Origin of the sequence: Erwinia mallotivora, from assembly GCF_000590885.1 — a bacterium.
In the GTDB taxonomy this organism is placed as follows: Bacteria; Pseudomonadota; Gammaproteobacteria; order Enterobacterales; family Enterobacteriaceae; genus Erwinia; species Erwinia mallotivora.
Map to the genome: position 1 here is coordinate 1 of NZ_JFHN01000058.1, position 57,671 is coordinate 57,671.

The following is a 57,671-nucleotide window of genomic DNA, read 5'->3' on the forward strand; positions in this document are numbered from 1 at the left end:
CGGCTGCTGCCACAACAGCAGAATCAGCATTGCGCCCGCTGCCACCGACAGGCACGCAGGGGAGAATAATTCGCCAGCGGCAGCGGTTTCAGCACCGGTGAAAACCGGGATCTGTTGCAGGACCAGCTGTAAGCCGATTGCCACCATCATCCCCTGGATCACTGAATCAGGGATCAGCCCAATCCAGCGACCCGCACGTAACAGGCCAAAGGCTGCCTGTAGCAATCCCGCGATCGCTATCGCCAGCAGAACCAGCGAATACGATCCCAGCGTCGCCACCGCACCCGTAACGATGGTCACCAGCCCCGCCGCCGGTCCACTGACGGCAAAGCGCGACGGACTGAAAAGCGTGACAACCACGCCCCCAATCACCCCGCTGAGCAGTCCGGCAAAAGCAGGCAAATCGCAGGCCTGAGCGATGCCAAGGCTGAGCGGCAGCGCAACCAGAAAAACCACCACGCCCGCGAGAAAATCCTTTCGTAATACGGTGAGATTCATCCTTCTGCTCCCTGATGCTGATGAACGAGTTGTTTCAGATGGCCGCTGCGTAAATCGTAAACACAACCATAAATATCCAGTGCCTTTCCCTGTCTTGCCGCCTGTCTGACAGGGCGACAATTCAGCAGATTTGTCAGCTGAATACGCACATGGGCTTCGATAAGCCGATCCGAATCGCATTCAACGTCGGCAGGTTGACGGAGGGAATCCCTGAGAATGGATAAACGGCGAGGTAAAGCGGAACAGGCGCTGTGGTTTTCGGGCGGTATTGCCAGTGCTGCCCTGACGCCACCACAGCCGTAGTGCCCGCACAGGACAATTGTGGAGATATGTAAATCACCCAGCGCGTACTCAAGCACACTCATCAGGCTGTCATCTTCTGCCAGCACCATATTCGCAATGTTACGATGAACAAAAAGTTCCCCCGGCTGTGCGCAGGTCAGCACCTCCGCCGGTACGCGGCTGTCAGAGCAGCCAATCCACAGGGCTACCGGCTGCTGTCCGCGAATGTGATTCAAAAAATAGTCTGCATTGCGTCTTTTCTGCTGTTTTGCCCAACTCCGGTTTCGTACCATTAAAGTATCAACGATTTTCATGCCATCCCTCTGCTGATAAAACCCGGCAGTGCCGTGCTTTCGTACTGCCTGTCTCTGATGCCCCTGAACACGCGAGGTTATTCAGCCATCGATGCCAGTGCGGGCCCGGTGGATAATCTATCCGTTAAATCTTAAGGAATTCTTAATAAAGGGAAGGGTGTGATTTCACTGTTATTGACTGGCGGTGAAATAAGAGACGGCAGGATTTCAAATATGATGAATTTTACTGTTTAAAACAGCCTGATATTTCAGTTCTTTCAAAACAGTTTTAGCGGGTGATTTGCTCACCAACAGGATTAATTATTCATGTTACTTAGTGAATAATTAATTCTTACAGAGGTTTTTATTAAAAATAATTAACTAATATTATTTTTAAGCATTATTTCCCGCGGGTGCTGAGCGGCAAAATAACATTAAAAATTATCGGGGAAACAGCGCTGTTTTTTCAGGAACAGGCTGAAAAACTTGACTTGCATCAATTTTAACAGGACTCATCTGGTGCCTCATGCTATTCTGCCGTCAGACAACAAATTAACACGCCAACCCTATGTTAATTAAGGATATTAGCTTAACTTTTAATTAACGATTGGTTCACATTTTGAGGGGGTCGTTTGACTACAGCCATGAAGAAGATTGTTATTATTGGTGGAGGTGCCGGTGGACTTGAACTGGCTACACAGCTGGGACATAAACTGGGGCGGAAAAAAAAGGCAGAAATCATTCTGGTTGACCGTAACCACAGCCACTTATGGAAGCCACTGCTGCACGAAGTTGCCACCGGCTCACTGGATGAGGGGATTGACGCGTTAAGCTATCTGGCACATGCCCGTAACCACCACTTTACCTTTCAGCTTGGCACGCTGACGGATATCGATCGTGAAAATAAAAAGCTGCAACTGGCTGAAATTCGTGATGCCCAGGGGGAATTACTGGTTCCCGCTCGTGAGCTGGGCTACGACACGCTGGTGATGGCACTCGGCAGCACCTCAAACGACTTTGGCACGCCAGGCGTAAAAGACCACTGCATCTTCCTTGATAACCCTCACCAGGCGCGACGTTTCCACAATGAAATGCTCAACCTGTTCCTGAAGTTCTCTTCCAGTGCCGGTATGCAGGAAAAAGTAAATATCGCCATTGTTGGCGGGGGCGCGACGGGCGTGGAGCTTTCGGCTGAACTGCATAATGCGGTGAAACAGCTGCACAGCTATGGCTATAAAGGGCTGGATAACCAGGCGCTCAACGTCACGCTGGTGGAAGCCGGTGAGCGTATCCTGCCCGCATTGCCGCCGCGCATCTCTGCTGAGGCTCATCAGGAGCTGACAAAACTGGGCGTACGCGTACTGACCCAGACGATGGTGACCAGCGCCGACGGAAATGGCCTGAACACCAAATCCGGCGAATTTATTGACGCTGACCTGATGGTATGGGCTGCCGGGATCAAAGCCCCTGATTTTATGAAAGAGATAGGTGGACTGGAAACCAACCGCATCAACCAGCTGGTGGTGGAGCCGACGCTGCAAACCACCCGTGATGCGGATATTTATGCCATTGGCGACTGCGCCTCCTGTGCGCTGCCTTCCGGCGGGTTTGTGCCGCCCCGTGCTCAGTCTGCGCACCAGATGGCGAGTCTGGTGCTGAATAATATTCTGGCCGAGATCAAAGGACACAAACAGAAACCCTACGTCTATAAAGACCATGGTTCGCTGGTGTCACTCTCCCGGTTCAGTACCGTTGGCAGTCTGATGGGTAACCTGATGCGCGGCTCAATGATGGTGGAAGGGCGTATTGCCCGCATGGTGTATATATCGCTGTACCGTATGCACCAGGTTGCTCTGCACGGTTATTTTAAAACCGGGCTGATGATGCTGGTGGGTAGCATTAACCGGGTGATCCGTCCCCGTCTGAAACTACACTGAATCGATTAAGTTTCAGCAAAGCCAGCAAAATCACCGCTACAGGGGCTTATGTTGTCGCTGGCAACATAAGCCCTGCCTGCCAGCCATATCCGACGCAGCTGCTAAGAAGACTCTTAAAAACAGCCTGTTATCCCCGGTAATATTCATTTCTTCCTGTTTTCTTATTGTCACATTTGAGCCTGCTGCGCAAAATTTATCTCAACCAGATACGGCGCTTCACGCACGCCGGGTAACCGTCTCAGCAAAGTCATCTGGCCGGGACGCTGATGCGTGGTAACATTTTCGGAGGACATCCTGTGAATAAATCAATGTTGGCAGGTGTGGGTATTGGTGTTGCGGCAGCACTCGGTGTGGCTGGCGTGGCAAGTATGAATGTGTTTGACCGCAGCCCGCAATATGCGCAGGTGCTGTCAGCCACCCCGATAAAAGAAATCTCAAAAAATCCCCGTCAGGACTGCCGGAATGTCACGCTGACGCACCGTCGTCCGGTGCAGGATGAAAACCGCATCGCTGGTTCTGTGCTTGGTGCAGTGGCCGGTGGCGTGCTGGGTCATCAGTTCGGCGGCGGCCGAGGTCGTAGCGTGGCAACGGTGGCCGGTGCGCTGGCAGGTGGCTACGGTGGCAACCAGGTGCAGGGCGCTTTGCAGGAGCGTGATACCTATACCACCACCGAACAGCGCTGCAAAACGGTCTATGACAAGCAGGAAAAAATGATGGGTTACGACGTGACCTACAAGATTGGTAATCAGCAGGGGAAAATCCGCATGGATAATGACCCGGGAACCCGCATTCCGCTGGACAGCAACGGACAGCTGGTGCTGAATAACCAGGCATAATCCCTGCTCTGAGGGTAAAAAAAAGCGGCCGAGGCCGCTTTTTTCGTTGATGTATTCAGCCAGTTAATCCGCTCAGGCGGCGTTTGCCAGTAGCCGGTCCATGAATTCCCTTATCCACTGCATACGTGTTTTACGCTCGCTGAGATCGCGAATAAACTTCAGCCGGGTTGGGCCATCTAACCGCCACTGTTGCGGTTCTTTCTGCAACAGCGAAATCAACCAGCCAGGGTCGACTTTGTTTTTCGCGGCAAATTCAATAAAGCCGCCTTTTTCACTGGCTTCTACCCGACGAATACCAATTTTTTGCGCGATCAGACGCACGGCGGCGATATCCAACAGATTTCGCGCCGCATCAGGCAACTGACCAAAACGATCAATCAGCTCTACTTTCAGATCTTCCAGCTCGCTGTCATCTGTCGCGCTGGCAATGCGCTTGTAGAATGACAGACGGGTATTCACATCCGGAATAAAGTCATCCGGTAGCAAAGAAGGCATCCGCAACTCAATCTCCGTCTGGTTGCTGGTCAGATCTTCCAGCGATGGCTCGCGCCCTTCTTTCAGCGCATCCACCGCATTTTCGAGCAGCTCCATATATAAAGAGAAACCAATCGACTCCATCTGACCGCTCTGATCTTCTCCCAGCAACTCACCGGCACCACGTATTTCCAGATCGTGCGTGGCCAGCGCAAACCCGGCACCCAGGTCTTCCAGTGAGGCGATGGCTTCCAGACGCTTGTGGGCATCGGTGGTCATCGCTTTGGGATGTGGCGTCAGCAGCCAGGCGTAGGCCTGATGATGTGAGCGGCCTACGCGACCGCGAAGCTGGTGCAGCTGCGCCAGACCAAAATGGTCGGCACGTTCGATGATAATGGTATTGGCGGTGGGGATATCGATACCGGTTTCAATGATGGTGGTACAGACCAGCACGTTGAAACGCTGATGATGGAAATCGTTCATCACCCGCTCCAGCTCACGCTCACGCATCTGACCGTGGCCGATAGCAATGCGTGCTTCAGGCACCAGTTCCGCCAGGCGGCTGGCGGCCTTCTCAATATTTTCCACATCGTTATACAGGTAGTACACTTGGCCGCCACGCAGCACCTCACGCAGAATCGCCTCGCGTACCACCAGGTTGTCAAATTCACGCACGAAGGTTTTTACCGCCAGACGACGGGCCGGTGGGGTGGCGATAATCGACAGGTCGCGCATACCGCTCATCGCCATGTTCAGCGTGCGGGGGATTGGCGTGGCGGTTAAGGTCAGGATATCGACGTCGGCGCGCATCGCTTTGATTCGTTCTTTGTGGCGGACGCCGAAGCGGTGCTCCTCATCAACGATCAGCAGCCCCAGGTCGCGCCATTTAATCTCACTCTGTAACAGCTTGTGCGTACCGATAAGAATATCGACTTTACCTTCCTGCGCATCCTTCAGCACCTGCGTCTGTTCTTTGCTGGTGCGGAAGCGGGAGAGCATCTCGATACGCACCGGCCAGTTAGCAAAACGGTCACGGAAGTTGTCGTAATGCTGCTGAGCCAGCAGGGTGGTGGGCACCAGCACGGCAACCTGCTTGTGGTTCTCAACGGCCAGAAAAGCGGCGCGCATGGCCACTTCCGTTTTACCAAAGCCGACATCGCCGCATACCAGTCGATCCATGGCCAGCGGTTTACACATATCGCTGAGCACCGCATTGATCGCCTGAGCCTGATCCGGGGTGGTTTCAAACGGGAAGCTTTGACAGAACTGCTGATACTGTTCACGGTCGTGTTTAAAGGCAAAACCTGTTTTTGCTGCCCGTTGTGCATAGATGTCCAGCAGCTCGGCCGCCACATCCCTGACTTTTTCAGCGGCTTTTTGCCGGGCACGACTCCAGGCATCGCTGCCCAGTTTATGCAGGGGCGCATTCTCATCTGCACCACCGGCATAGCGACTGATCAGATGCAAAGAAGAAACCGGCACGTACAGTTTTGCATCGCCTGCATAGGCCAGCATCAGATATTCTGCGGTGATGCCGCCGGTTTCAAGGGTGGTAAGACCAATATAACGGCCCACGCCATGTTCCAGATGTACCACCGGCTGACCGGGATGCAGCTCTGCCAGATTGCGGATCAACACGTCCGGATTGATGGTCCGGCGGCTGTCCTGACGGCGACGGCTGACCCGCTCACCCAGTAAATCACTCTCGCAAATCAATGCGCGGTGACGCAGGCCATCAATAAAACCATGCTCACTGGCACCGATCATCAGATACTGCGCAGGCTGTTGCGTCTGGTGCAGCGCCTGAATGGTTTTGGGCGCAATTTTGATACGGGCCAGCAGTTCCTGAAGTGCCTCACGGCGGCCTTCGCTTTCCATGGAAAACACCACCGGGCCGGAAAAGGTTTCCAGGAAGTGGCGAAGCGGGTCCAGCGGGGCTTTGGCCTGCGCCTGCACCGCCAGGTCGGGCAGGGGCTGGTAGCCCAGATTGGTACTGCCTGCTTTATCCGCCAGCAGGTCGTTTCTCAGCCCGATGCGCGGCCACTTTTTCAGCTCACTGAACAGTTGATCGGTGCGCAGCCATAACGATTCGGGCGGCAGCAGCGGACGCATGGGATCAACGCGACGGCTTTCGAAACGTGACGTCACGTCCTGCCAGAAGCGGTCGGCACTGCTTTCGATGTCGCCGCAGCTCAGCAGCAGGGTGTTGGCAGGCAGATAGCTGAACAGTGGCAGCAGTGGCTGGTCAAAAAACAGCGGCTGCCAGTATTCGATACCGGCGGGGAGGGTGCCTTTACTGACCTGTTGATAAATGTGTTCTGGCTCACGGCGCACGTCGAAGTGTTCCCGCCACTGGCTGCGAAACAGTTCGATGGCCGCTTTATCGGTGGGAAATTCATGCGCCGGAAGCAAATTTATCGCTGCGACTTCTTCCAGCGTACGCTGGCTGTCAACATCAAACAGACGCAGGCTGTCTATTTCTTCATCAAAAAAATCAATGCGGTAAGGCTGCTCGCTGCCCATCGGGAAGATATCCAGCAGCGCACCGCGTGTGGCGTATTCGCCGTGTTCCATCACCTGGTCGACATGACGGTAGCCAGCCTGTTCAAGCTGGGCACGCAGTGTATCGCGGGAAAGATGCTGGCCCTTGTTCATCACCAGCGCATGACCATGCAGAAAACGGTGTGGACAGACGCGTTGCATCAGCGTGTTCACCGGCAGAATCAGCACGCCACGCTCCAGCGAGGGGAGATGATAAAGCGTGGATAAACGTGACGAGATAATTTCCTGATGAGGCGAAAAACTGTCAAAGGGCAGTGTTTCCCAGTCCGCCAGGCTGAGCACCGGCGCATCGGTAAATTGTTTAATCTCGTCCTGTAAGCGCAGGGCATTTTGCATATCTGCGGCGATTAACAGCACCGGTCCCTGATGACGGGTAATGATTTCTGCGGATTCTACCGCGCAGGCGGCACCGGTCAGTTGCCCCAGCTGGCGCAGGTCGCCTGCTTTGGTGGGCAGGGTATATCGGGATTGTTCAGGCATAATCAGTCAGGCGGTCTCTTCACTTTAAGGAGAGCAGGAAACCTCAGGTTCCCGTTCGGCTAACCGGAGTATACCTCTATTTTGGCGATTGTTGCGTGTAGTGCATTCTGGGGCGGTCAATGTTTGCCCATCTCAGCTCTTTTTCTCCGTGATAGCTGTGATTTCCGTCATCCCACCTCACGTAATAGCCGGTCGGCGCGTGGTCCTGAGCGAAAACGTTAGTCACCATCCCTTTGATATCGCCCGTTTTATGTTTCACGATGCTGCCTTCAGAATATCTGGTCATGTTAACGACTCCCGGATTCGGCCCCGGTCTGGGCGGTTATGGGGACGGGGAACAGCGCAGGGTGCTGACCCTTTGCCCGGCGCGGGTGATGCCGGTCAAAGAGAGTGTATGCCGGGACGGCGGAAACAATGGCGCAAATAGCGGGCGTTTTTTAAACGATATTGCGCTATTTATCGCCATGACGCCTTTAGTGACAAAACAATCGTGCAGACTCAGTGGCCTGGAGGTTCCATAACGCCGGACTGTCCTTTATCATCTTCGATCACTTTTTTACTTTATCCATCGCCAGAAGACGGATTACATGTATCAACCTGTCGCGTTATTTATCGGTCTGCGTTATATGCGTGGACGAGCATCAGACCGTTTCGGACGGTTTGTTTCCTGGCTTTCAGCCATTGGCATTACGCTGGGGGTGCTGGCCCTGGTCACCGTGCTGTCGGTGATGAATGGTTTTGAGCATGAACTGGAAAAAAGTACGCTCAATCTGATGCCTCAGGCGCTGGTGACCAGCGAAAAAGGCTCTCTCGATCCGCAACAGATCCCGGCCAGTTCACTGCAACTGCATGGCGTAAGCCGCATCACTGCGCTGACCACGGCGGATGTGGTGCTGCAAAGCGCCCATGGCGTCGGCGTCGGGGTGATGCTGGGGATCACGCCTGATGAGCCTGACCCACTGACGCCGTATCTGAACAACGTGACTCAGGATGCGCTAACCTCAGGCCAGTACAACGTGATTCTGGGAGAACAGCTGGCGCAGCAGCTTGGCGTCAAACGGGGTGATGAGCTTCGTCTGATGGTGCCTTCCGCCAGCCAGTTCACGCCGATGGGGCGTCTGCCGAGTCAGCGTCTGTTTACCGTGGCAGGCACCTTTGCCGCCAACAGCGAAGTCGATGGCTATCAGATGCTGGTTAATCAGCAGGACGCTTCTCGTCTGATGCGCTATCCGGCGGGTAGCATTACCGGCTGGCGTTTATGGCTGGACAAGCCGCTACAGGTTGATGCGCTGAGCCAGCAGACCCTGCCGCAGGGGCTGGTGTGGAAAGACTGGCGTGAGCGCAAAGGCGAGCTGTTTCAGGCGGTAAGGATGGAAAAAAATATGATGGGGCTGCTGCTCAGCCTGATTGTTGCCGTTGCCGCCTTCAACATCATCACGTCGCTGGGTTTGTTGATCATGGAAAAACAGGGCGAAGTGGCTATCCTGCAAACGCAGGGACTGACGCGACGCCAGATTGTGCTGGTCTTTATGGTGCAGGGGGCGACGGCAGGGATAGTGGGTTCGATACTTGGCGCATTGCTGGGCGTCCTGTTGGCCAGCCAGTTGAATAATCTGATGCCGCTCATCGGCACGCTGCTTGATGGCGCGGCGCTACCGGTCGAGATTTCTCTGCCGCAGGTGGCGACCATAGTGGTCAGCGCGATGGTGCTGTCGTTGCTCTCCACCCTCTATCCTTCCTGGCGCGCCGCCGCCGTTCAACCCGCTGAGGCTTTACGTTATGAGTAATACAATCCTGTTGCAGTGTGACCAGCTGTGCAAAGGCTACCAGGAAGGCAGCGTACAGACTGATGTTCTGCGCAACGTCACTTTCAGCGTGGCACCCGGTGAGATGATGGCCATTGTTGGCAGTTCCGGCTCGGGTAAAAGTACCCTGATGCATCTGCTGGGCGGGCTGGATACGCCGACATCCGGCGAGGTGATTTTCAATGGTCAGTCGCTCAGCCGCCTTTCCGGTGCCGCCAGAGCCGGATTACGTAATCGGGAGCTGGGCTTTATTTATCAGTTTCATCATCTGCTGCCTGATTTCAGCGCGCTGGAAAACGTCGCCATGCCGCTACTGATTGGCAAAGTCGCGAAGGATGAGGCGCAGGCCAAAGCCACGGAGATGCTCAGGGCCGTCGGGCTGGAAAAACGCGCGCACCATCGTCCCTCTGAGCTGTCCGGTGGCGAGCGGCAGCGCGTGGCGATTGCGAGGGCGCTGGTGAATAATCCACGTCTGGTGCTGGCCGATGAGCCGACCGGCAATCTTGACGCCCGCAATGCCGATGCCATCTTCGATCTGCTCGGCGAGCTGAATGTGCGGCAGGGCACGGCCTTCCTGGTGGTTACCCACGATTTGCACCTGGCAAAACGTCTTAACCGTCAGATGGAAATGCGTGATGGTCAGTTGAGCGACACCTTAACCCTGGCGGGGCTGGCGTGATGACCGGCTCTCTCTCTCTTCTGCTTGGCCTGCGCTTCAGCCGCGGGCGTCGTCGTGGCGGCATGGTTTCGCTGATTTCGGTCATTTCTACCGCCGGCATTGCGCTGGGCGTGGCGGTGCTGATTATTGGTCTCAGTGCGATGAACGGCTTTGAACGTGAGCTGAACAACCGCATCCTGGCGGTGGTGCCTCACGGTGAAATCGAGCCGGTGAAACAGCCTTTTACCGGCTGGCAGACATTGTTGCCGCAGGTAGCGCAGGTTAAGGGGATTGCTGCGGCCGCACCCTATATCAACTTCACCGGGCTTATTGAGAGCGGGGTGAAGTTGCAGGCGGTCCAGGTAAAAGGCGTCGATCCGCAACAGGAAACGCGACTCAGCGCGCTGCCGGCTTACGTGCAGAATAATGCCTGGCAGAGTTTCAGCGCGGGTAAGCAACAAATCATTCTGGGTCAGGGGCTGGCAAAAAGTCTCAATCTGAAACAGGGCGACTGGCTGACTATCCTGATCCCCAACAGCAGCCAGGGACAAAAACTGTTGCAGCCAAAGCGTGTGCGTCTCCAGGTGAGCGGTATTCTGGCCCTCAGCGGCATGTTGGATCACAGCCTGGCGCTGGTGCCCCTGGCCGATGCGCAGCAATACCTGAATATGGGTGACAACGTCACCGGTATTGCGTTGAAAATGAACGATCCCTTTGCCGCGCAAAAACTGGTGCGCGATGCCGGTGAAGTCACCCATGCTTACGTCTATATCCGCAGCTGGATTGGCACCTATGGCTATATGTACCGTGACATCCAGATGATCCGCGCCATTATGTATCTGGCAATGGTGCTGGTGATTGGCGTGGCCTGTTTTAATATCGTCTCGACGTTAGTGATGGCGGTGAAGGACAAGAGCAGCGACATTGCGGTGCTGCGTACCCTCGGCGCGAAGGATGGTTTGATCCGCGCAATCTTTGTCTGGTACGGGCTGATGGCAGGGCTGCTGGGCAGCGTCAGCGGCGTGGTGGTTGGGGTGCTGGCCGCTTACAACCTGACGCCACTGATTCGGGGTATTGAATCCCTGACCGGCTATCATTTTCTGTCCGGTGATATTTACTTTATTGACTTTTTACCGTCAGAAGTCCACTGGCTGGATGTCACCATTGTGCTGTTGACCTCACTGGTGCTCAGCCTGATTGCCAGCTGGTATCCGGCGAGAAGAGCCAGTCGAATCGACCCCGCCCGCGTACTCAGCGGTCACTAAAGGCCGCATTCCGGCACGTTAAGGAGCAGATAAGTTATGATGCGTACCCCCCGACGCCGTCTGAGACTGGCACGTTACAAAAAAAACCGACGTCAGGTGCATCAGCGCTTTCGTCAGCGCATTTTCGAACGCGATCGTAATATTGAGATTGCCCGTAATCCTCTGCCACGCGTGGTGGTGCTGACCGGTGCGGGTATCTCCGCCGAGTCAGGTATTCGTACCTTCCGCGCTGCGGATGGCCTGTGGGAAGATCACAAAGTGGAAGAGGTGGCGACGCCGGAAGGGTTTGCTCAGGACCCGCAAAAGGTTCAGGCCTTTTACAATGCGCGTCGACGCCATTTGCAGCAGCCTGAGATTGCGCCTAATGCCGCGCATCTGGCTCTGGCAGAGCTGGAAGCGGCGCTCGGTGACCACTTTTTGCTGGTGACGCAAAATATCGACAATCTGCATGAGCGGGCGGGCAGCCGTAATATCATCCATATGCACGGTGAACTGCTGAAGCTGCGCTGTGTTATCAGCGGTCAGGTGGTGAACTGGCAGGACGATGTCAATCCCGATGAGCGCTGCCACTGTTGCCAGTTTCCATCGGTGCTGCGGCCGCATATCGTCTGGTTTGGCGAGATGCCGCTTCAGATGGATGAGATCTACACCGCGCTGGCGGAGGCCGACTACTTTGTTGCCATTGGCACTTCAGGCCACGTTTATCCGGCGGCAGGATTTGTTCATGAGGCGAAGTTGCAGGGGGCGCATACGCTGGAACTGAATCTGCAACCCAGCCAGGTGGGCAGTGAGTTTGATGAGAAAGAGTACGGGCCGGCCAGTGAGGTGGTGCCGAAATTTGTGCAAAACCTGCTGCGAAAAGCTGGCCGCTGAACGCCGAAGACAGCGGCTGAGGGCTGAAAAGTGACAAAAGCTGTTGCTGTTCGCGACGATGTTGTCCCTTATCTGCGTCAGCCCGTCAGCCCGTCAGCCCGTCAGCCCGTCAGCCGGGCTGACAGCGATGGCGACGTCTGTCTCTTATGCTGACCAGCGTGAACACCACGATAAAAACCAGTGAGAAAAGCACCACAATGGTTGGTGCTGGCGCGCTGTCGATAAAAAAAGACAGGTAAACGCCGCTGAAGGTCACCGTCACCGCCAGCAGCACGGCAACCAGCATCATGCTGACAAAACGTCGGGTCAGCAGCAGCGCAATAGCACCGGGAGCGATAAGCAGCGACAGGGTCAGAATTATTCCCACGGCTTTCAGCGCCGCGACAATGGTCAGCGAGGTCATACACAGTAGCCCGTAATGCAGCAGCGGGGCATTGAGGCCGCTGGCGCTGGCCTGGATGGGATCAAAAGCATGCAGCAGAAAATCGCGCCATTTCGCCACCAGAATCAGGCTAATCAGCAGGGCAATAAGCCCGGTCTGCATTAAATCGCTGAAGTTAATCCCCAGCATATCCCCGAACAGAATATGATCGAGATGAATCTCAGCCTTAACCGCCACCGACATGATTAACCCGATGGCAAACATGGCGGAGAAGACAATTCCCATCAGGGCATCCTGTTTTATTCTGGTGTGCTCCTTAAGAAAACCCGTTGCCAGCGCACAAAACAGCCCGGCGAAAAAGGCCCCCACGGCAAACGGTAAGCCCACAAGCCAGGCCAGCACCACGCCAGGAAACACCGCGTGGCTCATGGCATCACCCAGTAACGCCCAGCCTTTCAGCACCAGCAGGCAGGAGATGAGTGCCGAGGGAACGGCCAGCAACACCGCAATCAGCAGGGCGTTGTGCATAAAATCAAACTGAAAGGGTTGCAGCAAAAATGTGAGGCTCATGGCATCTGCCCCTCACGCTGTGATAGCGCGCGTCTGTGCCGGTTCAGCCAGCCATATTTGGGCGAAAACAAAAACGCCAGCAGAAAGATAATCGCCTGTGCCACCACGATAATCCCACCCGTCGCACCATCAAGAAAATAACTGATCCAGGCACCAAAAAAGCTGGTGACTGCACCGATGATCACCGCCAGCATCAGCATTCGGGGGAAGCGGTCGGTCAGTAAATATGCCGTTGCCCCTGGCGCTACTACCATGCAAATCACCAGAAAAGCCCCGACGGTTTGCAACGCGGCGACCGTGGTCACCGATAATAAAACAAAGAACAACGCTTTCAGACGCAGCGGATTCAGACCCACGCTACGGGCATGGTTCTCATCAAAGAAGGTCACCATCAAATCTTTCCATTTCAGCAGCAGAATGGTCAGGCAGACCACGCCACTCAGGGCCAGTTGCAGGATATCAGCGGGTGTCACCGCCAGGATGTTGCCTGACACGATGGTCTGGATATTCACCGAGGTTGGATTAAGCGACATCATAAACAGCCCGAAACCAAAGAAGGAGGAGAAGATAAGGCCGATGATCACGTCTTCGCGCAGTCGGGTGCGCTGATGGAGAAACAGCATGGCCGCCGCAGCCAGCCCGCCGGAAAAAAAAGCCCCCAGCGAGAAGGGCAATCCCAGCATCCAGGCCCCGGCGACGCCCGGTACGACAGCATGGGACAGCGCATCGCCAATCAGCGACCAGCCTTTCAGGATCAGAAAGCAGGAGAGAAAAGCGCATACGCCGCCCACCAGCGCAGATACCCACATGGCGTTGAGCATGTATTGATAGCTAAACGGTTCCAGTAATGTGCTTATCACCGGTGCTCCTTCTGCGGCAGTGTGCCATCTTCAGTTGCCGTAAGCGCCGACATCACTGGATGCAGAATGCCATCGAAAGTTTTGCTGAGATTCGCTGCGGTAAAGGTTTCGGCGGTCGGGCCACAGGCCAGCACCGTGCCTTTAATCAGTACGCTGTAGTCGCAAAAACGCTCCACGGCAGCAAGGTTATGTGTTGAAACCAGCAGGGTGCATCCCTCATCCCGCATCTGTTGCAGTAATGAGACAAGTTGCTGTTCACTGTTGATATCAATGCCGGTAAACGGCTCATCAAGCAGCACAATTTTTCCACCCTGAGCGATAGCACGGGCGAGAAAGATGCGTTTTTTTTGCCCACCCGATAGCTCGCCAATCTGCCGGTGACGAAAATCTCCCATTCCCACCCGATCCAGCGCGGCCGTTACCGCATCCCGGTCCGCTTTACGGGGTATGCGTAACCTGCCCATGTGGCCATAACGCCCCATCATCACCACATCTTCAGCCAGTACCGGAAAATGCCAGTCAACATCCTCCGACTGAGGAACATAAGCCACCAGATTCTGCTGCAATGCCTGGCGGGTCGCCATGCCAGCCAGGCTGACGTTGCCACTGGCCAGCGGAACAAAGCCCATCAGCGCTTTAAACAGCGTTGATTTTCCGGAGCCATTGATCCCCACCAGGGCGGCGAGCGTCCCCTGGGGAACGCAAAAACTGGCATCTCTGAGCGCGGTATGGCCATTGCGCCAGGTAACGGTCAGATTTGAGGCCTCAATGCCGGCCGGATGCAGCGCAGTGCTGTCAGAGGGAGAGTGACTCATCGTTTCAGCCCGTCAGTAATGCCTGTCACCACCGTTTTCGTGGTGACACGCAGCAGATCAAGATAGGTGGGAACCGGACCATCAGCGGTGCTGAGTGAATCCACATAGAGTACGCCGCCGTAGTGTGCGCCTGTCTCCCTGGCAACCTGGCGAGCAGGTTTGTCAGAGACGGTGCTTTCGCTGAAGATCGCCGGAATGGCGTTTTTGTTGACGGCATCAATCACCTGGCGAACCTGCTGCGGGGTGCCCTGCTGATCGGCATTAATTGGCCACAGGTAAAGCTCTTTCAGCCCGAGATCGCGTGCAAGGTAGGAAAAAGCACCTTCACTGCTCACCAGCCAGCGTTTGTCTGCCGGTATGCTGTCAATCTCTTCGCGCAGGGGGTGCAGGGTGGCGGCAATTTTTTGCTGATAAATTTCTGCATTCTTACGATAAATCGCGGCGTTTGACGGGTCGTACTTCACCAGCGCATCGCGAATGTTATTAACATAAATACGCGCATTGTCGGGTGACATCCAGGCGTGAGGATTGGGCTTGCCGTTGTAAGGCCCGGCTGTTATCCCCAGCGGTATAATCCCTGTAGAAACCTCGACTTCCGGCACGCCGGATAAGTGTTGATAAAACTTTCTGAACCACAGTTCCAGATTCAGGCCATTTGACAGGATTAGCTGTGCGCCCTGTGCACGGCGGATATCCCCCGGCGTCGGCTGATACTCATGAATTTCCGCTCCTGCTCGGGTAATCGACTCGACCACCGCCGCGTCACCGGCCACGTTCCTCGCCATATCAGCAATGATGGTAAAGGTGGTGACCACCTTAAATTTTTCCTGCGCCTGCGCGGTGGGAGCCGCAAGCAGCAGAACGACAATGAGTGCGCCAGAAAAGCCTGACGCCAGAACCCGCCATTTTTTCATTCACCTTCTCCTGAAATTACGTCACATAGACAATGCTATAAAATATAGCACTTGCTATAACTTGTTAGCAATAATTCTCATTTATGTGACAGAGATACCTTTGCTGATAGACGAGGAGAGGTGCAACCCGTTGGTGCAATGACGGGACGGGTTGCCTGAAAAGCGGTTTTTATGCGCTGGCGCGTTGCCCGAATGACAGGATCAGATGGGCGATAACGCCCCCCACCAGGCCCCAGAATGCGGCACCCACACCTAGCAGCGTCAGGCCTGAGGCGGTTATCAGAAAGGTAATCACGGCGGCTTCACGCTGTTTTTCCTCTGACAAAGCCCGTTGCAGACTGGATGCGATGGTGCCCAGCAGCGCCAGACCGGCAATGGTGTGGATTAAGGCCGCCGGAAGGGCACTGAACAATTGTCCAATCACCCCGCCAAATAATCCGGCCAGCAGATAGAAAAAACCGGCGCAGACGGCTCCCCAGTAACGGCGATGAGGGTCGGGATGGACGTCGGGCCCCATACAGATAGCGGCAGTAATGGCGGCGATGCAGACAGAAAATCCACCGAAGGGCGCGAGCAGCAGGGAGGCGAGGCCGGTCCAGCTCATCAGCGGGGAAACAGGGATCTGCCAGCCTGCGGCTTTTAATGTGGCGATGCCGGGCGCATTTTGTGAAGCCATGGTCACCACAAAAAACGGGATGCCGATGCCCAGCAGGGTGGACAGCGTAAAGTGGGGCGCGACAAATTGCGGCAGGACAAAAGAGAACGGCTGCTGCGCAACAGAAAACGTCCCCTGAGCGCAGGCAGCCGCCAGACCCGCCAGCAGGGTCAGCACAATAGCGTAGCGGGGAAGATAACGCCGTGCGACAAGGTAGCTCAGGCACATCGTCCCCGTCAGAGTGAAATCAATGCGGAATGAGCCAAAAGCATCAATGCCAAAACGCAGTAAGATACCGGCCAGCATGGCAGATGAGATTGCCAGCGGAATATGGTCCATCAGACGGGCAAACAGTCCCGTTACTCCACACAGGAAAATCAGACCAGAGGCAAACATAAAGACGCCGATGGCTTCTGGCAGCGGAGTGCCGGGCAGGCTGGTGACCAGCAGCGCGGCACCTGGCGTCGACCATGCGGTGAGGATAGGGGTGCGATACCAGAGCGACAGACCAATCGACGTTACGCCCATCGCCAGCCCCAGCATGGTCAGCCAACCGCCGGTCTGCATGGCAGAGGCACCGGCTGCGCTTGCCGCCTGGAATATAATCGCCGCTGAGCTGGTGTAGCCAACCAGCACGGCAACAAAGCCAGCCACTACGGCAGGAAATGTCAGATGAGAGAGGGAGAGAGGTGGACGCATAAAAATCTCCGTTTGTACGTTATAACGCACAAGCTAGCACTGTGCGTTATAACGTACAAGTGCTAAAATGACGCTCCTGACCAGGAGGTGGTATGAGCGATCCCTTTCTTCAACCCGGCGTGACCCTGAAGTCTTTGCGAGCGTCGCGAGGATGGAGTCTGACCCTGGCCGCCGGGAAAACCGGCGTGAGTAAAGCCATGCTGGGCCAGATTGAACGGGGTGAATCCAGCCCGACCGTGGCAACGCTGTGGAAAATTGCCACCGGTTTTAATGTTCCCTTTTCGCTATTTATCCTGCCAGCAGAGGCCCCATCCGCTGTCCCGGTGCTGCCTGATGGCCTGACACAGGATAACGACGTGATGAAAGTTACCCCGCTGTTCCCTTACGATCCGCTATTGCGCTTCGATATGCTGGCGGTTGAACTGGTTGCTGGCGGCATCAGTGAGTCTTCGGCTCATGACAGCGGCGTCATTGAGCATGTGGTGGTTAATGAGGGGGAATTGCAGCTGGAGGTTGATGGAATCTGGCATACCCTTAAAAAAGATGAGGGTTTGCGTTTTCAGGCAGATTGCACACACAGCTACTATAACCCTGGTGAACAGACGGTAAAATTTCACAGCCTTATCCATTACCCGCAGCGCCAGGTTGGGTGACCCGGTGCTTTCACTCACCGGTGACCTGACCTGACGCAATATTCAGCAGCCAGAATGACTGATAATGAGGTCTGCCATTCAGAGGGAAGAAAGATGAATAATTTACTCGACCGCTTTCTGGAATATGTTTCTTATGATACGCAATCAAAAAGTCATGTCCGCCAGATCCCCAGCACAGAAGGGCAACTGCGGCTGGCAAAAGTCCTGCAAAACGAGCTTGAAACGCTGGGTTTAAGTGATATTACGCTGAGCAAACACGGCATTGTGATGGCCACACTGCCTGCGAATGTGGACTGGTCGGTGCCGACGATTGGTTTCATCTCCCATATGGACACCTCGCCCGATTTCACGGCCAAAAATGTCAATCCGCAGATTGTGGAAAACTATCGGGGCGGCGATATTGCGCTGGGTATTGGTGATGAGATCCTCTCACCGGTCATGTTTCCGGTGCTGCACAGCCTGACTGGTCATACGCTGATTACCACCGACGGTAAAACCCTGTTAGGTGCCGACAATAAAGCGGGGATTGCCGAAATCGTTACCGCAATTTCCAGACTGAAAAGTGAAAATATTCCACACGGTAACATCCGTATTGCCTTTACGCCCGATGAGGAGACAGGGAGAGGCACCCGCTGTTTCGATGTGGCGGCGTTTGGCGCAGAGTGGGGCTACACGGTGGATGGCGGTGGCATCGGCGAATTCGAATATGAGAACTTCAATGCCGCCTCAGTCACGATCAGGATCACCGGCAATAATGTGCATCCGGGGACGGCCAAAGGGGTAATGGTTAATGCCCTCGATCTGGCGATGCGTTTTCACGCGGCGATGCCGGAAAATGAGGTGCCGGAACAGACCGCCGGGTATGAGGGATTTTATCATCTGCATGGTATCAAGGGCTGCGTCGACAAGGCCGAACTGCACTACATCATTCGCGATTTTGACAGCCAGCGCTTTGCCGAACGCAAAAAACTGATGAGAGAAGTTGCCACCCGCCTGGGGGAAAGGCTGCCGGCCTGCGCAGCAATCGACGTGGAAATTGAGGATCAGTATCTTAATATGCGCGAAAAAGTTGAGGCGCATCCCCACATTATTGAGCTTGCGCTTCAGGCGATGCGTGACTGCGATATCGAGCCGGAAGTCAAACCCATTCGTGGCGGCACCGATGGGGCGGCCCTCTCGTTTAAGGGCCTGCCATGTCCTAACCTGTTTACAGGTGGGTACAATTACCACGGCAGACATGAGTTTGCTTCACTGGATAATATGGAAAAGGCGGTGGCGGTGATTATGCGGATTGCGGCATTGACGGCCGCAAGGGCAAAGCCATAAACCTGTGTCTTTTCACGTCCTGACAGATATCGTACTTCAGCCTGTCATTTCAGCATGATGTCGCGCCCTCCGTGGCGCGGCAGAGTCTGCTTGTTGCAGGCAACATAGCAGAACGTCCGTCATCCTGGCTGTTACTCTTCTTCGCTGAAGTACCAGTAGCCGCTGTTCACCAGCGCGGACAGCTGAGCAAGGAATGCCGGATCGTCCAGCACCGCCCCCAGTTCTTCCGCACCCAGCGAATGCTGATTAGCCAGCAGCGTCAGGGCATCACGGTGTGGCGAGGCGATCTGTTCACCATTGATAAACACCGTATGTCCAATGGAGAGCACCCGCAGGCCACCCAGACGTTTCAGGCGATCCCCTTGTTGCAGGGCATCATAAATCTCATCAGGCTGGTAAGGCGGCTCCGGCGGGGCAATATCCAGTTCATGACGGGACTGGGAGATAAATTCGCCAAACCACTGACTGAAATCTTCCGGCTGGTTAACTAAATCGAGGATCATCTTCCGCATGCTCTCCAGCTCCTGCGGCAGGATCTCTGCGCTATGTTCACGCGCCGCCACATCCGGATCGCTGAAGCGATAGCTGCCCAGCTCGCGGGAAAGCACATAATCAGCAAAGCCACTGAGCAGTTCACGGCCGTTGGGAGCACGGAAGCCGACGGAATAACTGAGGGCATTTTCCAGTGAATAGCCTTCATGAGGGAATCCTGGCGGGATGTAGAGAATATCGCCAGGCTCGACTTCTTCATCGATAATCGCCTCGAAGGGTTCTACCTGAAGCAGATCAGGGTGAGGGCAGTGCTGTTTCATTGCCACCTTCTCACCGACACGCCAGCGGCGGCGGCCGGTGCCCTGGATGATAAACACGTCGTACTGATCGAGGTGGGGGCCGACCCCGCCACCGGGCACGGAGAAAGAGATCATCAGGTCGTCTGTGCGCCAGTCTGGCAGAAAGCGAAATGGACGCATCAGCGCGGCAGAGGGTTCGTGCCAGTGATCAACCGCCTGAACCAACAGTGACCAGTTGTTTTCGCCCAGATGGTCGAAGCTGGTGAACGGGCCGTGGCTGACCTGCCATTTGCCCTCTTGATGGCTAACCAGGCGACTGTCAACTTCGTTTTCCATCGCCAGACCGGCCAGCTCGTCCGGGGAAATGGGGTCAACAAAGTTTTTAAAACCGCGCTTGAGCAGCACCGGTCTTTTCTGCCAGTAACGTTGCACAAAATCGGGCCAGTTGAGGTCGAGATGATAATTCATTGAGCATTCCTGAGCTGCTGATTTTTATCGATTATAACAACGTTGAAAAAAACCGTACTCACCCTTTTTACCGGCGGGCTGGCAGTATGCCGATTTATTCGTCGCCGTGCTGCACTTCCTGACGCTTGAAAATCACTTCCATCCTTGCGCCACCCAGTTCGCTGGTGCTGGCGATAATGTCGCCTGTGTATTGCTCCAGAATGTCTCTGGCGACGGCCAGCCCCAGCCCCTGGCCAGGCCGCAGCGTGTCGGCACGCTGTCCGCGGATAAAGATCAGGTCGCGTTTGCTTTCCGGAATACCCGGTCCGTCATCATCCACAATCAGATGCAGTTCGTTGTCGGTCTGGCGGGCGGTGATTTCAACAAATTCCAGGCAGTATTTACAGGCGTTATCCAGCACGTTGCCCATCACTTCCATAAAGTCGTTTTGCTCGCCGATAAAGGTCAGTTCCGGCGAGATATCCAGCGTCAGCGAGACGCCTTTACGCTGATAGACTTTATTCAGCGCTGAGCACAGGCTGTCCAGCAGGCCCGGCACGGAATGTAATTCACGTTTGAGAACGTTGTGGTCAGCCTGCATGCTGGCACGATGCAGATAGTAGCCGATTTGCTGTGAAATGCGGCTGATCTGCTCCAGCATTATCGGTTCGGCCTGCTCAATCGACAGATTGCGTCCGCCGCGAAGTGAGCGCAGCGTGGTCTGCAATACGGCTAGCGGCGTTTTAAGGCTGTGTGTCAAATCGCTTAAGGTAGTGCGATAGCGGGTGTAGCGCTGCCGTTCATTGTCCAGCAGTAAGTTAAGGTTGCGCACCAGACTTTTGAGTTCCTGTGGCGGCTGGGGTTCGAGCGTCTCGCGGGTGCCGTTTTCCAACTCCCGCACCTGACTGGCAAGCTTTCCAATCGGGCGAAGGCTCCAGTGTGCCGCCAGCCACAGCAGCGGGATCACCAGCAGCAGGTTGACCAGTAACACATAGCTGAACCATGACCACACCACGTCAGAATGTTGTAATTCCTGAGGAATAGAATCAACCACCACAATCGTCAGCGCGGGAAGAGTGGGGGTGGCATCATAGCGGTTTACCGCCACCGAGTGGGTAAAGGTATCGTTATTGTCATCATCGTAGGCGGTCATTTTGTTCTGCGCCTCCGGGTCGTTCCCCAGCGCCTGACGACTGGTGCTGTTGTCGGTATTAATCTCATAAAAACCGGAGCGCTTCAGCCAGTCATGGTTGATCTTTCCGCGGATCTCTGGCACATCGCGTAACTGCCACAGCAGTTTGCCTTTTTCGTTGTAGATAAATACTAACGTCGGGAAGTTAAGGGAAATCGATCCTGGCTGAACGATGCTCAATTTGTCGTCCTGCCACTGTGCCAGGGTAAAAAACAGGTTGCTTTCGCCTCGCATCACCCGATAGGTATTTTTGTCGAAGCTCACCACGTAGCCGACCACGGCAACCATGCCATAGGAGAGCGAGAGAATAAGAACCACTACTGCCGTGGCGAGTAAAAAACGGGCCCGGAGAGAAAAGGGTGTTTTAAGGGTGAATGTTGGCATCTGATCAGATATCAAACCTGTAACCCTGACCACGTACGGTGGTGATCACCTCCTGCGGGTACAGCGCCTGGATTTTTTTACGTAAGCGTCCCATCAGCACGTCGATGGTATGGCTTTCACGCAGTTCGGCATCGGGATAGAGCTGAAGCATCAGCGAGTCTTTGCTGACCACTTTTCCGGCATTACGAATCAATGTTTCGATGATGGTGTATTCAAAGGCGGTCAGTTTGATTTGTTGCTCATCAATGGTCAGTTCACGACGGGAGAGATCGACCTGAAAAGGCGTCAGGGTGATAATCTGCGAAGCCAGACCGCTGTTGCGTCGCATCAGTGCCTGCATCCGTGCCACCACCTCTTCGATATGAAAGGGTTTGGTGACATAGTCATCTGCGCCAGCCTCCAGCGCTTCAACTTTTGCCTGCCAGCCTTCGCGCGCGGTCAGAACCAGAATCGGTTGTTTTACCTCCTGGGTTCGCCAGCGACGGATCAGCGACATACCGTCTTCATCGGGCAAACCCAAATCGACCAGCGTAATATCGGGCGTATGCTCATTAAGAAAATAATCTGCCTCTTTGGCATCTTCCGCTGCGTCAACCTGATGACCCATTTCACGCAGTTGCACGGAGAGATGATGACGTAGCAGAGGGTTATCTTCCACAATCAGTACACGCATAATATTATCCTTTATCTGTGATTCGGGGGGGCCACGGGCCTTATGATAATCTTAAGGAAAGTATAGGCGAAAGCGGATAAACAGCAGGTTAACACAGGCTGACTAACGCCAGCCCGTGCAGGCAGGTTACTTAAGTTCGTCAACCATTTGAACCGCACGACCAAGATAGTTGGCCGGGGTCATTAACTTCAGACGCGACTTCTCTTCTTCCGGTAGATCCAGTCCATCAATAAAGGCTTTCATCCCTGCGGCATCCACACGCTTGCCCCGCGTCAGCTCTTTCAGCTTCTCGTAAGGTTTCTCAATGCCGTAACGACGCATAACCGTCTGGATCGGTTCTGCCAGCACTTCCCAGTTATGGTCCAGCTCGTCCAGCAGGCGATCGCGGTTAACTTCCAGCTTGGCAATTCCTTTCAACGTTGCCTGATAGGCAATGACTGCATAGCCCACGCCCACGCCAAGATTACGCAGCACGGTAGAGTCAGTCAGGTCACGCTGCCAGCGTGAAACCGGAAGTTTGCTGGCCAGATGCTGCATAACGGCATTTGCCAGGCCAAGATTACCTTCGGAGTTTTCAAAATCAATCGGGTTAACTTTGTGAGGCATGGTGGAGGAGCCGATTTCGCCGGCGACGGTTTTCTGCTTGAAGTGGTTCAGCGCAATGTAACCCCACACATCGCGATCGAAGTCGATCAGAATGGTGTTGAAACGTGCCATGCAGTCAAACAGCTCGGCAATATAATCATGTGGCTCAATCTGCGTGGTGTAAGGATTCCAGGTGATGCCCAGCGAGGTGACAAAGCTTTCGCTCAGCTGGTGCCAGTCCACTTCCGGATAGGCAGCAATGTGGGCATTGTAGTTACCTACCGCACCATTAATTTTGCCCAGCACCTCAATCTTTTCTAACTGACGCAGCTGACGTTCAAAGCGATAAGCCACGTTAGCCATCTCTTTGCCGAGCGTTGACGGGGTGGCAGGCTGACCGTGGGTCCGCGACAATAACGGAATATCCCGATACTGCACCGCCAGATCTTTCACCGCCGCGATGATTTTGTTCCAGTAAGGCACAATCACCTCACGGCGGGCCGTCTCCAGCATCAGAGCATGAGACAGATTGTTAATATCTTCAGAGGTGCAGGCGAAGTGAATAAATTCAGAGACGGCATGCAGTGCAGCCACAGGTGCCACTTTCTCTTTCAGAAAATACTCAACGGCTTTGACGTCATGGTTAGTGGTGCGCTCAATCGTTTTAATACGCGCGGCGTCATCTTCATTGAAATTGCTGACAATCGCATCAAGGAAAGCGTTTGCGTCGGCATCAAATGCAGGAACTTCCCTGATCTCTGCACAGGCAGCCAGTTTTTGTAGCCAGCGAACTTCCACTTCAACGCGAAACTTCAGCAGGCCGTATTCGCTGAAAATAGCGCGCAGAGGGCTGACTTTGTCGCCGTAACGGCCATCAACGGGAGAGACGGCGGTCAGAGAGGATAATTCCATTGGTGCAACTCCTGGAAAGGTTAGTATGAGGATGACCCGGTAATGCGGGATAAAATTTGCTTCGCCTCGCTGGCAAGACGATTGCGGGAAAACATCAGTTGCAGGCGGCCGCCGCCAACCTGCTGCCACAACACGGCGGCGCGAATACCGGCAAGCAGTGTGGCGCGAACTTTACTTTGAATCTGCATATTTTGCAGCACCGCCGGAGAGCCGGTCACCTGGATGCGTGGGCCGAGTGGGCTTATCACATCAACATAAATGGTTGCCATTGCGCTGAGCAATGTATCAGAGTCGGCGTCGAAGTGAGCCAGTTGCCTGTCCAGTTGCCGGATACGGTTTGCCAGCTCGTCGAGAGCACTGCGTCTGGCGCTCAGCTTCCGTTCCAGCACCATCAGACTCAGCGTGTAGCGGGTCAGTTCGGCACCTGCACCGTGGCGATTATTGTTGAGCACCGCCAGCAGCGTCTCCAGTCCGAAGCGCAAATGTGCTTCATCGTTACCAAATACCGCCAGAGTAGAGGTGGGGTTCAGGTCCACCACGCTGTTCAGTGATATCTTCAGGGCATCCGCAGGGCAGTGGCCCTGATGGGCCAGTTGCTGCACCAGATGCGCCGACTGACAGATACCTGCCAGTGCCAGCGTGATGTCATAAAAATTCTTCGCCACGGTAACTCCTGTATACGCCTGTGTGCAGAGATAAATGCGCGATGAACTGCCGGTACAGGATCAGAGCAGCGGCAGCCGCTGTTCAATAATACCGCCCCCCAGGCAGACCTCACCCAGATAGAAAACGGCGGACTGGCCCGGAGTGACCGCAGCGACCGGCTCATCAAAACGAACGTCCAGACGATCTTCGCCCAGTGGGACGAGGGTGCAGGGAATATCGCTCTGACGATAGCGGGTTTTCACCGAGCAACGCAGTTCAGCGGTCAGAGGAGCACGATCCACCCAGTGCAGTTGTTGTGCAATCAAGCCGGATGACATCAGGCGCGGATGGTCATGCCCCTGCGCCACTACCAGCCGGTTGTTTGCCACGTCTTTGTCCACCACATACCAGGGATCTTCACTTCCCTCACGGGTACCACCGATACCGAGGCCCTTACGTTGGCCCAGCGTGTGATACATCAGCCCCTGATGTTCACCAACAACATCGCCGTCGACGCTGACGATGATGCCAGGCTGGGCGGGCAGATAGCGCCCGAGGAAATCGCGAAATTTACGCTCACCAATAAAACAGATACCGGTGGAGTCTTTTTTCTTTGCGGTGACCAGTTCCAGCTGCTCCGCAAGACGACGAACTTCTGGTTTTGCCAGTTCGCCCACCGGAAACAGGCTGCGGGCAATCTGCTGATGACCGAGAGTGTAAAGGAAATAGCTTTGATCTTTATTGTCATCCAGGCCGCGTAACAGACGACTTTTGCCGTCGATATCCTGACGACGAACATAGTGGCCGGTAGCAATAAAGTCGGCGTTCAGATCCTCGGCGGCAAATTCCAGAAAGGCTTTGAATTTGATCTCTTTATTGCACAGGATATCGGGATTAGGGGTGCGGCCCGCTTTGTATTCTGCCAGGAAATGTTCAAACACGTTATCCCAGTATTCTGCCGCAAAATTGACCGTGTGCAGCTCGATTCCCAGCTTGTCGCAGACGGCCTGCGCATCGGCCAGATCTTCCGCCGCCGTACAGTATTCCTCACCGTCATCCTCTTCCCAGTTTTTCATAAACAGGCCTTCCACCTGATAGCCCTGCTGTTGCAGTAACCAGGCGGAAACGGAAGAGTCGACGCCGCCGGACATGCCGACGATCACTTTTTTCTGACTTGATGACATGAGAAACACCTGACTTTGAATGGCTGGCCGCCCTTTAAAATTGCGGCGTAGTCTACCATGCGTCTGGCGCGGGCGCATCCTCGCTAAAAGGCCACTGAAAAGCGCTCAGCACCTCCAGAGGATAGCGCTGACCCTGCTGGTAAATCCGCAGGCTTTCCGCCACCAGCGGCGAACGGAGTTTTCTGGCACTGAAGATCTCATCCGCTGGCAGCCACCAGCAGCGGTCAATATCACGGTCCTGCGGCCAGGTTGGCAGCATTTTTGGTAAATCCAGCGCGAACAGAAAACGCAGAAACGGCGTGTTATCCGGCGCGATCCATTGATGAAGACGTAAAAAAGCCTGAGGTACGGCTTCAAGACCCGTTTCTTCATAAAGCTCACGTGCAGCGGCCTGCAACAGGGTTTCGTTGGCTTCCAGATGACCGGCAGGCTGGTTCCAGGTGGCGCGGCCACGAACCATCTCCTCCACCACCAGAAAATGCCCCTCAGCCTGTACCACGGTTGCTACGGTGACGTGCGGTTTAAACATGTCTCTGACTCCTTGTTGCCAGTAATGGCTTAACGGGGAAATTCGGCGGTAATATCTCGCCACTCTCCCGGCGATAAATCCTGCAACATGACGTTGCCTACCGCAAAGCGGATAAGGCGCAGGGTAGGAAAACCGATATGAGCGGTCATCCGCCTGACCTGACGATTGCGGCCTTCACAGAGCGTGATTTTCAGCCAGCTGACCGGAATCGCTTTGCGCTCGCGTATAGGAGGATTGCGCGGCCACAGCCAGTGTGGCTGGTCTACCCGTTCGACATCAGCAGGAAGGGTAGGGCCATCTTTAAGAATAACGCCCTGACGCAATGGCTGGATGTCTTCTTCTGAGGGCTCGCCTTCCACCTGAACGTAATAGATTTTACCCGTCTTTTTGCCGGGCTGAGTCAGGGTAGCCTGCAAGGCCCCGTCATTAGTCAGCACCATCAACCCTTCGCTGTCACGGTCAAGGCGTCCGGCAGCATAAACGCCCGGCAGCGGAATAAAATTCTTTAGCGTGCGTCGTCCGGCTTCATCGCTGAACTGGGGCAGCACGTCAAAAGGTTTGTTAAAAGCAATAACCCGACGTGGCCCGCTTTTCGCAGCCTGAGGGGAAGCTGATGAGCTGAATCGTTTAACGCGGTGATTCTTAAGGGAAGATTTAAGCATGTTATTTGCACTTGTTAACAATAAGCGCATTATAACGCAAACCGGTGATGATTGGCGCGGGCTGAATATTGCAGTAGTATTGTCCCGCATCTTACAAATCATTAACAAATAAAGCGCTCGAAGGAGAGGTTAATGGAAAGCAAAGTAGTTGTTCCGGCGGAAGGTCAGAAAATCACCCTGGAAAAGGGCAAGCTCAACGTACCCAACAACCCGATCATTCCATTTATTGAAGGTGACGGGATTGGTGTGGACGTTTCTCCAGTGATGATTAAAGTCGTCGATGCCGCTGTGAAGAAAGCTTATAACGGTGAGCGTAAAATTTCCTGGATGGAAATTTACACCGGTGAGAAATCGGTAGAGCTTTACGGCCAGGACGTCTGGCTGCCACAAGAAACCCTCGATCTGATTAAAGAATATCGCGTGGCCATTAAAGGCCCGCTGACCACGCCGGTTGGTGGCGGTATTCGTTCGCTGAACGTGGCGCTGCGTCAGCAGCTTGATCTCTATATTTGTCTGCGCCCGGTTCGTTACTACACTGGCACACCAAGCCCGGTAAAACGTCCGGAAGAGACCGACATGGTTATCTTCCGTGAAAACTCTGAAGATATTTATGCGGGTATTGAATGGAAAGCTGGTTCTGCTGAGGCAGACAAGGTAATCAAATTCCTGCGTGATGAAATGGGTGTGAAGAAAATTCGCTTCCCTGAGCAGTGTGGTATTGGCGTCAAGCCTTGCTCTGAGGCGGGTACTAAGCGTCTGGTCCGCGCGGCGATTGAATACGCGATTACCAACGATCGTGACTCCGTCACCCTGGTCCACAAAGGCAACATTATGAAGTTCACCGAAGGCGCTTTCAAAGACTGGGGTTACCAGCTGGCGAAAGAAGAGTTTGGTGGTGAGCTGATTGATGGCGGCCCCTGGATGAAGATTAAGAATCCAAACAACGGCAAAGAGATTGTCATCAAAGATGTTATCGCTGATGCATTCCTGCAACAGATCCTGCTGCGTCCTGCCGAGTATGATGTGATTGCCTGTATGAACCTGAACGGTGACTACATTTCTGATGCGCTGGCAGCACAGGTTGGCGGTATCGGTATTGCGCCTGGCGCAAATATTGGTGACGAGTGTGCGCTGTTCGAAGCAACGCACGGTACAGCACCAAAATATGCAGGCCAGGACAAGGTGAATCCGGGTTCGGTCATTCTTTCTGCTGAGATGATGCTGCGTCACATGGAGTGGTTCGAAGCCGCTGACCTGATTGTTAAAGGCATGGAAGGCGCGATTGCCGCGAAGACCGTGACTTATGACTTCGAACGTCTGATGGACGGTGCTAAGCTGCTGAAATCTTCAGAGTTTGGCGAAGCGATGATCAAGCATATGTAAGCGGATTTGAGTTATACAAAGCCAACATAATTGTTCAGATTGTGTTGGCTTTATTTTTGTGGTTTTCCAGGGGGTAAATAAATCAGCCGTAGTTCAGCGCCACCAGGTGAGTTATCAGGACAGCATTCCTGCTGCCATTTCACCCGTTTATAAAGGGTGCGATGAAATATTTGTACGGATATTAAGTATAAAGATGATCAATTTTCTGCATCAACAGATAATATATTGCAGGAAATAAGGGCCCGGGTATTGCGCATCGGGTTTTGACTGTCTGTATCACGTTCTAACTTCACCCGGCAGAACTGATTTTTATTTTACAATCAGAGTTTTTTATTGAAAGACAGAGTGTTACGTTACAGATTCATTCTCCAGGTAGTTAAAAAATTCTTCTTAATTTTTTAAACGTTCCTCTGGTTAAAGGATGTTTAGTAAATTTATAGGCTGCCTTAAGTACGATAAGTGGCAGTACCGGCAGAAGTTTACATATAATGGAAAGTTTGATTTTGTATGTTACAGGGGAATATTTGTTTTTCCACACAATTTCTTTGTATTCATTGAATATCGCGTTAACTTCTTTTCTGTCTTCACGATTACTTTTTGATATCTTGATAATGTCATGCATAAATGATGGACCGAACCGTGGGATCATTAAGTCGCGAAAATAAAACCTGCCCCGCACGTAATCATCTTCAAAAGTTGAACACAGCTTCTTAAAATACCTGAATCTGCTTCTGCTCATTTTTATTGAATATGAGGTGCTGTTATAGTTTATGCACCAGACGTAAACCGGGGTATCAACAAAATAATTGCTGTAGCCTGACCTGAAAAAGCGCATGAACAGGTCGTCATCTTCATAACCGGTAAACTGCTCATCAAATCCACCAATGTCCATAAAGGCTTTTTTACTGACTAATGTAGCCGAAGGCAGAACAAACATGTCATTGCCAATCAGATTGAAGATATCAGACTTAGGGTGGCTGGAGTGACGTTTTACCATGGAGGTAAAGAGTATGTTCCCATCGCCATCAGCTTCCATGCAATCGCCATAGGCATAACCGAAGCGGGAGTCATCAGTGGGCATGGCATTAACTAAAATTTCAATATGCTTATCAATATAGAAATCATCCTGATCAAGGAAACAGATAAAATCTGAAGTTGAAGAGCGGACACCTGAATTTCTGGCTGAACCCTGGCCACCATTTTCTTTGTCTATAATAGTGAAGTTATACGTTTGCTGAAGGGCATAAAGGGCATCTCTTTCTTCCTCTTTAGAACCATCGTTAACTACAATTATTTCCTTTGCCGGAAAAGATTGGTTCACAGCACTCACAATTGCCCTTTCGATCCACCGGGAGCCATTATAGTAAGCAATGACAACGGCTACCGTAACTTCTTTATTGTTCATTTTTAAGCTGACCTTACTCTTATTGATACAGGGGATTCCATGTCTGTCAATTTATAAATCGTTATTGATAATATAAAACATTTCATATTTTTTGTTTTCAATGAATGCTAAACAGATTTAGTATAATTAATAAATATCCTAAAGGCTATATTGATTTATTTTTGGCCTTTAAAGAAAATAAAACCACTGATTATTAATAAAGTATAAAAATGGCTTTTTCTTTTTATCAAATAAGTCTCAGCTGTAAATATTTTTTATCTGAATATTGGTATGAATGAATAGATGTTATGGTGAGATGTCAGATAGAGCCCAGTAAGTGAAAAACGAGTAAAGATGCAATTGCGATTTTAACAAGCGCGCCCTGGGGAGTGACAGTGGGAGGAGGAATCTGCCAGCAGGGAATGAGAATAAAGTCGTCTTAACCTGCTCTGGAGATACCTCACTTCTGAGGCATCAAAAACAATGAAAAACGTAGCAGAACCTTTGCCCGGACGTCTCTGATTGAGACAGCGGCTTTAAGTATGACTATATGGGTAAACAGCACCATACATTACCACTGATAATAATCTTCTTGCCCTGTACCGGACAGCCGAGATTTCAGTGAGCAATCCGGGCCTGTACGACCCGGTTATCCACATGCATAATTCTTAATCATGTTGGCATTTCCATCAGTCGCGGGCATTAAGCGGATTCATGTTATATGCCGGGAAGTTGCAGGCTTGCAGGGCGGGTATCAGCCTGATCAAAGCCCCCGATGTTGCAGAATGAACAATGCAACGCGGTAGATAAAATTCTCTATTTCGATTAACAGTGGGACTGAAGTCACCGCCATGACAAAGATGCCAGCCAGAAATATAAAAATTAATGAGTAGACTATCTTTCGACGCATTAACGTCCCTCTTAAGTTAGCATATCAGGACCGGGCTTTAATGGTGTCACAAGTTTAAACATCGACCGTGACAGCAAAAAAATTAAATTGCTGCCGGTCACGATATTAAAATTTCCCGCAAAGTTGCATTCTGCCATCAGGTGTCTGGCTGTAAAATGTCACTTTTCCATTAGCCGTGGCGGCGAAACTGTTGGGACTGGCTGAGCATTACTCTGCCAGCGACGTGTAGCATGGTCAGCTCATCCCCGGAGATAGACCACTCCTTGTAACGGGGATTATCTGAGATGACCAGCAGTTCCGATTTCACTTTTTGCAGTCTTTTTACAAACATATCGCCGTTGAAATCGAAAACATAAATACCATCGCCGTCGAAAAACGACACGCTGACGTCAACAAAAATCAAATCTCCTGGCTCGATAGTGCCTTCCATGCTGTCGCCGCGAACGTTAATTAATTTAACGCTGCCTTCAGGTTTATTGCCAAAGATAAGGCTGGCTTCTTTACGCACGTATTCAATGGAGCGGATGACCTGAACCATTTCACGGGCTTGAGAACCCTGGCCTGCGCTGGCTGAAACATCAAGAAAGTCAACTCGATACACATCATCTCTCCCCATTCCGGTTGATGAATCAGTACTGTATAAATAGCCAGTACTGTTAAGCTCTCCTGATGAGAATAGCTCAGAAATGGGGACGGCGAGAGCGTCAGCAATTTTTTGCAACAGGTTATCGCTGTAACCCTGTCGGCCACGTTCAAGTCGGGAAAGGTTACCGACATCACTCTCTACCAGTAATGCAAGATCATGCAAGGTCAGGTGCTTCGCTTTACGAAGCTCCCTGATACGTTCTCCAGGTTTCATCGGATTAATTCACCTTTTTTATGCGCAATACGCAAAGTAACTTGCAGGAATGCAATTCGGTTACTAATATGCGTAATACGCATTAAATGTTACTCCTGTTCCTGTCCCCTGGTGTTGTGCTGGTGTTCAGGCCTCTCAGCACAATGGGACAGCTGTCTGAGTATACGCATTTTTTGCTGTTACGTGCTGTTGATTCTCATCACATGACCGCCCTGGGCTGCCATGTTCCTGGCATCAGGTAGCTTCTGCTGATGCTTTAACCGTGGGTGAGTGGAGAAATAGCTATGAGTCAGATCGTTGCATTATTGAAATATGAAGAAGGTTATCGCGATGTCCCTTTTATCGACACTCAGGGATATCCCACCGTGGGATGCGGCATCAAAATCGGCCCGAAAGGTGCGCCGCTGACCAGTTACATTTTCAGGGTCCCCATCGTAGTGGGGGAGCTGTGGATGCAGAATCTGGTCATGAGCAAAATTTATGACATGAAGCAGCAACCGCAGCTGGCTCAGGCGTTAAGCCAGTGTAATCAGCCCCGCACCGACATTCTCTACAGCATGGCATACCAGCTTGGGGTGACAGGTCTTTGCGCATTTCGTCAAATGCTGGCAGCGGTGACGAAGGGGGACTTTTCATCGGCGGCAGACAATATGCTTAACAGCCTGTGGGCAAAGCAGACGCCAGCCAGAGCAGCACGCCATGCTGCGGTAATGCGTGACGGAAACTGGGACAGCTACCGGGGGTTATTATGAAATTTGCCCTCTATCTCTGCTCGATCCTGCTGGCGATTGTGCTACTGATGCTGATCAGCCGCCACAGTCGAATTGAATTTGTGCATCACGCAAATTAACTGTTCAGAACCTGGTCCGTCTGGCTGGCTTCGCTGGGATCGGCGCTCAGTGCCTGGGTGCAGTCATTTCCCGATGCAGCGATGCGGGCATGGCAGCAACTGCCCCCGGAAGTGAAGTCGATAATTCCGCAAAATTACCTCGGCATGATTGGCGCATTTATGGTCGCAATGGCCGTGATAGCACAGTTTGTCCGACAAAACTCGCTGGCGGAACAGCGACAAAAGCTCGATCAAAATACCTGAACAGATCCTTTGCCCGATCGTCGGCCGCGCTGAAAAAACGGGTCTTTCCCGTGTGGAAAACCTGATGAAAACGGGGGGCCGGGATCCTGTCAACATGTTTTACCTTCACCACGTCACGCTGACGCGTTGTGATAACCGCCCGTCCGGGCAACTGCTTCACCTGCTATTCATCCGGAGGTTGTTATGATTGAAGTAAATTGCTTTGCCGATCTGAGAACCACAGCACCAGCTAAAGCGGGGGATATCGCCGCCCTCAAACGTTATTACGATAAAGATTCCAGCTTTCATGGCGGAGGCGATTTCGTTGGTTTTACCGGCACCACCACCTTAAGTGATGATGGAGGTACGCTGGCGAAGGGCAGTAGCTTTTACTGGAAGCGAATCGTCAATGATACAGAGGAGGTTAATCTTTATCACTTTGGCGCCAGAGGCGATGGTGTCACCGATGATGCTGATGCCTTTAAACGGATGCTGAGCTGGTCACAGAGCTATGACAGTAACGTTAAAAATATCGGCGTGCGTTTTCCGGCAGGAAAATTCCTCATTTCACCGATAGACCTCAGCGCCAGTGAAATTCCCTGTTTTGCGATTTATGGCGATGACTGTCCTTATGGTGTGTCGCCCCGTACCACCATTATTTCTGATAAGTCAGCGAATACGGTGTTTAAAGTCAACGCCCGGCGCAGCATGATCCGGGGGATTGCCTGGAACGGGCAGGCCACGGCAGATACCACCAGTAATACAGGCGCAATTACCGCCGGTATGTTGTCCAACGTTCAGCCTTTTTTTGAAAACATCACCACGGAAGGCGAGTTTGTCAGAATATGTTGTTTTCGGGCGCAATATAACGGCGGTACGGTAATTAAATTACTGGACACGCTGGATACGCATTTCGACCAGATCTACACCCAGAACACCTATGCGCGGGTGATTGATGTTAGCTGGTCCAACTCGCCAAATGGTGTCTGGGACCACTGCACGGCAATAGAGTTGTCAAATGCCAACTTCCAGTACGGTTATGGTGATGCCACGCTGATGATGCCGCGCCTCACCCAGGGCGTTATCCGTAATGTCTGGATAGAGCACACCCGCTTTCCTGGCGACCTGAGTAATGGGCAGTGGGTGGTTGACGCACTCAGCGTCGAGGATTGTGATAATGCCCTGTGTATGAATGACAGCCGCGCATTGATCCGTCAGCTCAATCTTCAGTCCGGATCTTCAGTGACGAATGACTCCACTACCGGGTGCTGGCTCTCAGCTTATGAACGAGGCTGGCGGCGTGATGAGAATTTCGGCACGGTGATGACGGGATCGTTGAAAGCAGGCTGGTACAGCGGTTTCAAAATGAGTAACACCTCCGCAGTCGATAAATGGTATCGCCTGGGTAAATTTACCTTTCCCAAAGCCAACCAGCAGTGGACGGTGGAGATGATCAGCAAGTTGTCGACGGCTGCGCCATCCGGCATCGCCGCCAACCCGTTACAGGCGGTATCTTCCGGCGTAACCTGGCTTAACCTGCAACGGTGCGCCAGCAGTGTCGCCGCAGATATGTTTCACCGTGGCCTGACAGCGATTCTTGATGTGAAATACAAACCGAGTTATTCGGATATCGTTGAGGTGTGGGTCAAACTGAAAGCCGGAAGCGGGGACACGATGTTTAACCTGAGGTCAACCGGACCAACTCGCTTTGAGTCGGGAAACTGCTCTTTGTTTACCCCGGATCTGACCGAAGTGACGGATGAAACCACCGTGGGAACGGTGAGTCCGAACGCCCGGTTAAGTTTTCATAATGGTCTTGCCGGGATGGGAGCCAATGAAAAGGGTGTGGTGACGCTGGCAACCTCAGAGGCTACGCCGCCTGCGGGTAGCGCTCCTTCGGGGTATATCACTCTTAACGTTAACGGTTCCGATCGCAAATTCCCTTATTACAATTGATTAATATTGTGCATCTTATACCGCCCCTCGAGGGCGGTTTTTTCTGGCGTGATGCGAATAAAATTCCAACGATTACTGACGGAAATAGTCACGCAGATTTATTCTGTTACAGGAAAATCAGTGATTTTTTAACGAATTAAGTACAGCTGCACAGGGTAAAAAGGTAAGGTAACGCCTTGTCTTATAGTATTAATCTGTACTGCGCGAAAATCTGGCTGATTATGTTGTATAAGTGGCGGTTATTGAGTCAAACAGGATTAAAACATCAAACTTTAATGACCAGTGGCGATCGGGGTTGAGATGCCGGTCGGTTGGTCCGTAGAATAGGTCCATAACACAAATCAGGAGAATTCCGTGTCAGAAGTCGTGCCAGCACATCAACAGCCCGGTCGTCTGGAAGAAGCAAAAAATATTGCTTTAGGGTGGCGCATCATCGGTCAGATAACCCCACATAGCCTGGAAGAGGCGATTCAACTGTTGCGAGACAGTTCTGCCCACGCAACCACAGTTTATGAACTGCTGTCAGCTGAGATCAGCGAAAAGTCACACCGACAGGGTTAAGGACTGAAACGCGTTGGCTTTCTTTTGCACAGCATCTGTTAATCGTTGGGCATAACCTTTAGCGCAAAACCGGCGCAGTGTTTTCAGGAAGCGAGCGGTTCAGACAGCGTTGCAATTATTAAGCTGACCAGCAGAAGGCTTGAGTGAAGATTGCGCAAAACCATCGGGCAACAACAATATACCCATATAGTTTGTGATGATTTCCGTGGAAAAAAATGCCCGCACAGATATATCACGGGCCAACACCAGGGAAAATAGTTCGATAAGCCTGGCATGTTGGTGCTGAAATGCAATGTACAGGGTGCATTTTCTGAAAAAGCAGCTGTAAAAAGAAAAATACAGTTCAGAACGGTTCTGCCACCAGCCACTGGTCAGCTTCTTCAAACATCTCTTCAATCAGACGTAGCATTACCGACTTGTCACTTTTACTGGCATCGGTTTTAACACTGTTTGCCTGCATCGGTTTTACTTTCACCTCGGCATCCGGAAACACCCGCCTGATGCGTTTCTCCAGTTCATTGTGGATCATCTGCTCTGCGCCCGGTAAACCGGCAACGTTGCGTTTATCGTAAATCAGCTCAACAAACATATCTTAGTCCTGTAGAAAATACTGGATGAAAATACAGTTATTTATAATGATCTTCAATCATTTTTTGTTGAGCTACACTGCATAGTGAACTGATAACTAAGAGAAGCTTTATGAAACGCAAATTGATTATTTTATTGGTAACAGCATCAGGCGCTTTACTGGCGGGTTGTTCCGATAACCATATGATGCATATGAAAGACGGCAGCAGTGTTGTCGTTCAGGGGAAACCACATAAGGATAAAGCGGCCGGCATGGTGATTTATACCGATGAAAATGGCAAACAGCAGGCGGTCAGTCAGGGCGACATTAAAGAGATGACTGACCTGGAAAACTGACATTCCAGGTGAAGTCTGATTGTATCAACCGGGTGACAGGGGGCAGGATCTGTCCGAAATGGATTATTAATCTTATCAAAGAGAAAGCCTGGAGAGACCTGTCCATGTTGCCCACCGTCGTTGCCGGAGCCCTGCTGGCCGGTATTGCTTTTTCCGCCTGCGGATCATCAGCCACACCCCCTGTCATTAATACTGAGTATCAGATTACCTGTCCCGGCCGTCCCGGCATGACCATTACCAACGCCCAGTTTGGTCTCACCACTATGATGTGGGCCGGAGACAATTTTCAGATTGCAGAGGGTAATCAACAATCGCAAACCAGTGACGGGATGAAAGTGGCGATCACACTGTTTCGTAATGGCGATCAGATGATGGTGAATGAGTCGAATCAACAAACCTGGTTTTCATACAGCGGCGGTCAGAAACTGGTGCGGTGTAACCGCAGTGCCGGACATGAAAACAGTACGGTCACGCTGCCACATACCGATGCCTCGGGCAGGGTGACCTCGTAAGGCAACCATCGTCATAGCGCACCGGTTGTCGGGCAAACGGCGTCGAAATCTTATTGCAGCGTTGGATGCCCGGTCAACGTCAGGGTGCTGATGCCCTCTCTGACCTGCAAATGTCCCTGTGCGCCAAGTGGTAGGGTGACGGTGCGCCAGTGATGGCCAAATTCCAGGTCGGTAATCACCGGCAGACCGGTTATCTGCTGGATCAATGACCAGACACTGGCAAAATCGTAACCGTCGTCATAATCAGTCAGCGTGCTGCCGGTAAAACTTCCGGTGATAATGGCCTGCTGCCGTGCCAGGATCCCGCTTTGAGCCAGCTGTAACAGCATTCGTTCAACGCGAAACGGATGTTCATTGACGTCTTCAATTACCAGAATTCCGCCATTAATTTCGGGCAGCCAGGGCGTACCTGACAGCGAAGACAGCATTGCCAGATTTCCGCCCCAGACCGTCCCGGTACAATTGAGCGTCTGCTGTGATGTCGTGGGCCAGGACAGGACTAACTCTGGCATGCTCATCGCCCGCCAGAAGTGCTCCATAGTGAAATCAGACAAACTTTCCGCACCAAAATTACCGGCCAACATTGGCCCACTGAAGGTAATGGCCTGGTGTTGGAGCAAGGCCATTTGCAGTACGGTGAAGTCGCTGTGACCGCAAATCGCCATCGGGTGTTTTGCCAGACGGGCGGCGAGGGCGGCCGCGTTGAAATTCGGTAGCAGACGGGTTGCGCCATAGCCTCCGCGTACAGCCAGCACAATATCCGGCTGACAGTCAGGATCAATCAACTGATGCATATCCGCCAGCCGTTGGCGATCGCTGCCGGCAAAGCGTTGTTCCCGGCGGCCTGTCACCCCGGTGTTGACCACGTGATGGCCCTGAGCCCTGAGCCTTTGCACGGCAAGAGAGGCAGCCTGCTGATTCTGGCAATAACCAGAAGGTGCAATCAGATGAAAAGTGCGGGGAATGACGGACATAATGGATGTTTTTACCTTTTTTTTCCGCGCGGGATGACGGTTTTTTAACAATTTTGATGACGTAGTGGCAAAAAGCGAGCGCTTTTTTTATCATTTGCCTGATTTTTATCCAGTGGCGATAGATTGTCTTATCATTCTGGCAAACCGAACAGGGTGATAATGACGAAAAGTCGAAATGAAGTCATCTGCATCACCCTTAAAATTAAGAGTGGAGGTAATTTTCTTCAGTCAAACAGTCGTTAAGATGAAGTGCGAGGCAAAATCTCAGAGGAAGAATATAGCGTGAGAAGCGTGAAGAGCGTTGCGGTGGTGGCAGTTCTGATACTGGCGGGATGTGCCAGTGAGCCACATAAGCAGATAATTACTCAACAACAGCAGACACCCTTAACCAAAGCGCCACCCGAAAAAGTTGCCCAGGCCTGGTCATTATTTACCGGTGACGCAGCCCACAACTATGGTGTTGACCAGAAACTGATTGACGCCATCATTTCGGTGGAATCGGGCGGCAATCCAACGGTAGTCAGTAAGTCGAATGCCATTGGATTGATGCAGATTAAAGCCGCCACGGCAGGACGCGAAGTCTACCGGGCGCAGGGGCGGCGTGGTCAGCCGAGCAGTTCTGAACTTCGCGATCCGGTTAAAAATATCGATATAGGTACGGCATATCTGAAAATCTTGCAGGATCGTTCTCTTGCCGGTATCCGCAATCAGGAAACCCTGCGTTATGCCACCATTGTCTCCTACGCCAACGGTGCCGGCGCTTTGCTGAGAACCTTCTCCTCTGACCGGGATCGCGCCATCGCGATGATCAACGCGATGAGCCCTGAGGAGTTTTACCGACATGTACAAAATAAGCACCCGGCGGCCCAGGCCCCACGCTATCTGTGGAAAGTGACCACCGCGTACCGCACTATCTGAAGGTTGCCAGCGGCAGGGTGAATCTGCCGCCAGCCCTGAATGAATTTCTCCAGCACAGACCCGGGCTGCTGTTATATTCCGCTATCAGGGACAGACAGCGACTGTGACTTACAAAAAACGGGTCGCTTTATCACGTGCCAGCCGCTCGAGAAGGAAAATCACCTGTTGCAAATCACGCTCCTGCGCGACGTTCAGGTGAATAAAGCGAAAACTGAGTCGCGGCGTGACCACGGTTTCATTTTTAGCGCTCACCACACTGTGTTTGCCGGTATGGATAAGTTGCGCATCCACTTCAAAGCGGCCATATTCTCCCAGCTCCACGCGTAACTTTCTGAACTCCTGCCCCTCTTTCAGCTCCGGCGGCAGGGGGGTATCACCCAGTGCGGCAATGCCGCCAAGTGAGAGATCCTGGAGACGCATTCTTCCTTCGCCCGAGCCATCCGGCCACTGCACGTAACAATAAAAAATGGGATCGAGGGGCGCGTTAACGCGGAAAAATTCCCGGCGCTGAATCAACCACAGCTTGTCTGGCAGGGAGGAGAAAAAAGCGGGCAGTCCGTCATGATTGCCTGCCTCAGGCGTGCTGAGCGAAAACTCCACCCTGGCACCCTGTGTCTCCGCCCACAGTTGCAGGCAGTCTGCTTCCTGCACCAGCTGGTTATCGTAATCGTTACTGCCATAATCAATCACCACCCGCTCGCGATCGGCTGACAGCAGCTTTGAGATAAATTGCCCCCTGTCATGCGCAACCAGAACTGGCGTCTGATTTTTAAGCAGGCTTTTCAGCACGGCCAGTACGGCCAGCGGACCGTGTTTCAGATACTGATCTTTGTCTTCCTCTTTCACATTCCACTCCGGATGAATGTCAAAACACGCTGTCTGCGGGGATATGTCAGATTATCGGCACAGCAAAAGCAGCCTTTAGCACGCTTTGAAAAAAGTTTGGATTTAAATCACAGAGTTAGAATCCTCGCATATACTTAAGACGTGTTAACAATCAAAGCAAAGGAGTAGTAAATGGGTATTTTGTCATGGATCATCTTCGGTTTGATTGCCGGGATTATCGCTAAGTGGATCATGCCGGGGCGCGATGGCGGTGGTTTCATTATCACGGTCGTGCTGGGTATTGTCGGTGCGGTGGTTGGCGGCTGGATCAGTACTTTCTTTGGCTTTGGCCGGGTAGACGGCTTTAACTTCGGAAGCTTTGTGGTCGCGGTAATTGGTGCCATCGTCGTGTTGTGGATTTATCGCAAAGTACGAAGCTGATGCGCCACATGTTAAAACAAGCAGCATCTCTTTGATACTGCTACTGGGGGAGGTATGAATTTGGATCCGTGCGATACTCATGCCTCCCTCGCTCAGAGAAAACCTGCCATAATAATTTTTTAATATCGCTGCCTTCCCACTTCTCATAATTTAACTTTATTTAAAAGGCGTAATGCCTGTTAAATAATGGTGCTTTTATATTATTTCAGTCATTATATTCTCTGTTTTTAAATGGATTATAAATGCGGCCAGATTAATCTTTAAAGAATGACTTTGATGTTAATTTTGTGAGCGTGATTTAATGCGTTATTTTCATTTTCACCCTAACCTGTAGTGATATGTTATTGGGGTTTTTGTTTTGATGGAAGGTAATTGTTAAATTATTAAGATGAGCCGGTTTGTGTTTTATATATTATAATCGTTTTGCTGCTGTTTACATTGCATCTTTTTTGTCCTGAAATTATTTTGTAGACTGCTCTCCGTTGTGTGGAAAATATTTAATCAATATTAATATGGATGCAAATATGCTTAACAAGAAGATATTAAGTCCCCTTATTCTGCTTGCCGGAACAGGGTTTAGTTGTTTATCAAGTGCTAATGATGACGGTACTATTCATTTTACTGGTACTATTTCAGCAGCAGCCTGTTCGGTTGATTCAGTGGCCGGAACTTCGGGGCATTACGGTACCGTTGATTTTGGTGTGGTAAGTAGCAAAACGCTTTCTGCTGTAAATAATGCGACCAGCCCGGTTCCCTTCGCTATTGCGTTAACAGACTGTGCCGTTTCATCAGCACCGACCATTACATTTAATGGGGAATCTGTTGCGGCCACGGGGGGGAATCTTTTTGCTACTCCAGTTGCCGGAGTGGGTATTCGTATTGAAGATGCTGCGGCACCTACGACAATTTATCGTCCGGGCATAGCTGCCGCAAACTCAGGCCTCAATGCCCTTAACGTGGCGGAAGGCAGCGATCCTATCCCTTCCGCTACGGCGGCTTTCAGAGCTTATCTGGTCAGAGCCAGTGGAACGGCTCCGGTCACCGGTTCCATTGATAGTGATGTGACATTCACGATTAATTACACTGAATCCTGATCCAATGCCTCATGGCCCGGTCATGGGGCAGTTAACTGGTGATCAAATTATGAAATTTTTCAACCCTGAACCAGCGATTTGCACAGCACTGTTACTGAGTTCATTTTGTTGCCATGCTTCCGGACTGACGCTGGGAGCAACGCGTCTTATCTACTCAGAGGGTGCCAAAGAAGCCACCGTTCCATTATCAAATGGCTCAGAAAAAGTTCCTTATCTGATTCAGTCCTGGGTATCCGATCTGGATGGAAAGTCAGAAAATATTCCCTTTATCACCACCCCTCCTGTTTTTAAACTTTTGCAAAATAAAGTCACCGCCGTGCGCGTGGTTAATGTGTCCGACGTGGCCCAGCCGTTACCTCAAGACAAAGAAAGTGTCTGGTTGCTTAATGTGCGTGCCATACCTGCCGTCGAGAAACAGGCTAATCCTGCCCGCATGACAGTCTCGACGCAAAATATCATTAAGCTGATCTATCGTCCAAAAGGACTGACCGCAAAGGCTGCCGGAAATGCGTGGAGTCAACAGCAAGTTTCCAAAGGATCCGGTTTTATTACCGTTACTAATCCCACACCCTATGTGGTGACGCTGACCAGAATGAATATTAATGGTGAAAACATCGATAAGCCGGGTCTGGTAATGCCATTTGCGACAAAAAGAATTGAAACGTCTGTAAAAAATCCGAGCGCGATCAGTTTCAGTATCATTGATGATTATGGTGGTATCAGCCCGAAAAAAAATATTAACCTCTGACGGGTAAATAACCTTGTTTAACGTAAAGAGATTGCATAAATGGCAGTCGGTGTATTACATCGCCATACCGGCTTGCATTTTTATATTGAATTACTCGCAACCTGCCAGGGCCGAGTTATATTTTAATACGCAATCACTCAGACTTGATAAACAACAACGTGCAGAGATAGATCTGTCAAGACTGGCAAAAGTGGATGTCCAGTTAGCCGGAGAATATAATGTTGACGTGATGGTAAACGAAAAAAATGTTGGCCGGCAAAAGCTCAATTTTTTTGCCTGTGAGAATCACCTTTGTGTCGTAATTAACCCCATGTTGCTGAAACAGTGGGGGGTAAAAATGGCAGGCATTCCGGCACTGTCCGCTTTTTCGGAAGACACGCCGATTAAAAATATTCATGATTACATCCCGGATTTTAGCGAATCGTTCGATTTTGAACAGCAACGCTTAACCATTACCGTACCGCAGGCACTGATGAACAACAGCTATCGGGGCTATATTCCGTCATCACGGTGGGAAAATGGTTTGCCGATGCTGTTTTCGTCCTTGAGTTTGACTGGCTCGGAAACCAAATATCGTCAGGCAGGGACTGGACCCACCAGTACGCAATATCTGAATCTGCGTAATGGCATCAACCTTGGTGCCTGGCGCGTGCGTAATTACGGCTATCTGGCGCGAAGTAATATCACCGGGACATCCTGGAACAGCATGCAAACCTGGATCGAGCGTGACATACCCGGGCTGCAATCGCGCCTGACAGCGGGCGAGGTCACCACCCCCGGGCTGGTTTTCGATAGTCTGAATTTTCGCGGAATTTCTTTGGCCTCTCAGGATGAAATGCGACCCGACAGTATGCGGGGATATGCACCTGAGATCAGAGGTATCGCGCTGACCAATGCAAGGGTTGAAGTGCGGCAGAATGGTAATCTGCTTTATCAAACCTGGGTCTCTCCTGGCAGCTTTGTGATCAACGATTTGTACGCCACCTCAAGCTCTGGCGACCTGCAAATACAGGTCCATGAACAGGATGGTACCACCAGAGAATACACTCAGGCATTCGCTTCCCCGCCGGTTTCGCTGCGTAAAGGCGTCACGCGATTTTCCACCACCCTGGGAGAATATGGCTTCAAATCAGCGTATCTTGCCGCCAGAAGACAGCCTTTCTGGCAGGGTGAAATTCTGCATGGCGTGCTTAGCGACACCTCCATCTATGGCGGGACTATCCTGGCCGGGCAGTATCACAGTGGGATGCTGGGCGTGGGGCAGGGCTTCGGCCAGATGGGGGGTGTTTCACTGGATGTCACCCATGCTGTGACCCGCTTTGCTGACCATCACCAGACACAAGGACAATCATTGCGTCTGCGCTACAGTAAAAATTTTGATACTACCGGCACCGATCTCACCGTTGCCGGCTACCGGTATTCCACCAGTGGATATTACAGTTTTGATGAGGCCAGCCGGAATTATTTTTCTCAGAGCGTCAGCAATAACCCTGTCAAAAACAGAGTCCAGGTATCCATGAGCCAGACTATCGGGCATCTGGGGTCGCTCTCTTTATCCGCTTACCAGCAGCAGTACCGGGGAAACCATAAACCCCTTTCACGCTCTGTCACCGGAAACTGGAGCAAATCTTTCAACGGGATTTCGGTTGGCTTAAGCCAGAGTCAGAACCGTTCATGGCACAGCAACCGGATGGACAATATTACCTCGCTCAGTGTCAGCCTGCCGGTGGGTAAATGGCTGGGTGCAACCAATACGACATTGCGTCAGCAAAATCGCATGACCCGCTCGACAAATGGCCTGAGCAGCATGACAACGATGCTCAGCGGCACCACGTTGGAAAAAAACAATCTGGCCTACTCACTGGCGCAAAGCCGCTCACGCCAGGCAGGGAGCCGGACCAGCGACAGTTCGGCATTATCGTTGAGCTGGCAGGGCGATCGGGCCACGCTGAACACGGGCTACAGCAACTTCTACGGTCAGAGTGAGCGGTTGACATGGGGGGCAAGTGGTTCGCTGGTGGTGCATCCCTATGGTGTGACCCTTGCACAGCAACTGCCTGAAGGGAGTGGCTATGCGTTGATCCGTGCGCCGGGGGCGGAGAACGTTCGGGTACGCAACCGGTCTGGCGTGGCAACTGACCGTCGTGGCTATGCCATCGTGCCTTCCCTGACACCTTATAAAGAGAATGAGATTAGCCTTGATACCGCCTCGTTAGCCGATAATGTTGATTTAATTACGCCTTCCCGCAGTGCTATCCCGGTGCGGGAAGCGCTGATCCTTTCTGATTATGAGACGCTGGTGGGCTATCGTGTCTTCCTGACATTAAAACAGCATGGTCGCCCGTTGCCGTTCGGCACGCTGGTTCGCGCCGGTGAGAGTTCTGGCATCACCGATGAAAAAGGTCAGGTATTCATCTCTGGCATGGCCGATAAAACCACGCTGGAAGCGGTGTTAACTGGCGGGAAATCCTGCCACGCCACATTTGACAGCAACAATCCTGAAATCAAAAAATCCAGTGGTCTGTTACTGGCCACGCTGGAGTGTCAGTCATGAATAAAATTTCAACATCTGTCTTTTACGGGCTGTTACTGTTTTTGATGCACTGCCTGCCGGTTTCCGCTGCGGGCCACTGTACCTCGGCGGTTGATACACACATCGTAGAGCTTGGAACCGCCTTCGTCCCAACCCAGAGCACCCCGGGTACGGTGGTTAGCATGACGCAAAAGGATATTCAGGTAACTTGTGCTTCCAGCGTAGCTACCTATCTGCAACCGGGTGACTCCGGCGCCGTGTGGGGCTCAACGGGTGAGACATTCACCACCCCGGAAGGAAAAACCTGCCCGATTCTGGATAAGGGATTTGCGTTGGAAGGGGTCGGCCTGGGTCTTGTCTGGGTGCAGAGAAATTCCGGGACCGGTGAATGGAGCTGTCTTTCCAGTGCGCTCATGGGCGGAGGAAAAGTCAGAAGGGGGCTGGTAAGAAATGGTGTCACAACATTGACAGAAAGATTTTATGTGGTCAGAACCTCACTGCCTCTGGTCTATGGCAATACGGGGGCAATAACACAATCAATAGATATTGACGAAGCGAATGAGGCCCGGCAGCCAATTGGCAGGCTGTACAGCATTCAGATCGCAGGCGATGTAATCATTGAAAATGGGGGATGCACCATTGACGCCAGTCCGGTCATTTCAATGGGAACCGTTGCAACGAAAAGTTTTCGCGGTATCGGCAGCACCAGTTCGGATGTGCCCTTCAACATCAGTCTCAGGGAATGCTACGGAACAGGAAAGCAGGTTGACATCTCTTTTCATCCCGTATCAGGATTTGCCGATGCGGCCAGGTCGGTGATTGCGCTTGATGAAGGCAGCAGCACCGCAAGCGGGGTCGGTATCCAGCTGTTGTTCAATGGAGAGCATATTCACCCGGATGGACAATCGCATTATTATCCCCTGCAACAGGGGGTTACCTGGTTGCCCTTTATCGCCCGTTACTACCAGACAGGAACAACGGTCAGACCGGGTACGGTAGAATCATCGGTGATTTTTTATATTTATTATCAGTAAATTTTCTCTGTAAGGAGAAATTGCCCCCGTAGTGAATAAAAAAACGCCCGCGTTCAGTCTGCGGGCGTAATGTTTTATGCGGCTACAAAGGCTGAATCAGAAATCGTAACCCACTGTGGCAATAATCGTGCGCTCTGCGCCCCAGTAACAGTAGCCGGTGCCATAACAGGCGGAGACATAATCACGATCGGTCAGATTATTGGCATTCACCTGCACAAAGGCACCTTTCAGGCTGCTGTTCCATGCGCCCAGGTCGGCACGTACCGAGGCGTCGAACAGGGTGGCAGAAGGCAGTCGGGTGGTGTTTTCATTATCGGCCCACTGTTTACCGATATAACGCACCCCGGCACCGACGCTGATACCATAATCAAACTGATATTTTGCCCAGGCTGAAGCCATTGAATTTGGCGTGACATAAGGTGTGTGACCGTCATTACCGTCGACAGAATCTTTGTAACGCACGTGGTTAAGCGTGAAGTTTGCCAGGGTGCTCAGCCGTGGCGTCAGCTGGTTATGCGCCTCCAGCTCAATGCCCTGCGAATGCACTTTACCCGCCGGTTCGTAGTAGGAACCGACAATCACCCGGTTACCCACATCTTTCTGCGTCAGGTCATACAGCGCCACTGAATAGAGATCGGAGGTGCCCACCGGCTGATATTTCACCCCTGTCTCATACTGCTCTGAGGTGGTGGGTTTCAGCAGATTGCCATCCGCGCCGGAGAGAGATTGCGGCGTAATGGCCTGGCTGTAGCTGACATAAGGCGAAATGCCGTTATCAAAGGCATACAGCAGCGCGGCGCGCCCACTGACATGATCATCCTGACGACGGTATTTACTGTCGAAATCATAATAATCGGTCTCTGAAACAATACGGTCATAACGGCCCGATACATCCAGATGCCACTTCTGCCAGCGCATCTCATCCTGGAGATAAACCCCGGTCTGGGAATAACGACGTTGTGAATCGGTGAAGGTGTAGCTGCTGCGCGTTCCCACGGCTTCGCCGGTCAGGGCGTTGAGCTGAGTCGCATAGCCGCTGGCATCACTCAGATCGTTTTTGTACTGATGATATTCAGCCCCCAGCACCACTTTATGTTGCAGTTCACCGGTGGCGAAATCGGCTTCCAGCTGATTATCCAGCGCGAAGGCATCCAGCGACGAACGCGAACCGGAATAGTAGCGATTCAGCAGGTCGGAATTATTGCTGTCCCAGCCAATCTGATAAACCTGATCGAGATCGACATTGGAGTGCGAATAGCTCGCCGTGGAGCGGAAGGCCCAGGTGTCATTAAAGCGATGGGCAAACTGGTAACTGTAAATCTGCTCGCGACGTTTAAACTGATCCAGCGAACTGTCTCCGTCATAAAAACCGGTGCTTAATTTACGGCCGTTATGTTCAGTAATGCTGCCGTCACCGGGTACGGCGCTGTGGTAACCGCCGGACGGATCTTTTTGCAGGTAGGCACGTAACAGCAGCGAGGTATCCTCATCCGGTTGCCACAACAGTGAAGGCGAGATGGCATATTTTTCTTCACGAGTGTGATCGTATTGCGTATTGCTGTTACGTGTAATCCCGGTCAGACGAAACGCCCATTGATCGTTAATCGCGTTGGTATAATCAAAGGCCGCACTGTTAGTGCTGTTGGTGCCGGTGGACGCGCGGAAGTGGCCTTCCGGAGTAAACTGGGGCCGTTTGGAGCTTTCCATCACCAGTCCGCCTGGCACGGTCTGACCGTAGAGAGCCGAGGACGGGCCTTTAATCACGTCGATGCGCTCCAGAAACCACGGATCCACCTGCAACACGTTGTAACTGCCCGGATCGCTCATCAGCCGTAAGCCGTCGAGGAAAATATTGTCCACATCACCGCCGTGGAAGCCACGCAGCGAAACGGTGTCGTAACGGCTGGCGGCACCGGCAAAATTGGTGAATGCGCCAGCGGTGTAATTGAGCGCCTGATTGACGTCCAGCGCCCCCTGATCTTCCATCTGCTGGCGGGTCACGACCGAGACGGACTGGGCGGTGGTCACCAGGGGCCGGTCGGTTTTCATCGCGCCGGTGCTGGTTTTGGCAGTATAACCGGTGGTCGGTGTGGTGGCTGTTTCAGCAGGTTGCGCGGTCACCACCAGCGTATCAGCAGCAAAAGAAACAGCAGGCGCAGTCAGCGCGACAGAGCAGAGCAGGGCAGAACGCTTCAGAATAAAAGGCATTCTCATTGTCAGTTACCTTACAAAATGTGCGGCCAGGTGTAATCCGCCTGCGGCAAAGAACAGTGAAAGGCGCGCAGTAACGGTAATGTAAAGATTTATAATAATCTAAATGAGAATTATTATCTATTCGTAAACGGGATTCAAGTAATGATTTTGAATATCAATTACCTGCAAATGATGGGGGTTTAACTGGCGGCACCGCAGTGCCGCCACAGGTTACTGTTTTTTGGTAATATCACTGACATTATTACACACGACATTTTTCGGGCAGTAGAGATCCATCAGTTTCAGCGTTACGCCATTGGTCCAGCCGAAGCCATCCTGCAACGGATACTCTCCGCCACCCCCTCCGCCGCCAGGCACTTTCCCGTCCACCACATATTTTTCCACCAGCTTGTGCTGCTTATCGTAAGTGCTCTGTACATTGTTTAAAAAGCGCATCCCGACCTCTTTAGCCAGGGCCTGTCTGCCGTAGTTGTTCAGCCCCTCCACGGCGGCCCACTGAAGGGGTGCCCAGCCGTTAGGCGCATCCCACTGCTGACCATTGTTAACGGTGGTGGTCACCAGACCGCCTTCTTTGACCAGCTGTTTTTCCACGGCATCGGCGGTTTTTGCCGCCTGTTGTGGCGTTGCGACCTTCAGCCAGAGAGGAAACAGCGTGGCCGCAGTCAGCGGTGAGCGGATGCGATCCTCGCGCCAGTTGTAATCGGCGTACCACCCCTGGTGGCTGTCCCACATATAGCGGTTGACAGCCTGTTGCCGCCGTTCTGCCTGCTGGCTGAAGCGTCGGCTGGCGGATTGGTTTCCGGCCAGCTGACTGGCATGAGCCAGCGTCTGTTCAAGGTGAAATAACAGTGAATTAAGATCGGCAGGAAGAATGCGGGTGGTCTGGATGCTGGCAAGGTCATGCGGATTGACAAACCAGCGTGAGCTGAAATCCCAGCCAGAGGCGGCCCCGGCGCGCAGATCCCGATACAGTTCTGCCTTGTTACGATCCCCCGCTTTCTGCGCGGTGGCGATATCCTCCATCCAGGATTCGGTTCGCGGCACGTCCCGGTCATCCCAGTAGCGGTTAAGCAGGCTGCCATCTTTTAGTTTCACCACGCGCTGAAAGGCGTTTCCGGGTTGCAGGCGATCGGCCCCGGCCATCCAGTAGTCATATTCTTTTTGCAGTTCCGGCAGGTATTTGCGGTAAGCCTCGTCCCCCTGATGCTGCGCCAGAAGATCGACCATCATACTGAAAAATGGCGGCTGAGAGCGGCTGAGATAATAGCTGCGATTACCGTTAGGGATATGACCATATCTGTCCAGCAGGTAAGCGAAGTTATTCACCATATCCTGCACGCGATCCCAGTGATTGCTTTCAGCCAGACCGAGCATGGTAAAATAACTGTCCCAGTAATAGACCTCGCGGAAGCGGCCACCCGGCACGACATACGGAGAGGGCAGCGACAGCAGTGAATCCCAGGAGTTAGCCTGATGGGCTGTGCGGGTCAGTACCGGCCAGAGCCCGTCAATATGTTGTCGCAGACTTTGTCCTGCGGGCGGCACATATTTCCCACCCTCCTCAGGCAAAATAAAGTTGGCGGCCACAAAGCGCTTCAAATCGAAATTTCGCTGGTTTTTCTGCATTTGCCAGTCAGCAAGGATGGATGAAGGATCACTTTTAGCAACGGCATCGGCAAACGTTTTCTGGTCAGGGAAGATTCTGGCGGCCTGCACCGCCTCAAACAACGGCCCAAAACGACTGTCAGGCGGCTGTGGTGCATTGCTCAACATACGCTGCGAATTGTCAGCGGCACTGGCACAGGCTGGCTGAACCAGAGCTGCGATCATTAAAGGCAGCAACAGCGTGGTTTTCCACTGACGTTTTTCGACTCTCAGCATTGGTTATTCTCCATGTCCGGATCCGGCGACCCATAAGCTATTGACCGTAAAACAACTTTAGACGGTTTTCTGTCGGGTGTGCACAGAACTCCAGGAAGTGTGAAGCCACCGGAATTTTTCTTAAGCGGTGCAGTTTCCCGTCAGGCTGAAAAGTCAGTTCGTGTCCTGAGTTATTCGCCTTTACCTTTACCCTTCAGGATTGATACGCAAACCGGGCATTAAAGCGCACGTATTATTCAGAATGAGCAAGGCATTATTGCTATTTAAAACGGCAGGAAAATAATGACTGATGATGGCAACAGAAAGAAATTTGGATGCTCTTTTTATTACGAATATTTTTTTGGCAACATAAGAATTTTTTTTGTGATTTTTACTCTTAATATCTGTAATAAATTTTTTTGCTGCATCAAAAGCGCGGGAATAAAGAAAGTAATTAAAAAAATTAATAATGCCTGAGTTTTTTGCAGGCAGGAGATAGTATCAATAACAGAAATACAATGGACTCAGCACGCTTAAGGGACTTGATTCATGAGTACACCAACACAGAATATCCTGCATACCGGGGGCGATCCTCGTGCCCTGCCTGAATTTATCGAACTTCGCCATGAAACAGCTAAAACCAGCCATAACTCACGCAAAGAAATCGACTGGCAGCGCGTAGAGGAACTCTCAATCGCGCTGTTTCGACGTAACGGCATGGATCTGCAAAGTGTTGCCTGGTACACCATGGCCAGGGCATGGCGAACCGGGCTGGCAGGACTGTGTGAAGGGCTGGAGATCGTCACGGCGATGATGAAGCATCAGTGGTCCACGTTATGGCCGCACCCTTTGCCGGCGCGGCTGGCGATCATCACCTGGCTCAGCGCGGGGATTCAACAGGTGATCCGCGCTCTGAGCCCCGGGCAGGAGGATCTCCCTTTATTGCACAGACTGGAAACCCAACTGGATGAGAACGTCGATACGCTGGAGAAACTGGCGCAAAAACATCTGTCGCAACTTGACTGGCTGAAAGTGCAGGTCAGTGAGGTCATCGGGCAAATCGCGCCCGTGGGCCATGAGCTACAACAGACTGAGCGCAGCGCTCCGCAGCCGGAAAGCGATGAGGCAGATCCGGATTATGTCCCGCCACATCGTTATGCGGACGGTCACACGCCGCTGATTTACGTGCCACGGGATTTAACCTCTTCAACTGCACTGAACGTCTCCTTCAGCTTCTGGGAACGCAGCCGTGGATTTTTTGCCGGAATGATGGTGATGCTTATCCTCGGCTCGATGGCCATCTGGGGATACCAGCTGATGCAGCCCATTCCCGGCAGGGCACAGCGCATGGCAATACTGGCGCAGCAAATCACACCGCAGCAGGTCAGGCGCAATGAAAGCTGGCAGCAGACGGTTTCGGCGATGGCACTGCCGGGTGCGCAGATGCAGCTGTGGCAAACGGCACAGTTTCGGCTGCAACGCCTGGGAGAAGATCTGGATGCGATGGACACGACGGAGCCAGGGTGGCCCGGGCTGCCGGAAGTGAAGGCGAGGGTGGTGACTATTCAGCAGCCCTTGCAGGAGCTGATGCCCGTGGAAGAGCTGCTGCGCAGGCTGGAAAAAAACAAAACCTCACCGGTGTTGCGCGGCAAAATTGAACACCGGTTGAAACAGCTCCTCGCCCGTTATGCCCTTATCCTCAGTCAGGACCCGAAGCATGACGAACTGTACTGAGTCCGGCATCCCCGCAGGCTGCGGGGATGCGCCCGGCCAGCATCAGAACATCATCACCATCCACGGATAGGCGATCAACATCATACTGCCAAGAAAAATCGCGCCAAAAATGGTCCCCAGCCGCCAGTAATCTTTGGTGGGAAGATAGCCGCTACCATAATAGATAGGACTGGGGCCGGTGCCGTAAGGGGTAATAATTCCCATAACCCCGAGGGAGGTGACCATCATCAGACAGAACACCGGCATATTGATACCCGGAATGGATGCGGCGATGGTCAGCGTGGCGGGCAACAGGGCGGTGGTGTGCGCGGTGGTGCTGGCAAACAGGTAGTGCAACAGGAAAAAGGCCACCAGCAGTACCACGGCGGAAATCTGGGGATCGTAACCCTGTAACAGCTGACTACCCTGTTTCCCCAGCCAGGCAATGAAGCCAACCCGCGCAAGGCCATCAGCCAGTGCCACCAGGGTGGCAAACCAGGCAAAGGTATTCCATGCGGGTTTATTACTGGTGATATCGTTCCAGTTCAGCACGCCGGTCCACAGCATCAGCACCACGATCAGCAGCGCCGCCATCGCCGGTTCAATAACGCTGGCGGCAAAAATCCACATCAACAGCGCCGAGCAGACAAACAGCAGCAACAGCATCTCATTGCGCGACAGTTTGCCCAGTTTTTCCAGTTCGCTGCTGGCCCAGCGCGGCACTTCATCATTTACTTTTACCTCTGGCGGATAGAACCAGTAAGCCAGCAACGGCATGGTAAAAATCAGCAGCACCCCCAGCGGCAGAAAGGCAAGAAACCAGGTCCCCCAGGAAATATCGAAGCCGGTAATGCTTTTTACCAGCGCCAGCGCCAGCAGATTGGGCGCAAGCGCCGATAAAAACATCGAACTGGTGATACAGGCGGCGGTAATCGCCACCCACATCAGATAGGAGCCAATTTTACGTGCGCTGGGATCGTTGGGTTTCGAACCGTATAACGGCGGCAGATTGGCGATAATCGGATAAATGGTGCCGCCGCTGCGCGCGGTGTTAGATGGCGTGAAAGGGGCCAGCAGCAAATCAGCAAAGGTAATGGCATAGCCCAGCGTCAGGCTGCGGCGGCCAAGATATTTAACCAGAATCAGCGCCAGCCGCCGTCCAAAGCGGGTTTTGTCATAACCGGCCGCGAACATAAATGCGCCAAAAATCAGCCATACCGTTGAGTTACCAAACCCGCTGACCGCCCATTTAAAGGCCTCCGCAGGCATGCGGAAATGCGGATCCGCCACCTCGGCCGGGGTGAACAGCAGCCACTGACTAAACAGGGCGATCACCACCACCCCGGTCAGACCGATTACCGCGCCTGGCAGCGGTTCAAAAATCAGACCAATAATGACCCCGACAAACACTGCAAAAAAGTGCCAGGCATAAGGTTGCAATCCTGCCGGAACGGGGATGAGTAACAGCAGCAGGGTCACTACCACAGGAAGTAACAGCATGAACAGCTGCTTTTTTTGCCCGGCACTGGCGGGGGTAACGCTGTTGGTTTCACTCATAGCAGACAGAGATTCCATCGTTGTGACAAGGTAATGTGGCGGCTCAGAACCTGTTAAAACAGGCACCCGCTCGCACGGGTCAGAGAACATGTTTTTATTAATAAAATAAATGGTAGCAAAACAGATTAACTGACCTGGTTTTTTACCGGAAATATGCGTTTATGCTGCGAAGGAAATTAATTTTTAACATTTTGTTCAGGGCCAGAACATGCCGTTCTCTGGCCGATAATGCATAAAGCTGAATCAGATAAATAGTTAACATAAGCAATTGCTGTTCGCAACAAAGTACATTCCGGATGCAGTATGTTAAATTCAGTAAGTACCAGATAATAGCTTTATTTGACTGATTTTAAACATTTTAATTTGTGGTAATTGTGGGTTGATTTTTGGAAATCAATAGTTAACAATTTACCAATGTCTTTCAGATATTGTTAATCATTTGCCATTTCCGGGCAATGAAAATGATATTGCTGACCTGTTTTCTCTCTCTGCAAAGCGATGACGGATAAATTCAAACGATGCCGGAATGTTAATTCAGGCCATGCTAAGCCGTCTGGCAGAGAATTCAGCACATCTTAATTTTGGAGCTGCCCTGATATGAATACGCTGACCTCGGTTCTTAACCCTCTCACGTTGCCTGGTGGGGCGGTGCTGAAAAATCGTCTGCTGATGGCTCCGATGACCACCTGTACCGGCTTTCATGATGGCTCGGTCACCAGCGATCTGGTGGAATATTATCGTGCCCGCGCCGGCAGCATTGGCACGGTGATTGTGGAATGCGGCTTTATCGATGCCAAAGGCCCGGCATTTCCCGGTGCCATCGGCATCGACAGTGACAACAAAATCGCCGGACTTAGCCGAATTGCGGATGCCATTAAATCCCAGGGGTCGACGGCAATTTTGCAGATTTACCACGGCGGCCGAATGGTGGAGCCAGAACTGATTGGCGGCAGAACCCCGGTGGCACCCAGCGCCATTGCTGCACCGCGTGAGGGAGCCACCACACCGCAGGCGCTGACCGGCGAGGAAGTGGACGTGATGATCACCAAATTTGGTGATGCGGTTAACCGGGCGATCAAAGCCGGGTTTGATGGTGTGGAAATCCACGGCGCTAACACCTATCTGATCCAGCAGTTTTTTTCACCCAACTCCAATCAGCGTGAAGACAAATGGGGCGGCAGCCGTGAAAAACGCGCCGCCTTTCCGCTGGCCGTGCTGGACATTACCCAGAAAATGGTGAAACGCTTCGGACATGAAGGTTTTATTATCGGCTACCGCTTTTCTCCGGAAGAGCTGGAAGTGCCCGGCATCCGTTTTGACGATACCCTCTATCTGCTGGAGAAACTCGCCGCCCAGGGGCTGGACTATGTGCATTTCTCCGTGGGGCAACTGCTACGCCCCTCTATCGTCGACAGAGACGACCCGACGCCGCTGATTAGCAAATTCATCGCCATGCGCTCGCCGCAGCTGGCGAAAATCCCGGTGATTGGCGTGGGCGGTGTGGTCAACAAATCCGATGCGGAAAAGGCGCTGGAGCACGGTTTTGACCTGGTGGCGGTCGGCAAGGCGTGCATTGCGTATCCGGACTGGGCTGATCGCATCATCAACAACGACGGCCAACTTGAGCTGTTTATCGACAGCAATCAGCGCGAAGCCCTGAAAATACCGGAGCCGCTGTGGCGCTTCTCGCTGGTGGACGCGATGATCCGTGATACCAGCGTCAGCGGCAGAAAATATAAGGCGGGGGTCTGGCAGGAAAAAGTGGAATCTGAGGCGCTGAAGCTGAAGATCAATGTCACGCTGGATACCGACCGCATCACCGATATCAGTCTGGTGCCGGACGACAGCCTTGACGTGGATTTCACCACCACCTTCGAAAGCCTGCGTTCACGCATTCTGGTGGCAAACAGCCCACACGTTGATGCCATCACCGGGGCCACCACCCAGAGTGAGGCGCTGAAAAAAGCCGTTTCGCGGGCGATGACCACCTCCAGCAAAGAGCAGGTTATTGAGGAGGGCGGCAATCCGCAGGCACCTCAGAACGTTGACGTGGTGATCATCGGCAGTGGCGGTGCAGGGCTGGCGGCGGCGATTCAGGCCCATGACGATGGCGCACGGGTGATGATTATCGAAAAAATGCCGACCATCGGCGGCAACACCATCAAGGCATCGGTGGGGATGAATGCGGCAGAAACCCGCTTCCAGCAGTTGAAAGGGGTGCGCGACAGCAAAGCGCTGTTTTATGAAGAAACCCTGAAAGGCGGCAAATTCAAAAACAATCCCCTGCTGTTGCAGGAGTTTGTTGACCTCGGCCCGGAAGCCCTTGAGTGGCTGGCGGCGAAGGGCATCGCGTTGAACGATCTCACCATCACCGGCGGTATGAGCATTGAGCGAACCCACCGTCCGGCGGACCATTCCGCGGTGGGCGGTTTTCTGATCAGTGGTCTGGTGAAAAACATTAATAAACGCGAAATCGAGGTACTGCTGGAAACCTCGGTGGACGAAATTCTGATTGAAAACGGCGCGGTGAGCGGCGTCCGGGTGGTGGATGAATATAACGACAGTCGGGTGCTCAACGCGAAAAACGTCATTGTCGCTACCGGCGGCTTCAGTGCCAACCGTGAGATGGTGGTGAAGTACCGGCCGGAACTGGAAGGCTTTGTCACCACCAACCACAAAGGCGCTACCGGCAGTGGTATCGCCATGCTGCAAAAGATCGGGGCGGATACGGTGGATATGGCTGAAATTCAGATCCACCCGACGGTGGAGCAGACCACCTCTTATCTGATTTCTGAGGCCATCCGGGGCGGCGGCGCGATACTGATTAGCCAGGCAGGCCAGCGCTTTTACAATGAGATGGAGACCCGCGACAAAGTCTCGGCGGCGATTATCGCCCTGCCGGAGAAAAATGCCTGGGTTATTTTTGACGATGAGGTGCGGCGTAACAACAAAGCGGCTGATGAATATATCGCCAAAGGCTTTGTGGTCAGCGCGCCGTCGCCGCAGGAGCTGGCGGTGAAACTGAATATGGATTTTCATGCGCTGCTGGCCACGCTTGAACGTTACAACCTGTTTGTTGAAAAACAGGATGATGAGGATTTTGGCCGTAAAACGGCGATGCGTCATCCGCTGAAACAGGCACCGTTCTACGCGATTCGTATTGCGCCGGGCGTCCATCACACCATGGGCGGTGTGACCATCAACACCGATACGGCGGTGCTGGATGCGCAAAAGCAGGTGATCCCTGGCGCCTGGGCGGCGGGGGAAGTGGTGGGGGGCATTCACGGTGCCAACCGTATCGGCGGCAACGCCGTGGCGGATATCATTATCTTTGGCATTCTCGCCGGACGACATGCCGCTGCCTTCTGCCGTTAATGCCTGCCTGCCCACGCTGCGGCGTGGGTGGGCACTCAACGCGTCATCATCTCATCTGATCACAAAAATATTTTTCTCCCCCCGCAACTTTTCCCCTTCCCACAGCGAACTGTCTGTCAGCACCTTCACTGATACCTACCGGAGCAAAAGATGAAAAAAACGATTGGCAGACTGGCCCTGGCCGCCACCCTTGGCGCATCGGCACTGGCTTTTAACGCCGGGGCGGCACTGCCCGTTGGCGCGAAAGCCCCTGATTTCGAGTTGCAGGGTGCGCTGGCGGGCAAAGCCATCACTTTCTCGCTGCAACAGGCGTTACAAAAAGGGCCGGTGGTGCTCTATTTCTTCCCGGCCGCCTTCAGCAAGGGCTGCACCCTGGAGGCGCATGACTTTGCTGAGGCCACGGACAGCTTCAGCAAACTGGGCGCAACCGTGGTCGGGGTGACCGCAGGAAATACTGACCAGGTGAGTGATTTCTCGAAGCTGGAATGCCGCGATAAGTTCGCCGTTGCCGCCGATCCAGGGGCGAAAGTGGCCGCGCAGTACCAGACCACCATGCAGATGAAAGGCAAAACCCTCTCTGAGCGGACTTCATTTGTGATTGCCCCCGACCACAGCATCCTGCTGAGCTATACCGACCGTAACCCTGACAGCCATATCCAGAAAGCCATGGAGACGGTCAAAGCCTGGGACAAATCACATCCGTCAGCCCTCTAATTTCCCTCGCGAGGTCAGTCATGTTGACAGCCATTTTTGCCGCCTTTCTGGGCGGCATCATCCTTAACCTGATGCCCTGTGTCTTTCCGATCGTCTCCCTGAAGGCATTTGGCTTACTGCGTCATCAGGGGCAACAGGCTGAGGCACGCCGCGAGGGACTGGGTTTTTTGCTGGGCGTGCTGCTGGCGATGATGGTGCTGGCCGCCATACTGTTGGCGGCCAGAGCCGGAGGTGCCGCCGTCGGCTGGGGGTTTCAACTTCAGTCACCGCTGGTGATTGCCATTCTGGCGCTGGTGATGCTGGCCGCAGCACTTAATCTGCTGGGGGTGTTTGAGGTCGGGATGTCGCTCCAGCGTGTCGGTGAAATCAACGGCGGCGGTGGCGCTTTCAGCCGTTCAGCCCTGACCGGCGCGCTGGCCATTGTGATAGCCACGCCGTGCTCTGCGCCCTTTATGGCCGGGGCCATCGGTTACGCCCTGCTGCAACCCCCGGCGGTGGCGCTGACGGTATTCTTTTTCCTCGCGCTGGGGTTTGCCGCGCCCTTTACCCTGCTGTCGCTGTTTCCGCTACTGGCAAAGGTTCTGCCGCGTCCGGGCGCATGGATGGCGGTGCTGAAGCGTGCACTGGCTTTCCCGATGCTTGGTGCCTGGGCCTGGCTGGTGTGGGTGCTGGCTCAACAGGCGGGCACCGCCGCGCTTGGCGTGCTGCTGGCCGGTTCGGTGGTGACAGGCTTTGCGGCCTGGCTGTACGGGATCGCCCAGCAGCGGCGCATCAACGGTAAAGGCTATCGCCTCACCGGCGTGGTCGCCGCCGCCCTGATCGTCGCGGTGCTGGTGCCGCTGCCGAAGGTGATGCATGTCGCCCCATCGGCACCCGAGCTGGCTAAGCTGCAATGGACGCCGCAGGCGGTGCAACAGCAGCGCGGGCACGGCAGGGCGATTTTTGTCGATTTCACCGCCTCATGGTGTATCACCTGTCAGGTCAATGAGCGTACCTCCCTCTCGACGCCGGCGGTAAAGCAGGCGCTGGCTGAAACCGGTGCCTGGTATATGGTGGCGGACTCCACTAAATTTAATCCTGATGTTGATGATGCGCTCAGTCAGTTCGGGCAGGGGGGACTGCCGCTGTATGTGGTTTATCCCGCCAATGGCGGCCCACCTGAGGTGCTGCCGCAGGTATTGACGCCGGACATTGTGGTGAAGGCGCTGAACCGCGCGGCGGGCAGGAAAATCTGATTTCTCCTGCCTCAGCAAAAAATGAGGTGGCGAT

The 57,671-nt window shown here is 52.9% G+C and carries 50 protein-coding genes and 1 pseudogene; 25 read left to right on the plus strand and 26 right to left on the minus strand.

Features of this window, described 5'->3' with window-relative positions; all coding sequences use genetic code 11:
• On the minus strand, nucleotides 1-498 hold a 498-nt coding region (locus BG55_RS15425; protein WP_034939343.1), incomplete at its 3' end, for a SulP family inorganic anion transporter.
• Nucleotides 495-1,094, minus strand: coding sequence for a carbonic anhydrase (locus BG55_RS15430; RefSeq protein WP_034939345.1), 600 nt, complete (start codon nucleotides 1,092-1,094; stop codon nucleotides 495-497). The genes BG55_RS15430 and BG55_RS15425, both read right to left, overlap by 4 nt.
• Nucleotides 1,095-1,705: 611 nt before the next feature.
• Here BG55_RS15430 and BG55_RS15435 point away from each other — a divergent pair.
• Nucleotides 1,706-3,010, plus strand: a complete 1,305-nt coding sequence (locus BG55_RS15435) for an NAD(P)/FAD-dependent oxidoreductase (protein ID WP_071995033.1) — start codon at nucleotides 1,706-1,708, stop codon at nucleotides 3,008-3,010.
• Between the two features lie 296 nt (nucleotides 3,011-3,306).
• Nucleotides 3,307-3,846, plus strand: coding sequence for a glycine zipper 2TM domain-containing protein (locus BG55_RS15440; RefSeq protein ID WP_034939423.1), 540 nt, complete (start codon nucleotides 3,307-3,309; stop codon nucleotides 3,844-3,846).
• Between the two features lie 72 nt (nucleotides 3,847-3,918).
• On the opposite strand, the gene mfd is transcribed toward BG55_RS15440, so the two are convergent.
• A complete protein-coding gene (gene mfd / locus BG55_RS15445) occupies nucleotides 3,919-7,362 on the minus strand; it encodes a transcription-repair coupling factor (RefSeq protein WP_034939350.1) in 3,444 nt (1,147 codons plus the stop codon).
• Between the two features lie 76 nt (nucleotides 7,363-7,438).
• The gene (locus BG55_RS15450) at nucleotides 7,439-7,648 is read right to left on the minus strand and encodes a hypothetical protein (RefSeq protein WP_034939351.1); all 210 of its coding nucleotides are present in this window, start codon (nucleotides 7,646-7,648) and stop codon (nucleotides 7,439-7,441) included.
• A 301-nt stretch (nucleotides 7,649-7,949) separates the two neighbouring features.
• On the opposite strand from BG55_RS15450, the gene lolC reads away from it, so the two are divergent.
• Genes lolC through cobB form a run of 4 tightly spaced genes read left to right on the plus strand, consistent with a single transcriptional unit; the run spans nucleotide 7,950 to nucleotide 11,963 of the window.
• Nucleotides 7,950-9,149 (plus strand): lipoprotein-releasing ABC transporter permease subunit LolC, encoded by a 1,200-nt coding sequence (gene lolC, locus BG55_RS15460; protein ID WP_034939354.1) that lies wholly within the window; start codon nucleotides 7,950-7,952, stop codon nucleotides 9,147-9,149.
• Nucleotides 9,142-9,846: a lipoprotein-releasing ABC transporter ATP-binding protein LolD gene (gene lolD / locus BG55_RS15465; protein ID WP_034939356.1), complete on the plus strand. Its 705-nt coding sequence runs from the start codon at nucleotides 9,142-9,144 to the stop codon at nucleotides 9,844-9,846. Before lolC ends, lolD begins: the two co-directional genes overlap by 8 nt.
• Nucleotides 9,846-11,090: a lipoprotein-releasing ABC transporter permease subunit LolE gene (gene lolE, locus BG55_RS15470; protein WP_034939357.1), complete on the plus strand. Its 1,245-nt coding sequence runs from the start codon at nucleotides 9,846-9,848 to the stop codon at nucleotides 11,088-11,090. The genes lolD and lolE overlap by 1 nt, the downstream gene beginning before the upstream one ends.
• Before the next feature lie 39 nt (nucleotides 11,091-11,129).
• Nucleotides 11,130-11,963 carry a Sir2 family NAD+-dependent deacetylase gene (gene cobB, locus BG55_RS15475; protein ID WP_034939425.1) on the plus strand — a complete coding sequence of 278 codons (834 nt, stop codon included), beginning with the start codon at nucleotides 11,130-11,132 and terminating at the stop codon, nucleotides 11,961-11,963.
• 109 nt (nucleotides 11,964-12,072) lie between these two features.
• On the opposite strand, the gene BG55_RS15480 is transcribed toward cobB, so the two are convergent.
• The 5 genes from BG55_RS15480 to BG55_RS15500 all read right to left on the minus strand — a co-directional run bounded on the left by BG55_RS15480 (nucleotide 12,073) and on the right by BG55_RS15500 (nucleotide 16,858).
• Entirely contained in the window at nucleotides 12,073-12,915 is an 843-nt protein-coding gene (locus BG55_RS15480; RefSeq protein WP_034939359.1) for a metal ABC transporter permease, read from the minus strand.
• Nucleotides 12,912-13,772: a metal ABC transporter permease gene (locus tag BG55_RS15485; protein WP_034939427.1), complete on the minus strand. Its 861-nt coding sequence runs from the start codon at nucleotides 13,770-13,772 to the stop codon at nucleotides 12,912-12,914. The genes BG55_RS15480 and BG55_RS15485 overlap by 4 nt, the downstream gene beginning before the upstream one ends.
• Nucleotides 13,772-14,590, minus strand: a complete 819-nt coding sequence (locus tag BG55_RS15490) for a manganese/iron ABC transporter ATP-binding protein (RefSeq protein WP_052018894.1) — start codon at nucleotides 14,588-14,590, stop codon at nucleotides 13,772-13,774. The genes BG55_RS15485 and BG55_RS15490 overlap by 1 nt, the downstream gene beginning before the upstream one ends.
• Complete coding sequence (locus BG55_RS15495) at nucleotides 14,587-15,504, minus strand: metal ABC transporter substrate-binding protein (RefSeq protein ID WP_034939361.1); 918 nt, start codon at nucleotides 15,502-15,504, stop codon at nucleotides 14,587-14,589. Before BG55_RS15495 ends, BG55_RS15490 begins: the two co-directional genes overlap by 4 nt.
• 169 nt (nucleotides 15,505-15,673) lie before the next feature.
• Nucleotides 15,674-16,858 (minus strand): benzoate/H(+) symporter BenE family transporter, encoded by a 1,185-nt coding sequence (locus BG55_RS15500; protein WP_034939363.1) that lies wholly within the window; start codon nucleotides 16,856-16,858, stop codon nucleotides 15,674-15,676.
• A 92-nt stretch (nucleotides 16,859-16,950) separates the two neighbouring features.
• On the opposite strand from BG55_RS15500, the gene BG55_RS15505 reads away from it, so the two are divergent.
• Both BG55_RS15505 and pepT read left to right on the plus strand, forming a co-directional pair.
• Complete coding sequence (locus BG55_RS15505) at nucleotides 16,951-17,511, plus strand: helix-turn-helix domain-containing protein (RefSeq protein WP_034939365.1); 561 nt, start codon at nucleotides 16,951-16,953, stop codon at nucleotides 17,509-17,511.
• A gap of 93 nt (nucleotides 17,512-17,604) precedes the next feature.
• Nucleotides 17,605-18,837 carry a peptidase T gene (pepT, locus tag BG55_RS15510; protein WP_034939368.1) on the plus strand — a complete coding sequence of 411 codons (1,233 nt, stop codon included), beginning with the start codon at nucleotides 17,605-17,607 and terminating at the stop codon, nucleotides 18,835-18,837.
• A gap of 131 nt (nucleotides 18,838-18,968) precedes the next feature.
• Here the strand turns inward: pepT and BG55_RS15515 are convergent, their stop codons facing one another.
• From BG55_RS15515 to rluE, 8 genes are all read right to left on the minus strand, one after another.
• Nucleotides 18,969-20,096 carry a ribosomal protein uL16 3-hydroxylase gene (locus BG55_RS15515; RefSeq protein WP_034939371.1) on the minus strand — a complete coding sequence of 376 codons (1,128 nt, stop codon included), beginning with the start codon at nucleotides 20,094-20,096 and terminating at the stop codon, nucleotides 18,969-18,971.
• Between the two features lie 94 nt (nucleotides 20,097-20,190).
• Nucleotides 20,191-21,651, minus strand: coding sequence for a two-component system sensor histidine kinase PhoQ (gene phoQ / locus BG55_RS15520; protein ID WP_034939431.1), 1,461 nt, complete (start codon nucleotides 21,649-21,651; stop codon nucleotides 20,191-20,193).
• A 4-nt stretch (nucleotides 21,652-21,655) separates the two neighbouring features.
• A complete protein-coding gene (phoP, locus tag BG55_RS15525) occupies nucleotides 21,656-22,324 on the minus strand; it encodes a two-component system response regulator PhoP (protein ID WP_034939373.1) in 669 nt (222 codons plus the stop codon).
• A gap of 126 nt (nucleotides 22,325-22,450) precedes the next feature.
• Entirely contained in the window at nucleotides 22,451-23,821 is a 1,371-nt protein-coding gene (purB, locus tag BG55_RS15530) for an adenylosuccinate lyase (protein WP_034939376.1), read from the minus strand.
• 20 nt (nucleotides 23,822-23,841) lie between these two features.
• Complete coding sequence (gene hflD / locus BG55_RS15535) at nucleotides 23,842-24,486, minus strand: high frequency lysogenization protein HflD (protein ID WP_034939379.1); 645 nt, start codon at nucleotides 24,484-24,486, stop codon at nucleotides 23,842-23,844.
• Between the two features lie 60 nt (nucleotides 24,487-24,546).
• Nucleotides 24,547-25,650: a tRNA 2-thiouridine(34) synthase MnmA gene (gene mnmA / locus BG55_RS15540; RefSeq protein WP_034939380.1), complete on the minus strand. Its 1,104-nt coding sequence runs from the start codon at nucleotides 25,648-25,650 to the stop codon at nucleotides 24,547-24,549.
• Nucleotides 25,651-25,702: 52 nt separating this feature from the next.
• Nucleotides 25,703-26,179 (minus strand): NUDIX domain-containing protein, encoded by a 477-nt coding sequence (locus BG55_RS15545; RefSeq protein ID WP_034939382.1) that lies wholly within the window; start codon nucleotides 26,177-26,179, stop codon nucleotides 25,703-25,705.
• A 29-nt stretch (nucleotides 26,180-26,208) separates the two neighbouring features.
• Nucleotides 26,209-26,871, minus strand: a complete 663-nt coding sequence (rluE, locus tag BG55_RS15550; RefSeq protein WP_071995034.1) for a 23S rRNA pseudouridine(2457) synthase RluE — start codon at nucleotides 26,869-26,871, stop codon at nucleotides 26,209-26,211.
• Between the two features lie 102 nt (nucleotides 26,872-26,973).
• Between rluE and icd the strand changes: the two genes are divergently transcribed.
• Nucleotides 26,974-28,224 carry an NADP-dependent isocitrate dehydrogenase gene (icd, locus tag BG55_RS15555; protein ID WP_034939385.1) on the plus strand — a complete coding sequence of 417 codons (1,251 nt, stop codon included), beginning with the start codon at nucleotides 26,974-26,976 and terminating at the stop codon, nucleotides 28,222-28,224.
• A gap of 376 nt (nucleotides 28,225-28,600) precedes the next feature.
• On the opposite strand, the gene BG55_RS15560 is transcribed toward icd, so the two are convergent.
• Together BG55_RS15560 and BG55_RS15565 are read right to left on the minus strand one after the other, a co-directional pair.
• Complete coding sequence (locus BG55_RS15560; protein ID WP_052018896.1) at nucleotides 28,601-29,629, minus strand: glycosyltransferase family 2 protein; 1,029 nt, start codon at nucleotides 29,627-29,629, stop codon at nucleotides 28,601-28,603.
• Nucleotides 29,630-30,687: 1,058 nt separating this feature from the next.
• Nucleotides 30,688-31,377, minus strand: a complete 690-nt coding sequence (locus tag BG55_RS15565) for an XRE family transcriptional regulator (protein ID WP_034939386.1) — start codon at nucleotides 31,375-31,377, stop codon at nucleotides 30,688-30,690.
• Between the two features lie 284 nt (nucleotides 31,378-31,661).
• Here BG55_RS15565 and BG55_RS15570 point away from each other — a divergent pair, with 284 nt between their 5' ends.
• The 4 genes and pseudogenes from BG55_RS15570 to BG55_RS15585 all read left to right on the plus strand — a co-directional run bounded on the left by BG55_RS15570 (nucleotide 31,662) and on the right by BG55_RS15585 (nucleotide 34,966).
• Nucleotides 31,662-32,129 (plus strand): glycoside hydrolase family protein, encoded by a 468-nt coding sequence (locus BG55_RS15570; protein ID WP_034939388.1) that lies wholly within the window; start codon nucleotides 31,662-31,664, stop codon nucleotides 32,127-32,129.
• A pseudogene (locus tag BG55_RS15575) lies at nucleotides 32,126-32,470 on the plus strand (DUF7940 domain-containing protein). Before BG55_RS15570 ends, BG55_RS15575 begins: the two are co-directional and overlap by 4 nt.
• A gap of 183 nt (nucleotides 32,471-32,653) precedes the next feature.
• On the plus strand, nucleotides 32,654-34,405 hold the full coding sequence (locus BG55_RS15580) for a putative phage tail protein (RefSeq protein WP_034939389.1): 1,752 nt from the start codon (nucleotides 32,654-32,656) through the stop codon (nucleotides 34,403-34,405).
• 354 nt (nucleotides 34,406-34,759) lie between these two features.
• Nucleotides 34,760-34,966 carry a hypothetical protein gene (locus BG55_RS15585; protein ID WP_052018897.1) on the plus strand — a complete coding sequence of 69 codons (207 nt, stop codon included), beginning with the start codon at nucleotides 34,760-34,762 and terminating at the stop codon, nucleotides 34,964-34,966.
• Nucleotides 34,967-35,065: 99 nt separating this feature from the next.
• Here BG55_RS15585 and BG55_RS22885 read toward each other — a convergent pair whose 3' ends face one another.
• Both BG55_RS22885 and BG55_RS15590 read right to left on the minus strand, forming a co-directional pair.
• Complete coding sequence (locus BG55_RS22885) at nucleotides 35,066-35,350, minus strand: hypothetical protein (RefSeq protein ID WP_160170864.1); 285 nt, start codon at nucleotides 35,348-35,350, stop codon at nucleotides 35,066-35,068.
• Nucleotides 35,310-35,555, minus strand: a complete 246-nt coding sequence (locus BG55_RS15590; RefSeq protein WP_034939391.1) for a DinI-like family protein — start codon at nucleotides 35,553-35,555, stop codon at nucleotides 35,310-35,312. Before BG55_RS15590 ends, BG55_RS22885 begins: the two co-directional genes overlap by 41 nt.
• A gap of 110 nt (nucleotides 35,556-35,665) precedes the next feature.
• Between BG55_RS15590 and BG55_RS15595 the strand changes: the two genes are divergently transcribed.
• Together BG55_RS15595 and BG55_RS15600 are read left to right on the plus strand one after the other, a co-directional pair.
• Nucleotides 35,666-35,890, plus strand: a complete 225-nt coding sequence (locus tag BG55_RS15595) for a YgdI/YgdR family lipoprotein (protein ID WP_034939392.1) — start codon at nucleotides 35,666-35,668, stop codon at nucleotides 35,888-35,890.
• Between the two features lie 104 nt (nucleotides 35,891-35,994).
• Nucleotides 35,995-36,402, plus strand: coding sequence for a hypothetical protein (locus BG55_RS15600; RefSeq protein WP_052018898.1), 408 nt, complete (start codon nucleotides 35,995-35,997; stop codon nucleotides 36,400-36,402).
• A gap of 50 nt (nucleotides 36,403-36,452) precedes the next feature.
• Here the strand turns inward: BG55_RS15600 and ldcA are convergent, their stop codons facing one another.
• A complete protein-coding gene (gene ldcA, locus BG55_RS15605; protein ID WP_034939393.1) occupies nucleotides 36,453-37,376 on the minus strand; it encodes a muramoyltetrapeptide carboxypeptidase in 924 nt (307 codons plus the stop codon).
• Between the two features lie 282 nt (nucleotides 37,377-37,658).
• On the opposite strand from ldcA, the gene emtA reads away from it, so the two are divergent.
• Nucleotides 37,659-38,294, plus strand: coding sequence for a membrane-bound lytic murein transglycosylase EmtA (gene emtA / locus BG55_RS15610; RefSeq protein ID WP_152542804.1), 636 nt, complete (start codon nucleotides 37,659-37,661; stop codon nucleotides 38,292-38,294).
• Nucleotides 38,295-38,402: 108 nt separating this feature from the next.
• On the opposite strand, the gene BG55_RS15615 is transcribed toward emtA, so the two are convergent.
• The gene (locus BG55_RS15615; RefSeq protein WP_034939395.1) at nucleotides 38,403-39,140 is read right to left on the minus strand and encodes a flagellar brake protein; all 738 of its coding nucleotides are present in this window, start codon (nucleotides 39,138-39,140) and stop codon (nucleotides 38,403-38,405) included.
• 171 nt (nucleotides 39,141-39,311) lie between these two features.
• Here BG55_RS15615 and BG55_RS15620 point away from each other — a divergent pair, with 171 nt between their 5' ends.
• The 5 genes from BG55_RS15620 to BG55_RS21490 all read left to right on the plus strand — a co-directional run bounded on the left by BG55_RS15620 (nucleotide 39,312) and on the right by BG55_RS21490 (nucleotide 44,969).
• Entirely contained in the window at nucleotides 39,312-39,560 is a 249-nt protein-coding gene (locus BG55_RS15620) for a GlsB/YeaQ/YmgE family stress response membrane protein (RefSeq protein ID WP_034939396.1), read from the plus strand.
• A 524-nt stretch (nucleotides 39,561-40,084) separates the two neighbouring features.
• A complete protein-coding gene (locus BG55_RS21485; RefSeq protein WP_160170865.1) occupies nucleotides 40,085-40,654 on the plus strand; it encodes a fimbrial protein in 570 nt (189 codons plus the stop codon).
• Nucleotides 40,655-40,676: 22 nt separating this feature from the next.
• Nucleotides 40,677-41,402: a fimbrial biogenesis chaperone gene (locus BG55_RS15630; RefSeq protein WP_160170866.1), complete on the plus strand. Its 726-nt coding sequence runs from the start codon at nucleotides 40,677-40,679 to the stop codon at nucleotides 41,400-41,402.
• A 49-nt stretch (nucleotides 41,403-41,451) separates the two neighbouring features.
• Nucleotides 41,452-43,956: a fimbria/pilus outer membrane usher protein gene (locus tag BG55_RS15635; RefSeq protein WP_235192775.1), complete on the plus strand. Its 2,505-nt coding sequence runs from the start codon at nucleotides 41,452-41,454 to the stop codon at nucleotides 43,954-43,956.
• Nucleotides 43,953-44,969, plus strand: a complete 1,017-nt coding sequence (locus BG55_RS21490; protein WP_052018902.1) for a fimbrial protein — start codon at nucleotides 43,953-43,955, stop codon at nucleotides 44,967-44,969. Before BG55_RS15635 ends, BG55_RS21490 begins: the two co-directional genes overlap by 4 nt.
• 96 nt (nucleotides 44,970-45,065) lie before the next feature.
• Here BG55_RS21490 and BG55_RS15645 read toward each other — a convergent pair whose 3' ends face one another.
• Together BG55_RS15645 and treA are read right to left on the minus strand one after the other, a co-directional pair.
• A complete protein-coding gene (locus tag BG55_RS15645) occupies nucleotides 45,066-47,183 on the minus strand; it encodes a TonB-dependent siderophore receptor (protein ID WP_034939398.1) in 2,118 nt (705 codons plus the stop codon).
• Nucleotides 47,184-47,393: 210 nt separating this feature from the next.
• Nucleotides 47,394-49,064, minus strand: coding sequence for an alpha,alpha-trehalase TreA (treA, locus tag BG55_RS15650; protein WP_034939399.1), 1,671 nt, complete (start codon nucleotides 49,062-49,064; stop codon nucleotides 47,394-47,396).
• A 528-nt stretch (nucleotides 49,065-49,592) separates the two neighbouring features.
• Between treA and BG55_RS15655 the strand changes: the two genes are divergently transcribed.
• Nucleotides 49,593-50,777, plus strand: a complete 1,185-nt coding sequence (locus BG55_RS15655) for a type VI secretion system ImpA family N-terminal domain-containing protein (RefSeq protein ID WP_034939401.1) — start codon at nucleotides 49,593-49,595, stop codon at nucleotides 50,775-50,777.
• Between the two features lie 42 nt (nucleotides 50,778-50,819).
• On the opposite strand, the gene BG55_RS15660 is transcribed toward BG55_RS15655, so the two are convergent.
• Nucleotides 50,820-52,331: an anion permease gene (locus BG55_RS15660; RefSeq protein ID WP_034939402.1), complete on the minus strand. Its 1,512-nt coding sequence runs from the start codon at nucleotides 52,329-52,331 to the stop codon at nucleotides 50,820-50,822.
• Between the two features lie 579 nt (nucleotides 52,332-52,910).
• On the opposite strand from BG55_RS15660, the gene BG55_RS15665 reads away from it, so the two are divergent.
• From BG55_RS15665 to BG55_RS15675, 3 genes are all read left to right on the plus strand, one after another.
• On the plus strand, nucleotides 52,911-55,688 hold the full coding sequence (locus BG55_RS15665) for a flavocytochrome c (RefSeq protein ID WP_034939404.1): 2,778 nt from the start codon (nucleotides 52,911-52,913) through the stop codon (nucleotides 55,686-55,688).
• Between the two features lie 150 nt (nucleotides 55,689-55,838).
• Nucleotides 55,839-56,402 carry a peroxiredoxin gene (locus BG55_RS15670; RefSeq protein ID WP_034939405.1) on the plus strand — a complete coding sequence of 188 codons (564 nt, stop codon included), beginning with the start codon at nucleotides 55,839-55,841 and terminating at the stop codon, nucleotides 56,400-56,402.
• Between the two features lie 20 nt (nucleotides 56,403-56,422).
• Nucleotides 56,423-57,637 carry a protein-disulfide reductase DsbD family protein gene (locus BG55_RS15675; RefSeq protein WP_034939407.1) on the plus strand — a complete coding sequence of 405 codons (1,215 nt, stop codon included), beginning with the start codon at nucleotides 56,423-56,425 and terminating at the stop codon, nucleotides 57,635-57,637.
• Nucleotides 57,638-57,671 lie beyond the last annotated feature (34 nt).

What these genes read in the sequence shown, in the direction of transcription:
- BG55_RS15430 (WP_034939345.1), bottom strand. Translation starts at nt 1,094, where the DNA reads ATGAAAATCGTTGATACTTTAATGGTACGAAACCGGAGTTGGGCAAAA.
- mfd (WP_034939350.1), bottom strand. Translation starts at nt 7,362, where the DNA reads ATGCCTGAACAATCCCGATATACCCTGCCCACCAAAGCAGGCGACCTG.
- BG55_RS15450 (WP_034939351.1), bottom strand. Translation starts at nt 7,648, where the DNA reads ATGACCAGATATTCTGAAGGCAGCATCGTGAAACATAAAACGGGCGAT.
- lolC (WP_034939354.1), top strand. Translation starts at nt 7,950, where the DNA reads ATGTATCAACCTGTCGCGTTATTTATCGGTCTGCGTTATATGCGTGGA.
- lolD (WP_034939356.1), top strand. Translation starts at nt 9,142, where the DNA reads ATGAGTAATACAATCCTGTTGCAGTGTGACCAGCTGTGCAAAGGCTAC.
- lolE (WP_034939357.1), top strand. Translation starts at nt 9,846, where the DNA reads ATGACCGGCTCTCTCTCTCTTCTGCTTGGCCTGCGCTTCAGCCGCGGG.
- cobB (WP_034939425.1), top strand. Translation starts at nt 11,130, where the DNA reads ATGCGTACCCCCCGACGCCGTCTGAGACTGGCACGTTACAAAAAAAAC.
- BG55_RS15480 (WP_034939359.1), bottom strand. Translation starts at nt 12,915, where the DNA reads ATGAGCCTCACATTTTTGCTGCAACCCTTTCAGTTTGATTTTATGCAC.
- BG55_RS15490 (WP_052018894.1), bottom strand. Translation starts at nt 14,590, where the DNA reads ATGAGTCACTCTCCCTCTGACAGCACTGCGCTGCATCCGGCCGGCATT.
- BG55_RS15495 (WP_034939361.1), bottom strand. Translation starts at nt 15,504, where the DNA reads ATGAAAAAATGGCGGGTTCTGGCGTCAGGCTTTTCTGGCGCACTCATT.
- BG55_RS15500 (WP_034939363.1), bottom strand. Translation starts at nt 16,858, where the DNA reads ATGCGTCCACCTCTCTCCCTCTCTCATCTGACATTTCCTGCCGTAGTG.
- BG55_RS15505 (WP_034939365.1), top strand. Translation starts at nt 16,951, where the DNA reads ATGAGCGATCCCTTTCTTCAACCCGGCGTGACCCTGAAGTCTTTGCGA.
- pepT (WP_034939368.1), top strand. Translation starts at nt 17,605, where the DNA reads ATGAATAATTTACTCGACCGCTTTCTGGAATATGTTTCTTATGATACG.
- BG55_RS15515 (WP_034939371.1), bottom strand. Translation starts at nt 20,096, where the DNA reads ATGAATTATCATCTCGACCTCAACTGGCCCGATTTTGTGCAACGTTAC.
- phoQ (WP_034939431.1), bottom strand. Translation starts at nt 21,651, where the DNA reads ATGCCAACATTCACCCTTAAAACACCCTTTTCTCTCCGGGCCCGTTTT.
- phoP (WP_034939373.1), bottom strand. Translation starts at nt 22,324, where the DNA reads ATGCGTGTACTGATTGTGGAAGATAACCCTCTGCTACGTCATCATCTC.
- purB (WP_034939376.1), bottom strand. Translation starts at nt 23,821, where the DNA reads ATGGAATTATCCTCTCTGACCGCCGTCTCTCCCGTTGATGGCCGTTAC.
- mnmA (WP_034939380.1), bottom strand. Translation starts at nt 25,650, where the DNA reads ATGTCATCAAGTCAGAAAAAAGTGATCGTCGGCATGTCCGGCGGCGTC.
- BG55_RS15545 (WP_034939382.1), bottom strand. Translation starts at nt 26,179, where the DNA reads ATGTTTAAACCGCACGTCACCGTAGCAACCGTGGTACAGGCTGAGGGG.
- rluE (WP_071995034.1), bottom strand. Translation starts at nt 26,871, where the DNA reads ATGCGCTTATTGTTAACAAGTGCAAATAACATGCTTAAATCTTCCCTT.
- icd (WP_034939385.1), top strand. Translation starts at nt 26,974, where the DNA reads ATGGAAAGCAAAGTAGTTGTTCCGGCGGAAGGTCAGAAAATCACCCTG.
- BG55_RS15560 (WP_052018896.1), bottom strand. Translation starts at nt 29,629, where the DNA reads ATGAACAATAAAGAAGTTACGGTAGCCGTTGTCATTGCTTACTATAAT.
- BG55_RS15565 (WP_034939386.1), bottom strand. Translation starts at nt 31,377, where the DNA reads ATGAAACCTGGAGAACGTATCAGGGAGCTTCGTAAAGCGAAGCACCTG.
- BG55_RS15570 (WP_034939388.1), top strand. Translation starts at nt 31,662, where the DNA reads ATGAGTCAGATCGTTGCATTATTGAAATATGAAGAAGGTTATCGCGAT.
- BG55_RS15580 (WP_034939389.1), top strand. Translation starts at nt 32,654, where the DNA reads ATGATTGAAGTAAATTGCTTTGCCGATCTGAGAACCACAGCACCAGCT.
- BG55_RS15590 (WP_034939391.1), bottom strand. Translation starts at nt 35,555, where the DNA reads ATGTTTGTTGAGCTGATTTACGATAAACGCAACGTTGCCGGTTTACCG.
- BG55_RS15595 (WP_034939392.1), top strand. Translation starts at nt 35,666, where the DNA reads ATGAAACGCAAATTGATTATTTTATTGGTAACAGCATCAGGCGCTTTA.
- BG55_RS15600 (WP_052018898.1), top strand. Translation starts at nt 35,995, where the DNA reads ATGTTGCCCACCGTCGTTGCCGGAGCCCTGCTGGCCGGTATTGCTTTT.
- ldcA (WP_034939393.1), bottom strand. Translation starts at nt 37,376, where the DNA reads ATGTCCGTCATTCCCCGCACTTTTCATCTGATTGCACCTTCTGGTTAT.
- BG55_RS15620 (WP_034939396.1), top strand. Translation starts at nt 39,312, where the DNA reads ATGGGTATTTTGTCATGGATCATCTTCGGTTTGATTGCCGGGATTATC.
- BG55_RS21485 (WP_160170865.1), top strand. Translation starts at nt 40,085, where the DNA reads ATGCTTAACAAGAAGATATTAAGTCCCCTTATTCTGCTTGCCGGAACA.
- BG55_RS15630 (WP_160170866.1), top strand. Translation starts at nt 40,677, where the DNA reads ATGGGGCAGTTAACTGGTGATCAAATTATGAAATTTTTCAACCCTGAA.
- BG55_RS21490 (WP_052018902.1), top strand. Translation starts at nt 43,953, where the DNA reads ATGAATAAAATTTCAACATCTGTCTTTTACGGGCTGTTACTGTTTTTG.
- BG55_RS15645 (WP_034939398.1), bottom strand. Translation starts at nt 47,183, where the DNA reads ATGAGAATGCCTTTTATTCTGAAGCGTTCTGCCCTGCTCTGCTCTGTC.
- treA (WP_034939399.1), bottom strand. Translation starts at nt 49,064, where the DNA reads ATGCTGAGAGTCGAAAAACGTCAGTGGAAAACCACGCTGTTGCTGCCT.
- BG55_RS15655 (WP_034939401.1), top strand. Translation starts at nt 49,593, where the DNA reads ATGAGTACACCAACACAGAATATCCTGCATACCGGGGGCGATCCTCGT.
- BG55_RS15660 (WP_034939402.1), bottom strand. Translation starts at nt 52,331, where the DNA reads ATGGAATCTCTGTCTGCTATGAGTGAAACCAACAGCGTTACCCCCGCC.
- BG55_RS15665 (WP_034939404.1), top strand. Translation starts at nt 52,911, where the DNA reads ATGAATACGCTGACCTCGGTTCTTAACCCTCTCACGTTGCCTGGTGGG.
- BG55_RS15670 (WP_034939405.1), top strand. Translation starts at nt 55,839, where the DNA reads ATGAAAAAAACGATTGGCAGACTGGCCCTGGCCGCCACCCTTGGCGCA.
- BG55_RS15675 (WP_034939407.1), top strand. Translation starts at nt 56,423, where the DNA reads ATGTTGACAGCCATTTTTGCCGCCTTTCTGGGCGGCATCATCCTTAAC.